The 57,671-nt window shown below is 66.3% G+C and carries 42 protein-coding genes, 2 other RNA genes and 1 pseudogene (2 of these 45 cut by a window edge); 25 read left to right on the top strand and 20 right to left on the bottom strand.

Annotated features, from left to right (window positions below; genetic code table 11):
• Both XnspCFBP7698_RS17575 and XnspCFBP7698_RS17580 read right to left on the bottom strand, forming a co-directional pair.
• On the bottom strand, positions 1-257 hold the 5' portion of the coding sequence (locus tag XnspCFBP7698_RS17575; protein WP_104581354.1) for a beta-ketoacyl synthase chain length factor. It extends 517 nt beyond the left edge of the window; the window shows 257 of its 774 coding nt (coding positions 1-257); the start codon lies at positions 255-257; the stop codon falls past the left edge of the window.
• Positions 257-1,453, bottom strand: a complete 1,197-nt coding sequence (locus XnspCFBP7698_RS17580; RefSeq protein WP_104581355.1) for a beta-ketoacyl-[acyl-carrier-protein] synthase family protein — start codon at positions 1,451-1,453, stop codon at positions 257-259. Before XnspCFBP7698_RS17580 ends, XnspCFBP7698_RS17575 begins: the two co-directional genes overlap by 1 nt.
• 218 nt (positions 1,454-1,671) lie before the next feature.
• Between XnspCFBP7698_RS17580 and XnspCFBP7698_RS17585 the strand changes: the two genes are divergently transcribed.
• From XnspCFBP7698_RS17585 to zwf, 5 genes are all read left to right on the top strand, one after another.
• Positions 1,672-1,932 (top strand): YcgL domain-containing protein, encoded by a 261-nt coding sequence (locus XnspCFBP7698_RS17585; protein WP_039414450.1) that lies wholly within the window; start codon positions 1,672-1,674, stop codon positions 1,930-1,932.
• Complete coding sequence (locus XnspCFBP7698_RS17590; protein WP_104581356.1) at positions 1,925-5,245, top strand: ankyrin repeat domain-containing protein; 3,321 nt, start codon at positions 1,925-1,927, stop codon at positions 5,243-5,245. Before XnspCFBP7698_RS17585 ends, XnspCFBP7698_RS17590 begins: the two co-directional genes overlap by 8 nt.
• 26 nt (positions 5,246-5,271) lie before the next feature.
• On the top strand, positions 5,272-5,601 hold the full coding sequence (locus tag XnspCFBP7698_RS17595) for a phosphotyrosine protein phosphatase (RefSeq protein WP_104581357.1): 330 nt from the start codon (positions 5,272-5,274) through the stop codon (positions 5,599-5,601).
• Positions 5,602-5,664: 63 nt separating this feature from the next.
• Positions 5,665-7,464 carry a glycoside hydrolase family 15 protein gene (locus XnspCFBP7698_RS17600; RefSeq protein ID WP_104581358.1) on the top strand — a complete coding sequence of 600 codons (1,800 nt, stop codon included), beginning with the start codon at positions 5,665-5,667 and terminating at the stop codon, positions 7,462-7,464.
• Entirely contained in the window at positions 7,461-9,215 is a 1,755-nt protein-coding gene (zwf, locus tag XnspCFBP7698_RS17605; RefSeq protein ID WP_199680221.1) for a glucose-6-phosphate dehydrogenase, read from the top strand. The genes XnspCFBP7698_RS17600 and zwf overlap by 4 nt, the downstream gene beginning before the upstream one ends.
• Before the next feature lie 515 nt (positions 9,216-9,730).
• Here the strand turns inward: zwf and XnspCFBP7698_RS17610 are convergent.
• Complete coding sequence (locus XnspCFBP7698_RS17610; protein ID WP_123137640.1) at positions 9,731-11,545, bottom strand: monovalent cation:proton antiporter-2 (CPA2) family protein; 1,815 nt, start codon at positions 11,543-11,545, stop codon at positions 9,731-9,733.
• A gap of 610 nt (positions 11,546-12,155) precedes the next feature.
• Between XnspCFBP7698_RS17610 and mgtE the strand changes: the two genes are divergently transcribed.
• Positions 12,156-13,523 carry a magnesium transporter gene (mgtE, locus tag XnspCFBP7698_RS17620; RefSeq protein ID WP_104581362.1) on the top strand — a complete coding sequence of 456 codons (1,368 nt, stop codon included), beginning with the start codon at positions 12,156-12,158 and terminating at the stop codon, positions 13,521-13,523.
• Positions 13,524-13,767: 244 nt separating this feature from the next.
• Here the strand turns inward: mgtE and XnspCFBP7698_RS17625 are convergent, their stop codons facing one another.
• The 3 genes from XnspCFBP7698_RS17625 to XnspCFBP7698_RS17635 form a co-directional block, all read right to left on the bottom strand.
• A complete protein-coding gene (locus XnspCFBP7698_RS17625) occupies positions 13,768-16,107 on the bottom strand; it encodes a TonB-dependent hemoglobin/transferrin/lactoferrin family receptor (protein WP_123137642.1) in 2,340 nt (779 codons plus the stop codon).
• A gap of 154 nt (positions 16,108-16,261) precedes the next feature.
• Positions 16,262-17,155: a hypothetical protein gene (locus tag XnspCFBP7698_RS17630; protein WP_104581364.1), complete on the bottom strand. Its 894-nt coding sequence runs from the start codon at positions 17,153-17,155 to the stop codon at positions 16,262-16,264.
• A gap of 155 nt (positions 17,156-17,310) precedes the next feature.
• Positions 17,311-18,096, bottom strand: coding sequence for a DUF4198 domain-containing protein (locus tag XnspCFBP7698_RS17635; protein ID WP_104581365.1), 786 nt, complete (start codon positions 18,094-18,096; stop codon positions 17,311-17,313).
• 203 nt (positions 18,097-18,299) lie between these two features.
• On the opposite strand from XnspCFBP7698_RS17635, the gene XnspCFBP7698_RS17640 reads away from it, so the two are divergent.
• The 7 genes from XnspCFBP7698_RS17640 (at position 18,300) to XnspCFBP7698_RS17680 (ending at position 29,106) form a co-directional block, all read left to right on the top strand.
• Positions 18,300-21,008: a bifunctional acetate--CoA ligase family protein/GNAT family N-acetyltransferase gene (locus XnspCFBP7698_RS17640; RefSeq protein ID WP_104581366.1), complete on the top strand. Its 2,709-nt coding sequence runs from the start codon at positions 18,300-18,302 to the stop codon at positions 21,006-21,008.
• Positions 21,009-21,114: 106 nt separating this feature from the next.
• On the top strand, positions 21,115-22,158 hold the full coding sequence (locus XnspCFBP7698_RS17645) for a DUF475 domain-containing protein (RefSeq protein ID WP_039415496.1): 1,044 nt from the start codon (positions 21,115-21,117) through the stop codon (positions 22,156-22,158).
• Between the two features lie 1,533 nt (positions 22,159-23,691).
• Entirely contained in the window at positions 23,692-26,190 is a 2,499-nt protein-coding gene (locus tag XnspCFBP7698_RS17655) for a ribonucleoside-diphosphate reductase subunit alpha (protein WP_104581245.1), read from the top strand.
• Positions 26,191-26,364: 174 nt separating this feature from the next.
• Positions 26,365-27,408, top strand: coding sequence for a ribonucleotide-diphosphate reductase subunit beta (locus XnspCFBP7698_RS17665; protein ID WP_024712257.1), 1,044 nt, complete (start codon positions 26,365-26,367; stop codon positions 27,406-27,408).
• A gap of 89 nt (positions 27,409-27,497) precedes the next feature.
• Positions 27,498-27,980 (top strand): flavodoxin, encoded by a 483-nt coding sequence (locus tag XnspCFBP7698_RS17670; protein ID WP_104581243.1) that lies wholly within the window; start codon positions 27,498-27,500, stop codon positions 27,978-27,980.
• A complete protein-coding gene (locus XnspCFBP7698_RS17675; RefSeq protein ID WP_039406398.1) occupies positions 27,952-28,278 on the top strand; it encodes a thioredoxin family protein in 327 nt (108 codons plus the stop codon). The genes XnspCFBP7698_RS17670 and XnspCFBP7698_RS17675 overlap by 29 nt, the downstream gene beginning before the upstream one ends.
• A 420-nt stretch (positions 28,279-28,698) precedes the next feature.
• Entirely contained in the window at positions 28,699-29,106 is a 408-nt protein-coding gene (locus tag XnspCFBP7698_RS17680; protein WP_039406396.1) for an acyl-CoA thioesterase, read from the top strand.
• Positions 29,107-29,255: 149 nt separating this feature from the next.
• On the opposite strand, the gene XnspCFBP7698_RS17685 is transcribed toward XnspCFBP7698_RS17680, so the two are convergent.
• The 5 genes and pseudogenes from XnspCFBP7698_RS17685 to XnspCFBP7698_RS17705 form a co-directional block, all read right to left on the bottom strand.
• Entirely contained in the window at positions 29,256-29,771 is a 516-nt protein-coding gene (locus XnspCFBP7698_RS17685) for a hypothetical protein (protein ID WP_047697941.1), read from the bottom strand.
• Positions 29,772-30,071: 300 nt separating this feature from the next.
• Positions 30,072-30,173, bottom strand: a pseudogene (locus tag XnspCFBP7698_RS17690) (oxidoreductase); the annotation flags it as partial.
• Positions 30,174-30,486: 313 nt separating this feature from the next.
• A complete protein-coding gene (panE, locus tag XnspCFBP7698_RS17695; RefSeq protein ID WP_199680222.1) occupies positions 30,487-31,431 on the bottom strand; it encodes a 2-dehydropantoate 2-reductase in 945 nt (314 codons plus the stop codon).
• Positions 31,431-32,243 carry an ABC transporter permease gene (locus tag XnspCFBP7698_RS17700; RefSeq protein ID WP_184371954.1) on the bottom strand — a complete coding sequence of 271 codons (813 nt, stop codon included), beginning with the start codon at positions 32,241-32,243 and terminating at the stop codon, positions 31,431-31,433. The genes panE and XnspCFBP7698_RS17700 overlap by 1 nt, the downstream gene beginning before the upstream one ends.
• Entirely contained in the window at positions 32,240-33,235 is a 996-nt protein-coding gene (locus XnspCFBP7698_RS17705) for an ABC transporter ATP-binding protein (protein WP_104581241.1), read from the bottom strand. Before XnspCFBP7698_RS17705 ends, XnspCFBP7698_RS17700 begins: the two co-directional genes overlap by 4 nt.
• Before the next feature lie 36 nt (positions 33,236-33,271).
• Here XnspCFBP7698_RS17705 and XnspCFBP7698_RS17710 point away from each other — a divergent pair, with 36 nt between their 5' ends.
• Positions 33,272-34,099 (top strand): ferredoxin--NADP reductase, encoded by an 828-nt coding sequence (locus XnspCFBP7698_RS17710; RefSeq protein WP_184375628.1) that lies wholly within the window; start codon positions 33,272-33,274, stop codon positions 34,097-34,099.
• Positions 34,100-34,185: 86 nt separating this feature from the next.
• Here the strand turns inward: XnspCFBP7698_RS17710 and dmeF are convergent, their stop codons facing one another.
• Entirely contained in the window at positions 34,186-35,166 is a 981-nt protein-coding gene (dmeF, locus tag XnspCFBP7698_RS17715) for a CDF family Co(II)/Ni(II) efflux transporter DmeF (protein ID WP_104581239.1), read from the bottom strand.
• Between the two features lie 64 nt (positions 35,167-35,230).
• On the opposite strand from dmeF, the gene XnspCFBP7698_RS17720 reads away from it, so the two are divergent.
• Positions 35,231-35,503: a metal/formaldehyde-sensitive transcriptional repressor gene (locus tag XnspCFBP7698_RS17720; protein WP_104581238.1), complete on the top strand. Its 273-nt coding sequence runs from the start codon at positions 35,231-35,233 to the stop codon at positions 35,501-35,503.
• 139 nt (positions 35,504-35,642) lie between these two features.
• On the opposite strand, the gene XnspCFBP7698_RS17725 is transcribed toward XnspCFBP7698_RS17720, so the two are convergent.
• A complete protein-coding gene (locus XnspCFBP7698_RS17725; protein WP_104581237.1) occupies positions 35,643-37,199 on the bottom strand; it encodes a beta-xylosidase in 1,557 nt (518 codons plus the stop codon).
• A gap of 136 nt (positions 37,200-37,335) precedes the next feature.
• Here XnspCFBP7698_RS17725 and XnspCFBP7698_RS17730 point away from each other — a divergent pair.
• The 6 genes from XnspCFBP7698_RS17730 to XnspCFBP7698_RS17755 all read left to right on the top strand — a co-directional run bounded on the left by XnspCFBP7698_RS17730 (position 37,336) and on the right by XnspCFBP7698_RS17755 (position 42,055).
• A non-coding RNA gene (locus tag XnspCFBP7698_RS17730) (sX9 sRNA) lies at positions 37,336-37,410 on the top strand.
• A 248-nt stretch (positions 37,411-37,658) separates the two neighbouring features.
• A complete protein-coding gene (locus XnspCFBP7698_RS17735; RefSeq protein WP_104581236.1) occupies positions 37,659-38,246 on the top strand; it encodes a hypothetical protein in 588 nt (195 codons plus the stop codon).
• The gene (locus XnspCFBP7698_RS17740; protein WP_039406380.1) at positions 38,243-38,443 is read left to right on the top strand and encodes a helix-turn-helix transcriptional regulator; all 201 of its coding nucleotides are present in this window, start codon (positions 38,243-38,245) and stop codon (positions 38,441-38,443) included. Before XnspCFBP7698_RS17735 ends, XnspCFBP7698_RS17740 begins: the two co-directional genes overlap by 4 nt.
• Before the next feature lie 60 nt (positions 38,444-38,503).
• Positions 38,504-40,087 carry an alpha/beta hydrolase gene (locus XnspCFBP7698_RS17745; protein ID WP_199680224.1) on the top strand — a complete coding sequence of 528 codons (1,584 nt, stop codon included), beginning with the start codon at positions 38,504-38,506 and terminating at the stop codon, positions 40,085-40,087.
• Between the two features lie 31 nt (positions 40,088-40,118).
• Entirely contained in the window at positions 40,119-40,865 is a 747-nt protein-coding gene (locus tag XnspCFBP7698_RS17750) for an ATP-binding cassette domain-containing protein (protein ID WP_104581235.1), read from the top strand.
• Complete coding sequence (locus XnspCFBP7698_RS17755) at positions 40,862-42,055, top strand: ABC transporter permease (protein ID WP_104581234.1); 1,194 nt, start codon at positions 40,862-40,864, stop codon at positions 42,053-42,055. The genes XnspCFBP7698_RS17750 and XnspCFBP7698_RS17755 overlap by 4 nt, the downstream gene beginning before the upstream one ends.
• 213 nt (positions 42,056-42,268) lie before the next feature.
• Here XnspCFBP7698_RS17755 and XnspCFBP7698_RS17760 read toward each other — a convergent pair whose 3' ends face one another.
• From XnspCFBP7698_RS17760 to XnspCFBP7698_RS17780, 5 genes are all read right to left on the bottom strand, one after another.
• A complete protein-coding gene (locus tag XnspCFBP7698_RS17760) occupies positions 42,269-43,285 on the bottom strand; it encodes an energy transducer TonB (RefSeq protein ID WP_104581233.1) in 1,017 nt (338 codons plus the stop codon).
• A 139-nt stretch (positions 43,286-43,424) separates the two neighbouring features.
• The gene (locus tag XnspCFBP7698_RS17765) at positions 43,425-44,993 is read right to left on the bottom strand and encodes a tryptophan halogenase family protein (RefSeq protein WP_104581232.1); all 1,569 of its coding nucleotides are present in this window, start codon (positions 44,991-44,993) and stop codon (positions 43,425-43,427) included.
• 10 nt (positions 44,994-45,003) lie between these two features.
• Complete coding sequence (locus tag XnspCFBP7698_RS17770; RefSeq protein WP_104581231.1) at positions 45,004-46,017, bottom strand: cupin-like domain-containing protein; 1,014 nt, start codon at positions 46,015-46,017, stop codon at positions 45,004-45,006.
• Positions 46,007-46,708 (bottom strand): SapC family protein, encoded by a 702-nt coding sequence (locus tag XnspCFBP7698_RS17775; protein WP_166750743.1) that lies wholly within the window; start codon positions 46,706-46,708, stop codon positions 46,007-46,009. Before XnspCFBP7698_RS17775 ends, XnspCFBP7698_RS17770 begins: the two co-directional genes overlap by 11 nt.
• A gap of 155 nt (positions 46,709-46,863) precedes the next feature.
• A complete protein-coding gene (locus XnspCFBP7698_RS17780) occupies positions 46,864-49,875 on the bottom strand; it encodes a TonB-dependent receptor (protein ID WP_123137651.1) in 3,012 nt (1,003 codons plus the stop codon).
• A 439-nt stretch (positions 49,876-50,314) separates the two neighbouring features.
• Between XnspCFBP7698_RS17780 and XnspCFBP7698_RS17785 the strand changes: the two genes are divergently transcribed.
• The 4 genes from XnspCFBP7698_RS17785 (at position 50,315) to XnspCFBP7698_RS17805 (ending at position 56,671) form a co-directional block, all read left to right on the top strand.
• Complete coding sequence (locus tag XnspCFBP7698_RS17785; protein WP_123137643.1) at positions 50,315-51,004, top strand: glutathione binding-like protein; 690 nt, start codon at positions 50,315-50,317, stop codon at positions 51,002-51,004.
• A 654-nt stretch (positions 51,005-51,658) separates the two neighbouring features.
• A non-coding RNA gene (locus tag XnspCFBP7698_RS17790) (sX9 sRNA) lies at positions 51,659-51,734 on the top strand.
• A gap of 18 nt (positions 51,735-51,752) precedes the next feature.
• Positions 51,753-53,951, top strand: coding sequence for a S9 family peptidase (locus tag XnspCFBP7698_RS17795; RefSeq protein ID WP_123137644.1), 2,199 nt, complete (start codon positions 51,753-51,755; stop codon positions 53,949-53,951).
• 929 nt (positions 53,952-54,880) lie between these two features.
• On the top strand, positions 54,881-56,671 hold the full coding sequence (locus XnspCFBP7698_RS17805) for a DUF885 domain-containing protein (protein ID WP_184375649.1): 1,791 nt from the start codon (positions 54,881-54,883) through the stop codon (positions 56,669-56,671).
• Positions 56,672-56,746: 75 nt separating this feature from the next.
• Here XnspCFBP7698_RS17805 and XnspCFBP7698_RS17810 read toward each other — a convergent pair whose 3' ends face one another.
• Complete coding sequence (locus tag XnspCFBP7698_RS17810; RefSeq protein WP_047692908.1) at positions 56,747-57,100, bottom strand: hypothetical protein; 354 nt, start codon at positions 57,098-57,100, stop codon at positions 56,747-56,749.
• Positions 57,101-57,399: 299 nt separating this feature from the next.
• Positions 57,400-57,671: the 3' portion of a hypothetical protein gene (locus XnspCFBP7698_RS17815; protein ID WP_104581226.1), read on the bottom strand. 175 nt of this gene lie beyond the right edge of the window; 272 of the gene's 447 nt are visible here — the last part of the coding sequence; the start codon falls outside the window, past its right edge; it ends in the stop codon at positions 57,400-57,402.

Genomic DNA, 57,671 nt, shown 5'->3' on the forward strand with positions numbered 1-57,671 from the left:
TCGCCGTGGGTGGAAGTGAAGACCGAGGGCAGGCTGGTCGGGGCGCGCCCGGCGGCCGTGCAGGCGGCCAGCGCGGCTTCCAGCGACACCGCCACCGTGTCCGGTGCGCGACGGCGTTCATTGGCGGCCAGCAGCTGCGGCGCCGGACGCGCCGGGGTGTCCTGCAGCGCGCCGCCGTGCACGAAGGCTTGCGCGGCCTCCCAGTGGGGCAGGCCCTGGGTCCAGAAGCCGATGCCTTCGATGGTGGCGGTCAGCATCAGCGTGCCCGCCCGAACAGCAGCGAGCAGTTGTTGCCGCCAAAACCGAAAGAGTTGTTCATTGCGTAATCGATCCGGGAGTGAGCAGTGTCGAAACGGATCTGCGGGCCGCAGGCCGGGTCGGGCACCTCGCTATTGAGGGTGCCGGGCAGCAGGTCGTCGCGCAGCGCCAGCAGTGCGATCACCGATTCCACGATGCCGGCCGCGCCCAGGGTGTGCCCGGTCCAGGCCTTGGTCGAGCTGGCGTGCAGGGTATCGGGGAAGATCGCCGCCACGGCGGCCGCTTCCACGCTGTCGTTGGCCGGGGTGGCAGTGCCGTGCAGGTTCAGATAGCCCACCGCGCCCGGCTCCAGGCCGGCACGTTCGAGCGCGCCGCGCATCGCCAGCTGCGCGCCCAGGCCCTGCGGATGCGGGGCGGACATATGGTGCGCATCGCTGGATTCGCCATAGCCATACAGCCACAGCGCCGCGTCCGGTGCCGCCTCGGTGCGTTCGACCAGCGCAAAACCGCCGGCCTCGCCCAGGCTCAGCCCGACCCGGCGTGCGTCGAACGGCTGGCACATCTCCGGCGCCACCACCTGCAGCGAGTTGAAGCCGAACAGCACGCTGCCGCACAGCGTGTCCGCGCCACCGACCAGAGCCGCGTCGATCACCCCGGCGGCCATCAGCCGCGCTGCCTGCGCGAACACCTTGGCGCTGGACGAACAGGCGGTGGCCACGGTGACGCTGGGGCCGCGCAGGCCGGTGGCGTGCTGCACGAAGTCGCCCAGCGAATGCGGCGTGTGCACGATCGGGCGCTCCAGATCGGGCGGGAAGCGCGCGCCGTCGGCGTCTTCCACCAACCGTGTATAGGCCTCTTCGCTGGCACCGATGCTGGAGGTGGAGGTGCCGATGATCACCGCCACGCGCTCGGCGCCGTAGCGCTGCGCGGCGGCCTGCGCCGCGTCCAGCAGGCCATCCTGCTGCAGGGCCAGCCAGGCCAGGCGGTTGTTGCGGCAGTCCCAGCCTTGCAATGCGGCGGGCAGGACCACGTCTTCCACGCCGTCGACGCGGCCGATCCAGCAGGGCAGCGGTTGCGGCCCGAAATCGTTGCGACGCAGGCCGCTGCGCTGCGCCCGCAGGCCGGCGGCCTGGGCCGCGAGACCCGCACCGAGCGCGGTGGTGGACGTGAAGGCGGTGACGGCGACCGGGGCCATCTGGGACGAATGCTGCGCTTGGCTCACGGTGGTCTGGCTGGCAAAAAGTGTTCGCAGTATATCGATGGCGTGGCTGGGCCCCGTCGATGGCGCAACTGAACGCGCCGGTCATGTCGCTGACGCAGCTGGGATTTTTCGCAGCTGCCGCGCTTTCGCCGTCGCCGCAATTGGGACACAATCCTGCGGCCCACCTCTCTTACGAGCGCGATCACGCGCGCATGCACGCCTACGTCTATAAAAGCCAACGCAAGCAGGACACCTTCGTCTATCTCGCCACGCGTGACGACTTCTCCGGTCTTCCCGCTGCCGTGCACACGCAGCTGGCGCCATTGACCTTCGTGCTGGAGGTGGCGTTGACGCCTGAGCGGCGCCTGGCGCAGGCCGATGCGGCCACCGTGCGCGAGGCGCTTGGCAAGCACGGGTTCTATCTGCAGCTACCCAAGACGGTGGTGCTGGCGGGCGAGTGCGACCATGACTGAGCCGCAGCGTGCCGCGCGGGTGCGCGCCGCCGCCCTGGCTGGCGCCGCCGGTGTGGGGTTGTCCCTGCTGGGCGGGTTTGGCGGCGGCATTGCCGCGGTGAGTCTGTGGCTGGCCCAGCCGGCCTTTGCCTTGGCGGTGTCGTGGGCGCGCGGCAGCCGCGCGCTGGCGACCCAGCCGCGTGCCATTGCCCAGACGCTGCCACCGTTGCTGACGATCTGGGGCGTCGGGCTGCTGGCGTTGGCCGCACTGATCAGCTGGCCGCTGACCGCCCTGCGCGACAGCGGCAGCCTGGCCGCGGCGCTGGCGCTGAGCGTGGCGATCAGCGCCGCGTTGCTGGGCCTGTGGCGGACCTGGCCGTTGTGGGGAGAGGTCGAGCGCGACGGTGGCGCGCTGGCGCCGCGCTGGCATGCGCTGGCCACGCAGGAATTGCATGCCTGGCGTGGCCTGCTGGCGGCCGCGCTGGTGCTGGCGGTGTGCACGCTGGGGGTGGCGCTGGCCTGGCCGGGCTGGTTGTCCGACAGCCTGCGCTGGGGCCTGGCGATTGCCGCCGCCGCGTTGCTGCCGGCCGCCCACCTGCTGCTGCAACGCACCGCCGCACCGACCCGCAGCGATGCGCCGGTGGCACGCCAGGCGGCCGATTTCTTCAATGAGGCCGCCGCCGAGCCGCGCCCGCTCGAGCCGGTGGCCCAGCATCAGCTGGTGCCCGAATTGTTCGAGGCCGCGCGCAGCGGCCGGGTGGATCGCGCGCTGCAGTTGCTGGAGGCCGGTGCCGACCCGCAGGCGATGCCGCTGCCGGAATGGCGCGACCAACGCAGCCTGCCGGCACTGGCGGCGGTGCTGCCGGACCTGCGCCTGCTGCGCGAGTTGATCGTGCGGCGCGTGGACGTCAACCAGCCGCACCGCGGCATGACCCCGCTGCTGGCCGCCACCCGCGACAGCTGGCATGGCCGCCCGGATGCGGTGATGACCCTGCTGGCCAATGGCGCCGACCCGCGCGCCAGCGACAACGACGGCAACACCCCGTTGCACCATGCGGTACGCAGTTCCGACCCCGGCGTGGCCGCGCTGTTGCGCGATGCCGCCGCCGAACTCGATGCGCTCAACAACGACGGCCACTCGCCGCTGGCAATGGCCTGCCAGGTCGGCAACTGGCGGCTGGCGAAATTCCTGCTGGAGCGCGGTGCCCATTCCGAACCGGACGGCGGCGCACCGGTGCTGCTGGCAGCCGCCGGCACCGAAGAGGACGACCCGGCCGGTGTGCAGCTGCTGCTCAAGCACAAGGCCCGTGTGGATGCGCGCGACCGGCAGCGCCGCGGCGCCCTGCACGAAGCCGCGCTGGCGGGCCATGGCGACATCGTCGAGGCGCTGCTCTCGGCCGGGGCCAACCTGGAAGCGCGCGATCTGCTCGGCCGCACGCCGTTGCTGGACGCCGCGCGGCAGGCGCGCAGCGCGGTGCTCGAACGCCTGGTGGCGCGCAAGGCCGATGTCCTGGCCGTCGATGGCGAGGGCCGCAATGCGGTCATGCTCGCCTGCGCCGCCGACAGCGTCTCGCCGGCGCTGATTCGCCGGCTGCTGGATCTGCAGGTGCCGGCCGACGCGGCCGATGTGCATGGCCGCCGCGCCGTGGACGTGGCGGCCGAGGCCGGGCGCTGGGCGATCGTGCAGTTGCTCGATCCGGCCTACCCGCTGCCGGCCGCCGTCAGCGACGCCCCGGGCGACACCCCGGGTGTGACCGTGCTGCCGGATCGCCCGCCATTGGTGCTGCTGCGCGAAGGCCTGCAGTTCGGCCAGCGTGACGGCCTGACCGCCCTGGCGCGGTTGTGCGGCCCGGAAGAACTCGGCGGCCTGCTGCACGACGCGCACCTGGCGCTCAATGCCGATGCGGTCGACTGGCTGCTGCGCCACGGCGCCGATGCCGAAGTGCGCGATGCCTGCGGCGATGTGCCCATGTTTGCGCTGCTCTCGCGCGGGGTGGAGGCGGTGCCGGCCATGCAGGCCCTGCTGCGCCATGGCGTGTCGCCGGCCGGCGCCGGTGGGCTGACCCGGCTGCTCAGTGCCTGCGTGCAGCACGACGCCGCATCGCGCGGGCTGGAACAATTCGCGCTGGAATTGCTCGACCGCGGTGCCGACCCGTTCGCGCCGTCGGCGGCAGGCGACCCACCGTTGTCGCTGGCGGTGCGGCTGGGCTGGCTGCGCCTGCAGCAGTGGCTGCTGGAGCACGGGGTGGACCGCGAAGCGCGCGACAGCCATGGCATGACCGCACTGCATCTGGCCACCGCGCTGGGCCGCGACGCGTCGCTGAAATTACTGGTCAAGCAGGGCGCCTCGCCGGAAGCGCGCGCTGCCGACGGGCAGACCCCGCTCGGCGTGGCGTTGTCGATCGGCCGCCGCGATCTGGCCGACTGGCTGGACTGGCGGATCTGGTCGCTGCCGCGCCGCACGCTGCGCGAGGCCGATGTGCCGTCCGCGGCGATGACCGGCGACACCGACGCAGTGCGTCGCCTGATCGACCTGGGGCTGCCGGTGGATGCCGTCGACGCGCAGGGCTGCACCGCGCTGCTGCGTGCGGCCGGTGGCGGCCATCTTGGCGTGGTGGCGCATCTGCTCGGCCGTGGCGCCGATCCGCAGCGCGCAGCCAACAGCGGCGCCACCCCGTTGTCGGCGGCAGTGAGCATGCGCCAGACCGAGATCGTGGCCGCCTTGCTGCAAGCCGGCGCACAGATCGAGCATCGCCTGCCGGGCGGCGTGACCGTGCTGATGCTGGCTTGTGCGCTGGGCCTGCCGGACATCGTGGCGCGCCTGCTCACCGCGGCAGCCGATGTGCATGCCACCGACGATCAGGGGCTGGCGCCGCTGCATTGCGCGGCGCTGTACGGCTTCACCGCGCGCGACAAGACCCGCCTGCTGGCCCTGCTGGATACCGTGCTGCTGGCCGGTGCCGACCCGGACCATCTGGCCGGCGGCCGGGTCAGCCCGTTGCTGTTGCTGCTGGGCGCGCGTGCCGAACCGGGCACCGCCTGCGACGAGAAGGTGGTGCTGGCCGGCGTCGAACGCCTGCTGGACGAAGACGTCTCGCTGGATGTGGCCGACCAGCGTGGCTTCGGCCCGTTGCATCTGGCCGCGCTGCACGGGCTGCCGCTGCTGGTGCAGCGCCTGCTGCGCGCCGGTGCCGACGCCGATCGTCGCGATGCGCTCAACCGCACCCCGCGCGAGATCGCCATCATGCGCGGCTTCATCGATGTGGCCGGCCAGTTCGAACCGGCGCTGCCGGGCGTGTCGTCGATGGCGCGCTTCCTGCGCGAAGGCCGCTGAGCCGGCGCGGCGGGCAACCGCTGCGGGTGCTGTTCGTGTGCAGCCGCAACCGCCTGCGCAGCCCCACTGCCGAGCGCGTGTTCGCCGACTGGCCCGGCGTGCAGCCCCAGTCGGCCGGTCTGGCTGCCGATGCCGAAGTACAGGTCACCCCCGAACTGCTGCACGAGGCCGAGCTGGTGCTGGTGCTGGAGCGCCGCCATCTGCAGTTGCTGCGCAAACGCTTCGCCGCGCATTTGCGTCATTGCCGCGTGTTGTCGCTGCAGATTCCCGACGACTATGCCTACATGGACCCGGCACTGATCCGTGGGCTGGAACACACGGTGCCACCGTTGCTGCGCTTGCCGGCGTATTCGTAACCTGATCCCGACACCGCACATGCAAGACTGCATGTTCTTTCGCCGGAAGGAAGCGCCCATACGATGAGCGTGCGTATCGAAGACCACGCCATGCTGGGCAATTGCCACAGCGCGGCCCTGGTCGACCACCGTGGCACCATCGACTGGCTGTGTCTGCCACGCTTCGATTCCGATGCGGTCTTCGCCTCATTGCTGGGCGACGAGCAACACGGGCAATGGGCACTGGCGCCCGCAGCGGACTTCCGCAGCGAACGTGCCTACGAAGACGACAGCCTGGTGTTGTGCACACGGCTGAGCACCGACACCGGCACGGTGGAGCTGGTCGATTTCATGGTGGCCAGCGAAAACGGCGAGGTGCATCAGCACCTGGTGCGCATCGTGCGCTGCGTGCAGGGCGAAGTGCCCATGCACATGCGGCTGACCTTCCGCTTCAACTACGGCCGCACGGTGCCGTGGGTGACGCGCATCGACGACGGCATCCGCGCCATCGCCGGCCCCGATCAGCTCGCACTGCGCTCGCCGCAGACGCTGCACGGCGAGGACATGGGCACCGAAGCGGACTTCACCCTGCGCGACGGCGAGAGCACCTGGTTCCTGCTCAGCCATGGCGCTTCGCACCAGCCCACGCCACCGGCGATCGACCCGGAGCAGGCGCTGCAACGAACCACCGCGTTCTGGCATGGCTGGGCGCGGCGCTGTACCGACGTCGGCCCGTGGACCGAGCAGGTGCGCCGCTCGCTGGTGGTGTTGAAGGGGCTGAGTTATCTACCCACCGGCGGCATCGTGGCCGCGCCCACCGCCTCGTTGCCCGAGCATCTGGGCGGCACGCGTAACTGGGATTACCGCTACTGCTGGCTACGCGATTCGGTGTTCACGCTGATCGCCTTGCTGCAGGCCGGCTATCGCGACGAAGCTGCCTCGTTCCGCGACTGGGTCCAGCGCACCATCGCCGGTTCGCCCGATCAACTGCAGGCGCTGTACGGCATTGGTGGCGAACGCCGCCTGCAGGAATGGGAGGCGCACTGGTTGCCCGGTTACGAGAACTCCGGCCCGGTGCGCATCGGCAACGGCGCGGTGGATCAGTTCCAGCTCGATGTCTACGGCGAGCTGATTGGCGCCTTCCATTACGCGCGCGAAAAGGGCGTGGCGCCGCCGTCCGATGACGATGGTTCTTCTGCTTCGCTGCTGGAAAAGATCCTCGACACGCTGGAAACGTTGTGGCGCCAACCCGATGAAGGCATCTGGGAAATCCGCGACGAGCGCCGCCACTTCGTGCACTCCAAGGTGATGGCCTGGCTGGCGTTCGATTGCGGCACCCGCGATGGCATCACCCATGCCACTGCGGAAAAACGCGCGCACTGGGGCCGCATCGCCGAGGAGATCCGCGCCGAAGTGCTGGAGAAGGGCGTGCACCCGGACGGGCACTTCGTGCAGAGCTATGGCTCGGACCGCCTGGACGCATCGCTGCTGCTGATTCCGATCGTCGGCTTTTTGCCGGCCGACGACCCACGCATCGCGGCAACCGCCGATGTGATCGCGCGCGAGCTCACCATCGACGGATTGGTCGAACGCTATCGCGCCGACGACAGCGCCGATGGCCTGCCGGCGGGCGAGGGCACCTTCCTGGCCTGCAGTTTCTGGCTGGTGGAAAATTTCGCGCTGGTCGGTCGTACCGACGAAGCGCGCGCATTGCTCGAGCGCCTGCTCGGACTGTGCAACGACGTGGGCCTGCTCGCCGAAGAGTACGACCCACGGGCAAAACGCATGCTTGGCAACTTCCCGCAAGGGTATTCCCACGTGGCCCTGGTCAATGCGGCACTGCGCCTGCACGGACGCATGGGCGAAGAGGAAACACATCCATGAACGAGCAACAGACCACACCGCCCTGCATCATCGTGGTATTTGGCGCGCGCGGCGATCTGACCCGGCGGCTGGTGATGCCGGCGCTGTACAACCTGCGCCGCGCCGGTGCGTTGGGCGAGCAATTCGCCATCGTCGGCATGGACCACGGCGACATCAGCGAGCGCGCCTGGCGCAGCAACATGGGCCAATCGATGACGCAGCTGCTCAGCAGCCGCGATGCGGAATTCCAGACCGACGAATTCGACACCGACACCTGGGACTGGCTGCGCGAGCGCATGCATTACCTGCGCGGCGACTTCACCGATGTAGGCGCCTACCAGGCGCTGGACGGCGTGCTGGAGAAACTGCACAAGCGCTACGGTACGCAAGGCAATGTGCTGTTCTATCTGGCCACCGCCGCGCGCTTCTTCGAGCCGGTGCTGCTCAACCTGGGCGAAGCCGGTCTGGTCAAGCAGCGCGAAAACCAGGGCTGGCGCCGCGTGATCGTGGAAAAACCCTTCGGTCACGACCTGCCCAGCGCCGTCGCGCTCAATGCCACCGTGGCCAAGGTGCTGCACGAGGATCAGGTGTTCCGCATCGACCATTTCCTGGGCAAGGAAACCGTGCAGAACATCCTGGCGTTCCGCTTCGCCAATGGCCTGTTCGAGCCGGTGTGGAACCGCGACCGCATCGATCATGTGCAGATCACCGCCGCCGAAACCATCGGCGTGGAAGGGCGCGGCCGCTTCTACGACCCCACCGGGTGCCTGCGCGACATGGTGCCCAATCACCTGTTCCAGCTGCTGGCGATGATTGCCATGGAGCCGCCGGCCGCCTTCACCACCGAGGCCATGCATCGCCGGCGTGCGGAAGTGATCGAAGCGGTACGCCCGATCAAGCCCGAAGACGTGGTACGCGGGCAATACGCCTCCGGCGCGGTCAATCGCAACGCCGTCCCCGGTTACCGCGAAGAAGACACCGTGCCGGACGACTCCGATACCGAAACCTATGTGGCGATGAAGTTGCAGGTCGACACCTGGCGTTGGGCCGGCGTGCCGTTCTATCTGCGCACCGGCAAACGCCTGCGCGAGCGCACCACCGAGATCGCGATCCGCTTCAAGCCCGCGCCACTGGCACCGTTCCGCAGCACTGAGGTCGGCGGCTACGGCCCCGACTGGCTGGTGCTGCATATCCAGCCGGACGAAGGCATTTCGCTGCAGTTCGACGTCAAGCGCCCGGGCGCACAGGTCGCACTGGCGCCGGTGCGCATGGATTTCCGTTATCGCGACTGGTTTCCCAAGGAATACACGGTGGGCTACGAGCGCCTGCTACAGGATTGCATGAACGGCGAAGCCGGCCTGTTCCAGGACGCGGCCATGGTGGAAGGCGCCTGGCGCATTGTGCAGCCGATCCTGGATGCCTGGAAGCAACCGGCGAGCGACTTCCCCAACTACGCCGCCGGCAGCGCCGGCCCTTCGGCTGCCGATGCGTTGCTGGCCATGAATGGCGGACACGCCTGGCGCGCGCTCACCCCCGGCCGTAAACCGCCACCGCGCCGGCCGCCGGAAGCGCGTGCCAGTGCTGCAACGCCGGTGAAGAAAGCCACCAAGAAGGCGGCCAAGAAAGCGACCAGGACGGGTAGCGCGTCCAAGGCAACCAAAGCGTCAACCAAGCGCGTGGCAAAAGCACCAAGGACCACCAGCAGCGCAGCAGGCAGCAAGGCCGCGGCGAAGAAATCCTCGGCCCGCACCACACGCAAGCCACGCAGCTGAGCGACGACAGAAGCGCCGCCGCCGGGCGGCGGCTGTGCACGCAGACAGCGTGCAATGAATCGCAGTCATGCAATGCAGGCGCCCGCGTAGGAGCGCGCCCGAGCGCGACGGGGCATGACCGGTAAAGCCCCATCGCGCTCAGGCGCGCTCCTACAAAAGCGCGGCTTCGCGAGTTGATGCGCGTTCGTTGTTGGCGCAACGATTCGCCGATTTTTTAAGTCGGCTATCGCCAGCGAGCGGCCGGTATTCCCTGCCTCGTAGGAGCGCGCCCGAGCGCGACGGGGCATGACCGGTAAAGCTCCATCGCGCTCAGGCGCGCTCCTACAAAAGGGCGGTTTCGCGAGTTGATGCGCGTTTGTTGTTGGCGCAACGATTCGCCGATTTTTGAGTCGGCACTCGCCAGCGAGCGGCCGGTATTCGCTGCCTCGTAGGAGCGCGCCCGAGCGCGACGGGGCATGACCGGTAAAGCCCCATCGCGCTCGGGCGCGCGCCTAAGTCAGTGCGATGTGCCGGGCTCAACGCTCGTGCGTGGTGGTGGGTGCCGGCTCGCCATCCACATCCGCCTTGACGTCGGCTTCGAACAGGTTCATCAGGTCGGCGCGGGCGTCGCGCGAGGTCTGGATCACCTTGGCTTCGTCGTCGTAGACCAGGTGCTGGCGGCGCAGCAGGTCTTCGTCGTGCTGGCGGAAGCGTTTGACGTGTTCGCGCGCATCCGCCTCGCCGAGTCCCAGCGAGGTCAATACCCGCCCGCTGAGTTCCAGGCTGGAGGCAAACACTTCGCGGAACGGTTCTGCACCCAGGTCCATCAGCTTCCAGGCGTGCTGGCGGTTGCGTGCGCGCGCCAGCACCGTGGCCTGCGGGTACAGGCGGCGGATCAGGCGCACCGTCTTGATATTGGTTTCCGGGTCGTCCACCGCGATCACGAACACCTTGATGCGGTCGGCACCGGCGGCGCGCAGCAGCTCCGGGCGGGTGGGGTCGCCGTAATACAACTGGCTACCGAAGCGGCGCAGGTCTTCCACGGTGTCGGGGTTGTGTTCCAGCGCCACGAAGGGCACGTGCCGCGCGGTGAGCAGGCGCGCAACCACCTGGCCAAAGCGGCCCATGCCGGCCACCAGCACCTTGGGCGTCTGCGCGTCGATGGTGTCGAACGGGCGCTCGGACTTGGGCGCACGCAGGCGCAGCGGTCCGTTGAGGATGCGTTGCATGCCCAGCAGCAACAGCGGCGTCAGTGCCATCGACACACCGACGATGGCCACCAGCCGGTCGTGGTTGGCAGCTTCCAGCAGGCCCACGCGGTCGGCCTCGTTGAAGACCACGAACGCGAATTCGCCGCCCAGCCACAGCACGCTGCCCAGCATCAGGCTGCTGCGCAGCGGCAGCTTGGCCACGCTGCCGATGCCGACCAGCAGCGAGAACTTCACCACCAGCAGGATCGCCACGCCCGCCGCGATCAAGCCGGGCTCGGCGACCACGCGGTTGAGGTCGATGCCCATGCCCACCGAGATGAAGAACAGCCCCAGCAGCAGCCCTTCGAACGGTTCGATCTGCGATTCGAGTTCATGGCGGAATTCCGAATCGGCCAGCAGCACGCCGGCGATGAAGGCCCCCAGGCTGGCGCTCAATCCGGCTTCCTGCATGATCCAGGCAGTGCCCAGCACCACCAGCAAGGCGCTGGCGGTGAACACCTCCGGCATGCGCGTGCGCGCCACCACGTTGAACAGGTGGCGCAGCACGAAGCGCCCGCACAGGATCACCAGCGCCAGCGCCGCCACGGCCTTGGCCACGTCCGGCCAGGCGAGGGTGGCGTTCTTGCTGCCGCCCAGCAGCGGTATGGCCGCCAGCAACGGGATCGCAATCAAGTCCTGGAACAGCAGAATCGCAAACGCCAGCCGGCCGTAGTCGCTGCCCAGCGCCTTGCGCTCGGCCAGCAATTGCAGGCCCACCGCGGTGGACGACAAGGCCAGCGCCACGCCGATGATCAGCGCGCTCTTCCAGCCCAGATTGCCCACCATGAGCAGGCCGCCCAGGATCACCGTGGTCACCACCACCTGGGTGGCGCCGGCGCCGAACACCGAATGGCGCATCACCTTCAGCCGCGCCGGTGACAGCTCCAGCCCGATCACGAACAGCAGCATCACCACACCGATCTCGGCCGCACCGCTGATGCGCTCGGCGTCCTGCACCACGCCCACGCCATCGGGTCCGAGCACCACGCCGGCCACCAGATAGGCCAGCACGGCTCCCAGACCAAAGCGCTTGAACACCGGCACCGCCACGATGGCGGCCAGCATCAGCACCAGAGCCAGTTCAAGACCACCGCTATGCATGCACGTTCTCCGTTGAGGTGCTCATTATGCCGCCGGCCTGCGTGTGCCCGCCTGGATTGGCGTGCGCTGCGTGCAACGGTGCGGGCCGGCGGTGCGCTTCGGTTCGGTGATTCACCAAGCGCTGTGAGGCGCGCAGCACGCCACCGGCAACCGGTGTCCGTCCGATGAGATGACGCGGCCGCACGGCAACGACGCCTGCCTGCGCCCGATCCCGGCATCGAGGCACGGTACGCCGCATTGCGGTCGCCAGCGCATCGCCTGTTCGGGGCCGCGCTGCAACAGGCCAGGTGAGCGCACGCTCCAGTGTCGGGTCTCCATGCGGGCATGCTGCGAGGTGCCGCCCCGGCGCGCTACGGCGCAGACGCTGGCCACTTGCACGGGGCTGCACGGTCGCTGAGCACGGCCTGCGCAGGGCATTGACCAAGCCGACTCAGGCGCGCAGACTGCGCCGCGCTGCCGCCCGGATCGCCGGTCGGTGCGCACTTTCGGAGCCTTTATCCATGTCCAGCGACAGTCACCCTAGACCCGGGTCGATGACCCAGCTGGCGCGCGCCTGAGGCGTGAGGTTCGCCGGCTGTCATCGACGACGGTCGTCACCAGGCGAACCACCATGTACAACGAAACCCTGCGCCTTGCCCAAGGCGTCGATGCACTGACCGCACCCCTGGCCGAACTCAACACGGCCGATGCGGTGGAATATCTCAACACCCTCGACCGCGACGATGCTGCGCATGTGCTGGCCGCGTTGCCGTCCCCGCGTGCAGTGAAGCTGCTCGAACAACCCGAGCTGCGCGATGCCAGCGAACTGATCGCGCAACTGCCTGCGGAACAGGCCGCCTCGCTGCTCGGGCAGATGGCCGACGACCGCGCCACCGATATCTTCCATGGCCTGGATGCCGACCAGCGCCAGCCGCTGCTGTGGTTGCTCAGTGCCGAGGCGCGGCTGTCGATCCAGGCGTTGATGCGCTACCCGCCCAACACCGCCGGCGCGCTGATGACCACCGAGTTCGTGGCGGTGCCGTCCGACTGGACGGTGGGCCGCACCCTGCAGCACATCCGCGAGGTGGAGCGCAGCCGCGAGACGGTCTACGCCATCTATCTGCTCGATCCGCACACCCGCGTGCTGCAGCAGGTGGTCACCATGCGCCGGCTGATCACCGGCGTGCCGGAGGCATCGATCCTGGATGTGGCGCAGGTCAATCCGCCGGTCACCGTGGACCCGGCGCTGGACCAGGAAGAAGTCGCACGGCTGATCCGCCGCCACGACCTGCTCGCCATCCCGGTGGTGGATGCGCATGGCCATGTACTGGGTATCGTCACCGTGGACGATGTGCTGGATGCGTTGATCGTCGAATCCACCGAAGACGTGCACAAGTTCGGCGGCATGGAGGCGCTGGACAGGCCCTACATGCAGATCGGCTTTGGCCAGATGATCAAGAAGCGCGCCGGCTGGTTGAGCGTGCTGTTCCTGGGCGAAATGCTCACCGCCAGCGCGATGCAGCACTTCGAGGATGAACTGTCCAAGGCGGTGGTGCTGACCCTGTTCATTCCGTTGATCATGAGCTCGGGCGGCAACTCCGGCTCGCAGGCCACCTCGCTGCTGATCCGCTCGCTGGCACTGCGCGAACTGCGCCTGCGCGACTGGTGGAAGGTGGCGCTGCGCGAGCTGCCCACCGGCCTCACCCTGGGCGCGATCCTGGGCGTGCTGGCGATCGTGCGTATCGCAATCTGGCAAAACGCCGGCCTGTACGACTACGGCCCGCACTGGCAGATGGTGGCGCTGACCATCGGCGCGGCGCTGATCGGCATCGTCACCTTCGGTTCGCTGTCCGGCTCGATGCTGCCGTTCGTGTTGCAACGCTTCGGCTTCGACCCGGCCAGTGCCTCGGCACCGTTCGTGGCCACATTGGTGGATGTCACCGGGCTGGTGATTTATTTCAGCATCGCCGCGGCGATCCTGAGCGGCACGTTGTTGTAGCGTCGCGATGCGTGGCGCGTGTGAGCAGCTACGCGCCGCCCTCGTTACGTCTGCAATCGTCGAGATCCGACGGTCGAGGTGCCGTATGCAGGGCGGCATTTCATACGGGGTAAGTCGCCTCTGCGTGCCACCACTTGGCGCGCAGAGGCGCTGCAGTACCCGGCCGTGCGGTTGCGGAACATCTTGCACAGCCTGCGCAGTGATGCATGGCAGACCGTGCATCACTGCGCACCGGCAACGCGGGTCAGAAGTTGACGTACACCGTGGCGCGCAGATTGCGGCCAGGCTCGCTATAGCGGCCGATGCCGTCGTCGGTGGCATAGCCGTACAGATAGAAATCGCCGCGGGTGACGTTGCGGATGCGCGCCCACTGGAAGTAACGCTCGTCGAACAGGTTGTACACGCCGAGATTGACGCGCACGTGTGCGTTGACGCGATAGCTGCCGAACAGATCGACAACGCTGTAGGCGTCGCTGAGGAACGGCTCGGCCGGCGCGCCGAAGACATCGCTCTCCACGTTGACGTCCTTGGCCTTCTTGGCGAGCGCGTGGGTGATGTTGGCAGTGATGCGCAGCCGCTCGTCCAGGCCCTGCCAGCTCAGGCCGAGCACACCGCGATCCGGATTGATGCTGTCCAGCGGGCGGCCGTCTTCCAGCTCGCCCTGGTTGTGGGTCCAGGCCGCGCGCAGCAGCCAGGCATCGCCCAGTTTGAACTGCGCATCCAGTTCGACCCCCTTGACCTCGACCTGGCCGACATTGAGCAGCGTGGTGTAGGCGTAGCCGTTGCGCGAGGTGCACACGCCGCGGGTACAGGTCTGGTAACGCGTGCCGGCATCGGCGGTCACCGTCTCGCTCTGGATGAAGTCGTCGTAGCGGTCGCGGAACACCGACATTCCCACGCGCGCCCAGTCGCTTTCCCAGCGCCAGCCCAGTTCCAGGTTGAGGCTGCGCTCTGCTCCCAGCGCGGGATTGGCGGCCACGGTCGGCACGTTGACGGTGGTGCCGGTGTCCACCCGGGTCAGCGCAGTGATGCTGGTCGGGGCGTACATTTCGGCGGTGGTCGGCGCACGGAAGCCGCGCCCGGTCTGGAACCACAGCGTCTGCTGCGGGGTGAAGGCGTAGCTGATGCCGGCCTGCCAGGTGGGCGAAGCGAACGTCACCTCGCGTACCGTGCCGGTGGTATCGATGAAGGTGGGCGACAGTGTCGGCGTATAGCGATAGTGGTCGTAGCGGGCGCCCAGGGTGAGCTGCAGGCGGTCGTCGAGCAGGCCGATACGATCGCGCAGGTACACGCTCCAGGTGTCGGCATCGGTCTGTGGCACCTGTGCCGGGTCGACGGTGGCGGTGTCCAGCGCGCCGGCGTTGTTCCAGCGGTAGTCGACCGCGCTGAAATCGATGCTGCGGCGCTGCCAGGCGGCCCCGTACAGCAGCGCTTGCGACCAGCCGTTGCCGTGCACCTGCTTGTCGAAATCCAGCGCGATGCGGTCCAGGGTCTGCTCGGTGTCGCGGTTTTCGGCGCGGCGGCATGGCAGCGCCACCGTGCAGCGCGTGGTGGCCGCAGTGGCGGGGGTGCTTGAGGTGCCGCTCTGGGTGAGGATGCGGGTAGTGCCGCGGCTGTCGGTCTGCTGGCGGTCGAGCTGCGCTTCCAGGGTGTCGAACAAGGCGTTGTCGGCGTTCCAGAGATAACGCAGGCCGTAACGATCGCGGTCGTTGCTGTCGTCGCCGATGCGTTCGGCATAACTTGGCGCGCTGACACGGCTCAGGTTGGCGACCCGGTTCTGCGAGCGGTTGCGTTCGTAGACCACGCCGAAGCGGTGCTGTGCATTCGGCACCACGTCGAGTTTGGCCAGCACGTTGTCGCTTTCGCTGTCGATCGGGTCGGGCGTGCGCCGCGCGCTGCCGGTGTCGATTTCGGTGCTGGAATACCAGCCCTCCGATTCGTGGCCGTCGCGGCGGGTGTAGGTCAGCATCGATTCGACGATGCCGGTGCGATTGGCGACGGTGACGTTGCCCAGCAGCTGGTCGTTATGACCGGTGTAGCCGGTCTTCAGACCGACATAGGTGTCGTTGCCTTGCGCCTTGAGATAGTCGTAGGGGTCCTTGGTGGTAAAGACGACCGCGCCGCCGAGCGCACCGCTGCCGGCGCTGATCGAATCGGCGCCCTTGACGATGTCCACGCTCTTGAGCGAATCCACATCCACGCCACCGCGGCCGGCACGGAAGAACTCGTAGTCACGCGCGGTCTCCACGCCTTCGGCCATCGACAGGCCGTCGATGGTCATCGCTACCCGGTCGCCTTCCAGCCCGCGGATATTGAAGCCGTTCTCGCCGAAGCGGCCCATGTCGGCGATGCTCACGCCGGGGATGTAGCGCACCAGGTCCTCCATGCTTTCGGCCTGTTCCTGCTGCAGCTGCGCAGTGTCCAGGGTGGTGACGTTCTGGTTGCTGGAGGCGCGCTTGTCGCGCGCGGCCTTCACTTCGACCGGGTCGAAGGTGGTGGCGTCGGCGGGCGCCTGTTCGGCATGCAGCGGGAAGGCCAGGCCGGCGGCGATCGCCAGGGCCAGCAGGGTCGGTGTCGAAGTCATCGTGGGGTCCACAGTCAGGAAAAGGAGGGGCGCGAAAGACGCGGACCTGGCTGCGGGCGGCACGGGGCGGTCGCGTGGCTGGGTGGTGCCCGCCAGTGGCGGGCCAGGTGGCGCGGGTGTCGATCCGCGCCGGAAAGAGCAGTTGGCCGGTTCGTCAGTCCGCCCGGGCCGGTCTAGAAGCCGGGGCAGGCGCAGGCGGCGGCAACGCCGCGTCGCGGGCATCCACCACTCCGTCGTGATTGCGGTCGACGCGGGCGAACGTGCGCAGGCCCGAGGCCTGGTATTCGGCGAAGCTCATGCGCTTGTCCTTGTCGGTGTCGAGCACGTTGAAGCGCACGTGCACCTGGCGATCGTCGGCCTGCTCGAGCGCGGTGAGGCGGCGGTTGAGGCGGTCTTCGAACTCGACGCGGTACTCGTCCATCGACAGCGCACCGTCGCGGTTACCGTCGGCGCCGGCAAACTGCGCCGCACGCAGGTCCGCGTATTCCGCGCGGCCCACCTTGCCGTCGCCGTTCTCGTCGTACAGCGCCAGGAAGCCGTCGGCCGACTGGCTGTCGGGCATGCCCGGGCGGCCGCCGTCGCGATCGAAGGCGACCGTTGGCTCGGTGGCTGCAGCGTTGGCGGCGGCCGCCAGGGCTGCCTGTCCGCGCGCCCAGTCCTGCGCGCCGGCAGTATCGAATTCAGCGCGCGAGACCTGCCCATCGCCATCGCTGTCGAGTGCGGCGAAGCGTTGCTTGCCCTGCGCGGCCTGCGCGCCGCGTTCCTGTTCCAGCGCATGCTGGCGGCGCTCGCGGAACTCGCCCACGTACTCGTCCTCATCGACCGTGCCGTCGTGGTTGCGGTCGGTGACATCGAAGCGGCTGCGGCGGAAGGCCGCGAAGTCGGCGGCGGTGATGCGGCCGTCGTGGTTGTCGTCGTGCTGGGTGATGAAGGCCTGCACATTGTTGCCGTGACCGCCGAGCAGCGGGCGCGGCTCGGATTGGGCGACAGCAACGGTAGGAAGCAGCAGCGCGCACAGACACGCGCCGGCCAGGGAGCCAGTGTTCATGGATTGCCTCGTGAGGGAAGAAAAAAGTGCCGGGCCTTGGCGCCGGTGCGACAGGCAGAGCACTGCCTGTAGACGGCCAGCTGAGCCAGGTGGATGCGTCCGCACCGGTGCGTGGACGCCGCAAGACACGCAACCGCCGCAGCGGTTGCGTGGCGCTACTGCTCCAGCACCTGGAAGGTGAGCGTGGTGCTGTTGCTGTACTCGCGCACCGGGGCGCCGGCCGGCGCGGGGGTGCGGTGGCGGGTCAATGCCAGCCAGGTGCCGGCGTGGTCCAGTTTCAGGACTGCGCGGCCGGCGGCGTCGGTGGTCACGCTGCGCACCGTCGGCTTGCGGTCGGAGGTCCACACCGCCTCGCTGATGTCCACGGTCTGCCTGGCCAGCGGCACGCCGTCGTACTGCACCGTGAAAGCGAACGTCTCGCCCACGAACAGGTCATTGGGATGGGTGACCGGCACCAGTTCCAGACCGCGGTTACGCGGCGCCAATGCAGTGCGATCGGGCTTGCCGACGCTCACATAGGTTTCGGCCAGGGTGCGCGACTGGAAGCTGGCGACCAGCGTGGCGCCCTTGGGCATGGGGACCTTCGGGTCGCGCACGGTCTCGCGCTTGCCGTCCAGTTCCCAGGTGCGGAACTGCGCGCCTACGCGCAGGCCGCTGCTGAATCGATAGGTGCCGGGCTGCTTGCCCAGCGCGTGTTCGACGACGGTGCGGGTGTCCAGCGCCTGCACCCGCGCCGGTTCGACATCGCGGCCATCGGGCCCGGTGATGCTGAAATGGCTCTGGTCGAAGGCCGCTTCGGGCACGAAGAAGGTCTCGGCGAAGGCCGCGTCCAGCGTCACCGTCTGACCGGGCTGCGGAGCGAAGGTGTTCGGCGCCAGATAAGGGGTATGCGCGGAGGCAGATGCAGCGAGCAGCAGCGCCGACAGTGTCAGCAGTTTCATGGGGGGTCCCTGTTCCGGATGAGTCGCTGGCGGCAGGGGCGCGGGGCGGCGCGGGAAGCTGGCTGACCACGGGATATTAACGAAAATAAGAATCGTTCACAACAATAGGATGTGCTGTGTCGCTGTTTCTCTGCCGCTGGGTCGATGACGCCAGCTCTGCCTGACGTGTACCGTAGCGCGATGGCTTCCGCGTCCCCCGCACCATGAGTACCTACCACCTGCAGCAGGTCTTTCGCCCCAGCACCGTGGCGGTGGTGGGCGGCAGCCCGCGTGAGCGCTCGGCCGGGCGGGCGGTGGTGCGCAATCTGCGCGCGGCCGGCTTCCCTGGCCAGATCGGTTGGGTGAGCCCGCGCTACACCGAAATCGATGGCGTGCGCACGGTGCCGCGGTTGACCGATCTGCCGTGGGTGCCGGATCTGGTGGTGATCACTGCGCCGGCGCGCATCGTGCCGCGCATCGTCTCCATCGCGGCGCGGCGCGGGGTGGCCGCGGCGATCATCCTCACTGCCGGCCTGGGTCACGGGCCTGGCTCGCCGGCTGCGCGCATGGAGGCGGCTGCGCGGGCCAAGGGCATGCGCATCCTCGGCCCGCACTGTTTGGGTGTGATCGCGCCGCACGCGCGGCTCAATGCCAGCATTGCCGCGCATTGCCCGCAGGCCGGCGACTTGGCGCTGATCTCCGAATCCAGCGCCATTGCCGCCGCGCTGGTGGAGTGGGGCGTGGCGCGCTCGGTGGGGTTCTCGGCGGTGGTGTCGCTGGGCGACACGCTGGATGTGGATTTCGGCGATCTGCTCGATTACTTCGCCACCGACTACCGCACCCGCGCGATCCTGCTGTATGTCGAACGCATCGGCGATGCGCGCAAGTTCATGTCGGCCGCGCGTGCTGCGGCACGTGCCAAACCCGTCGTGGTGGTCAAGTCCGGTCGCCAGTTCCGCATCAACCCCAATGCCGACACCCACGCCCAAGCGCTGGCCGGCTCGGATGCGGTGTATGGCGCGGCATTCGCACGTGCCGGCCTGTTGCGGGTGGGCGCGCTGGACGAGTTGTTCGCCGCGGCCGAAACCCTGGGCCGGCTCGGCAGCTTCCCCGGCCGGCGGCTGGCGATCCTGAGCAATGGCGGCGGGGTGGGGCAGTTGGCGGTGGACCAGCTGGTGCTGCGCGGCGGCACCCTGGCCGAGTTGTCGCCCAAGACGCTGGAAAAGCTCGATCAGTCGCTGCCGGAAGGCTGGTCGCGCAGCAACCCGGTGGACATCATCGTGGATGCCGATGGCGCGCGCTACGCCGCGGCGATCGAAGCGCTGCTGGACGATGCGGAGAACGACGCGCTGCTGGTGGTCAACGTGCCCACCGCCTTTACTTCCTCCGCCGATGCGGCCAAGGCGCTGACCCGCGCGCTGGACCAACGCAACCGCTACCAGCGCGACAAGCCGGTGTTCGCAGTGTGGCTGGGCCAGGACGATGCGGCCATCGCCGCGCTCAACGCCGCGCGCGTGCCCACCTATGCCACCGAATCGGACGCAGTGCGCGGCTTCACCCACCTGGTGCGCTACCGCGAGGCGCAGGCGGCGCTGATGGAAACCCCGCCCAGCCTGCCGGAAGACTTCGTGGTGGATGCCGGCATCGCCCGCACCGTGGTCGATGAGGCACTTGTGGCCGGGCGGCGCTGGCTGGACCCGGTGGCCACCAACCGGCTGCTGGCCGCCTACGGCATCCCGATCGTGCCGTTGCAGGTGGCCGCCACCGCCAACGAAGCCGCGCTGTTGGCCGACCCGTTGCTGGCGATGGGGCGCACGGTCACCCTGAAGGTGCTGTCCAGCGAGATCGCGCACAAGTCCGACGTGGATGGCGTGCGGCTCAACCTGTCCAGCGTGGCGGCGGTGCGCGAAGCGGCCACCGGCATCCTGGCGCGTGCCCGCGCCGCGCACCCCAACGCGCTGATCGAAGGGGTGATCGTGCAGCCCACCGTGCTGCGGCCCAAGGCGCGCGAGCTGATCGCCGGCATTGCCGACGACCCGGTGTTCGGCCCGGCGATCGTGTTCGGCCGCGGCGGCACCGCGGTTGAGGTGATCAACGACCGCGAGCTGGCCCTGCCGCCGCTGGACCTGCGCCTGGCCCACGAGCTGATCGGCCGCACCCGCGTCTCGCGCATCCTCAAGGCGTATCGCGACGTGCCGGCCGCCGACGAGCGCGCGGTGGCGCTGGTGCTGGTCAAGCTGGCGCAGCTGGCCGCCGACATCCCCGAGATCACCGAGCTGGACATCAACCCGCTGCTGGCCGACCGCGATGGCGTGATTGCGCTGGACGCGCGCGTGGCGGTGGCGCCGGCGCGCAAGCTGCACAAGGGTCGCGGCCATCCGCGCTTTGCGATCTTCCCGTACCCGAAGGAATGGGAGCGCCAGATCGGCCTGGGCGATGGCACCCACGCGCTGGTGCGCCCGGTGCGCCCGGAAGACGACGCGCTGTTCCGCGCGTTCTTCGCGCGCGTCACCGACGAAGACCTGCGGCTGCGTTTCTTCCAGTCGGTCAAGCATTTCAGCCACGAATTCATCGCCCGCTTGACCCAGCTCGATTACGCGCGCTCGATCGCGCTGGTGGCCATCGACCCCAAGACCGGCGACATGCTCGGCGCGGTGCGGCTGCATGCCGACGCCGATTACGAAGGCGGCGAGTACGGCATCCTGATCCGCTCCGACCTCAAGGGCCACGGCATCGGCTGGCAGCTGATGCGCATCATGATCGAGTACGCGCGCTGGTTGGGCCTCAAGCAGATCGAAGGCCAGGTGCTGCGCGAGAACCGCACCATGCTGGCGATGTGCCAGAGCCTGGGCTTCGGCGTGCGCCCGGATCCGGACGATGCGACCCTGATGGCGGTGACACTCCCTATAATGGGCGAGCCGCGCCCGGCCTGACGTTGCGTCACGCCGCGGTCCCCCATCCTCCACCGCACGCCGGATCTGCCGGGCCTTGCCCTGGCCCGTTGCTCCGGCTGTCGTCTCGGCCCGCCTGGGAGTGTCAATGTTTCGCGATTTCAGAATGTCGTTCTTGGTCACAGCGATCTGCCTGGGCCTGGCTGCCTGGTGGGGTCATACCTCCGCGATGGGCATCTGGCAGGCGCTATGGCTATGCCTGGTGCTGAGCGTGCTGGAGGTGTCGCTGTCGTTCGACAACGCGGTGGTCAACGCCGGTGTGCTCAAGCACATGAACGCGTTCTGGCAGAAGTTGTTCCTCACCGTCGGCATCCTGATCGCGGTGTTCGGCATGCGCCTGGTGTTCCCGATCGTGATCGTGTCGGTGGCCACCGGCATGGGCCTGGTGCCGGTGATGCAGATGGCGCTGAAGGAGCCGGACCGCTACAGCCAGGTGCTGACCGACAACTACCCGTCCATCGCCGCCTTCGGCGGCATGTTCCTGCTGCTGGTGTTCCTCAACTTCCTATTCGACCAGGAGCGCAAGCTGCATTGGCTGGGCCCGGTGGAGCGGCTGGTCGGCAAGCTGGGCAAGGCCGATGCGATGTCGGTGATTGTGGCGGTGACGGTCCTGCTGTGCACCAAGCTGTTCCTGCCCGATGCCATCTTCCAGAGCGTGCTGTTCGCCGGGCTGGGCGGCATCCTGCTGTATCTGCTGGTCGGCAGCGTGGATGCCTTGTTCGAGGCCGAAGAAAGCGAAGACGGCAGCATGGGCCCGGCCAAGCGTTCGGGCATTGCCGCGTTCTTGTATCTGGAAGTGCTGGATGCCTCGTTCTCGTTCGATGGCGTGATCGGCGCCTTCGCCATCACCCGTGACGTGGTCATCATCATGCTGGGCCTGGCGATCGGCGCGATGTTCGTGCGCTCGATGACGGTCTACCTGGTGCACAAGGGCACCCTGGACGAGTTCGTGTTCCTGGAGCACGGCGCGCACTACGCCATCGGCGTACTGGCGATCATCATGCTGGTGGGCACCGTCTACCACGTGCCGGAAGTGCTGACCGGCCTGATCGGCGTGGCCTTCATCGCCGCCTCGGTGTGGTCCTCGATCCGCTACCGCAAGCGTCACCACATCGGCCCGACCGAGATCTGAGGCCGCCACGCCCTCGACCGGACTTGAAGATCGCCAAGCGCTCGCGATAGGCACGATGCGGGCGTCGCTACCTGATTGCGCAATCCTGGCAGATCAGTCGGAGAGCGGATCATCTGCGCCTTTGCTGCAGGGCCCTTGCCCGCCCACCATCGCAGGACACGCCGCAAGTACATCCATGTAGCTCCTTGGCGGCATCCATGCCGCCAAGGGTCCCGCGACGGTAGGCGGGCAAGGACCAGTCAAGATGGTCGGTTTGCATAGATTTAAATAAAGCAGCCAGCAAACTGTCTAGTGCGCTGACTTCGCTCTTCAACAAAACCACCAGCCAACTGTCTGGTGCGGTGTCCTTACCGATTGCGGGACCGTTGGCGGCATGGATGCCGCCATCGAGCCCCCATGGACGGGTTAACGGCGTGTCCCGCAAGCGGTGAGGGCACCGCGCCCTCGACGTCTTTGTGTTTGCTGCGGGGCCCTTGCCCGCCCACCATCGCGGGACACGCCGTGAATCCGTCCCTGGAGGCTCTGGCGCGGCATCCATGCCGCTCAAGGTCCCGCGACGGTGGGCGGGCAAGGACCAGTCAAGATGGTCGGTGCGCACGGTAGGAGCCGCGATTGATGCGCCTTGTTCGATCATGACGCGCCGGCTCAACACCAGATGCGCAACGCGCTACAAACAGCGTTCACGCGACCACCGACCAACTGTCTGGTGCGGTGTCCTTACCGATTGCGGGACCGTTGGCGGCATGGATGCCGCCATCGAGCCCCATGGACGGGTTAACGGCGTGTCCCGCGAGCGGTGAGGGCGCCGCGCCCTCGACCAGGCGTGAAGACAGCCAAGTGACCGCGAGACGTACCGTGCGGGCGCCTTGATCTGATTGCTCCATACCGGCAGATCAGGCGGAGAGCGGATCATCTGCGCCGTTGCTGCAGTCCCCCTCATGGCAGTGGCGGCCCACTGTGACCGGCTGCAGCATCGAGACGTGCGGCAGTCGTCCCAGCCGAACCCGACCAGTCAGCAGAAAGCCGGTTTGGGCCTTGACTGCGCAGTCCACTTGGACAGGTTCGCCGGCCCGGGACGACCGTTCGTCAGACAGTTCTTTGCGCTACAAGGGTTTGCGGGTTTTTCCCACATTTGGTGTTGACCCCTCCCGGGTACCCCACTATCTTGGGGGAGTCGGTGGTTGGTCGCACAAGGCGGCCGGACCAGTGGGAGCACGTATCGCGGCGGGGCCGCGGTCGAGGGCCTCCCCGCCGCGGTCGCACTCATGACTACAGCCATCCGGGCCTCGGCTTGGGTTTGGTGATGTGGTCTTGTGGCGCCGCTGCTGTTTCGCCACCGACCACCACGCGACAGCACACCGCGCGGTGGCGGCCGTGGAATCTCCGGTGAGGAGATGGCTGGTGATGTCGATGCCGCCGCAGACGCCCGTCTTGCGTGCCGCTCGCCCTGCACCGTCATCGCTGTCCAGGGAGTCCGGATCCGGCCGCAACTCGCTCCCCGAGCGGGTTCGTGTGCCTACGCATGGAGGACGCATGACCACCAACGACACCCTTTCCGCGATCGCCGCCGGTACCGCAACACCCACCAGCGTCTCCGCCAGTGTCGCCGCGCCTGCCTGTGGCGCGCCGGAATTGACCGACCCGTCGGACATCGTGCCGCCTCCCCGCCAAGCCATTGCAATGCACGCACAGACCATCGAAGAACAAAACGTCTCCACCTGGATCACCAAGGAAGCGGGCAATCGCAAGATTCCGTTCGAGCCGGAGCGCCTGGAGCGCGCCATCGACCAGATCCATGCCGAGTTCCCGCAGCTGGACGTGGCCGACTACAAGCGCTCGGTGTTCGGCTTTGTCGAGCGCAAGGACAGCGTCAACGCCGACGACCTGGTCGACCACCTGATCCGCGAGGCCGAAGCCCGCGTCGATCTGACCACCCCGGAGTGGGAGCACTTCGCTGCGCGTCTGTACCTGCGCCGCCTGTACAAGCGCGCCAGCCGCAACCGCTTCTACGACGCCAGCCAGAAGTACGGCTCGTTCGTGGGCCTGCAGGAAAGCCTGGCCGACCGCAATGTCTATTCCAACGACATCCTGCGCCGCTATTCCAAGGACGAGCTGATCGAAGCCGGCAAGATGATCGAGCCCGAGCGCGACAAGCTGTTCGCCTATAACGGCCTGTATCTGCTGGCCACCCGTTACCTGGCCACCGACAACTCGCGCGGCGTGTTCGAGCTGCCGCAGGAGCGCTGGCTGACCATTGCGCTGTACCTGATGCAGGACGAGATCGGCACCGGCAAGGGCAGCCGCGAGCGCCGCATGCAGCTGGTGGGCGAGGCCTACTGGGCGCTGTCCAACCTGTACATGACGGTGGCAACGCCGACGCTGGCCAATGCCGGCAAGGTCGGCGGCCAGCTGTCGAGCTGCTTCATCGACACCGTCGACGACAGCCTGCAGGGCATCTACGACTCCAACACTGACGTGGCGCGCGTGTCCAAGCACGGCGGCGGCGTGGGCGCGTACCTGGGCTATGTGCGTTCGTCGGGTTCGGCGATCCGCGGCGTGTCCAATTCGTCCGGCGGCGTGGTGCCGTGGATCAAGCAGCTCAACAACACCGCCGTGTCGGTGGATCAGCTGGGCCAGCGCAAGGGCGCCATCGCGGTCTATCTGGACATCTTCCACCGCGACATCGAAGCGTTCCTGGACCTGCGCCTGAACAACGGCGACCAGCGTCTGCGCGCGCACGACGTGTTCACCTCGGTGTGCATCCCCGACCTGTTCATGGAAGCGGTCGAGCGTCGCGGCGACTGGTACCTGTTCGACCCGCACGAAGTGAAGCGGATCAAGGGCTGGTACCTGCAGGACTTCTATGACGAGAAGAAGGGCGACGCCAACAGCAGCTTCCGTCGCAAGTACGAGGAAGTGGTTGCCGACGAGCGCATCACGCGCAAGACCGTCAAGGCGATCGACATCTTCAAGCGCATCATGGTCAGCCAGCTGGAAACCGGCAACCCGTTCATGTTCTATCGCGATGAAGTCAATCGCAAGAATCCGAACAAGCACGAGGGCATGGTCTATTCGTCCAACCTGTGCACCGAGATCCTGCAGAACATGAGCCCGACGCGGATGATGCAGGAGATCATCAGCGGCAATCAGATCGTCACCACCAAGAAAGCCGGCGACTTCGTCGTGTGCAACCTGTCTTCGATCAACCTGGGCCGCGCGATCACCGTGCAGGCCGACCAGGCCGATCTGCTGGGCGCCGACGTGCTGGAGCGGTTGATCCCGATCCAGGTGCGCATGCTCGACAACGTGATCGATCTGAACCAGCTCCCCGTGCCGCAGGCCACCATCACCAATCAGAAGTACCGCGCGATTGGTCTTGGCACCTTCGGTTGGCACCACCTGCTGGCGCAGAAGGCCATCCACTGGAACGCCAAGGAAGCCGAGGACTACAGCGACGAGCTGTACGAGCGCATCAACTACCTGACCATCCAGGCGAGCATGGAGCTGGCCAAGGAAAAGGGCACCTACAGCGTGTTCCGCGGCAGCGACTGGCATAACGGCGAGTACTTCCGTGCGCGCGACTACAACAGCCCGCAGTGGCTGGAGCTGTCGGCGCAGGTGTCGGTCAATGGCGTGCGTAACGCGTGGATGCTGGCGGTTGCGCCGAACATGAGTACCGCGCAGATCGCCGGTTCCACCGCCTCGATCGATCCGATCTACAGCGCGTTCTACTACGAAGAAAAGAAGGACTTCCGTCGCCCGGTCGCCGCGCCCGGCCTGTCGCTGGAAACCTGGCCGTACTACGAAAAGGGCGCCTACAAGGTCGACCAGTTCGCCAGCGTGCGCCAGAACGCGCGCCGCCAGCGCCACGTGGACCAGTCGATCAGCTTCAACTTCTACGTGCCCAGCACCATCCGTGCGAGCACGTTGCTGGATCTGCACATGACCGCCTGGCGCGAAGGCTTGAAGACCACGTACTACGTGCGTTCCAACGATATCGACATCAGTGAGTGCGAGTGGTGCAGTAGCTAAGCGCATTCGCGCTTCGCTTCCACGGTTCGCCTTGCGAACCGTGGACCCTGCTTCACCAGCTTCCACACCCCGCGCCTTCGGCGCGCTCCCTGACTCAGGGGGCTTTCCTCCAGAATGATTGCTGCTGTCGTCCCCGCTGCACGCGCGCGACGCCTGAAACACGAGTAGAGACCCATGTCCGCAACACCGCTTGAACGCATCAAAATTCTTGAGCCGCGTCACCCGAACCGTTCGACCAGCATCATCAACGGTCAGACTTCGGGCATCCTCAACTGGAACGATATTCCGTACCCGTCCTTCTATCGGGCGTACAAGGAACTGTCGACCAACTTCTGGATCCCGGACGAGGTGGACATGAAGGGCGATGCGCGCCAGTACAACGAGCTGTCGGCGCGCGAAAAGAATGCCTACGATTCGATCATCGGTTTGCTGGCCACGCTGGATTCGCCGCAGACGCGTTTCATCTACAACGTGGCCGAATACATCACCGACCCGGCCGCGCACGCCAATGCCGCCATCATCGGCCAGCAGGAAGTGATCCATAACGAGAGCTACAGCTACGTGCTGGCCTCGATCACCGGCCTTGCCGACCAGAACCGGGTGTTCGAAATCGCGCGTACGCACCCGACCATCATCAAGCGCAACGCACCGATCATGGGCGCCTACGAAGACTTCATGCGCGAGAAGACGGCCGAAACGCTGATCCGTTCGCTGATCCAGTCTTCGATCCTGGAAGGCATCAACTTCTATTCCGGCTTTGCGTATTTCTACAATCTGGTCCGCCAGAACCGCATGACCGGCACCGGCAAGATCATCAGCTTCATCAACCGCGATGAGCTGGCGCATTCCAAGTTCATCAGCGAGCTGATTCGCGCCATCATCGGCGAGAACCAGGCATTGCAGGGCGACGAGCTCACCGACTACGTGCACAAGGCCTTCGAACACGCGATCGACCTTGAAACGGTGTGGACCGCCGAAGTGCTGGACGGCATCGACGGCATCGACGTCGACGAGATGATCCGCTACGTCAAGTACCGCGCCAACAAGATGGCCGGCATGCTCGGCATCGAGAAACTGTACGAAGGCGCCAACGACAACGTGATGCCGTGGATCAAGGCCTACGCCGACAACTTCACCGAGACCAAGACCGACTTCTTCGAGATGCGGAATGCGTCGTACAAGAAAACCAATTCGGACAACGGCTTCGACGATCTGTGAGTCATCGGGAATAGGGAATCGGGAATGGCAAAAGCAGACAGTACCGCGCTCTTCCAATTCCCCATTCTCCATTCCCCAATCCCCGCCCCATGAACATCCTGCTCGCCCTGGCCTCGTTGAGCGGTAACACGCGTGATGTTGCGCGCAGTGTGGCACTGCGCTGCGAAGCGGCCGGGCATGCGGTGACATGGTTGGAAACCGATGTGCAGCGGCTGGACCAGGCGCCGCATGCGCACGAGCCGTACGAGTTGTTTCTGCTGGGTACCTGGACCAGCAACGGCGGCCGTACGCCGGCTGAGATGAAACGTTTCATCGTCGAACTGGTCGACACGCTGGGCAAGCCGCCGCGTGTTGCTGTGTTCGGCACCGGCGAAACGCAGTGGGGCGAAGAGTATTTTTGCGGGGCGGTGCATCGCATCGCGCGCTTCTTCGACAGCCCGTTTCCCCGTTTGACCATCGAACAGATGCCCCACGGCCAGCGTGATGCGCAGGCCATCGCCGCCTGGACCGACGAGGTTCTGGCCCAATGCAAGAACGATCCCAATGCAGACCATTACCGTCACGTCGCCTGAGCACTACACCCAGACCCTGGCCGCGCATCCGCGCGCGCTGGTGGATTTCTACAAGGACAATTGCCCCGGCTGCCGGATGCTGGACATGTCGCTGGACAAGTTCGCCAACAGCGAAGCCGCCAGTGGCGTGGCCTTGCTGAAGGTCAAGCTGGAAGTAGTAGGCGAGGAATTCTTCCGCGACTTGGGCCTGCGTCAGACGCCGACCCTTGCGTTATACCGCGATGGCAGTGAGGTGGCGCGCCTGCCTGGCTTCCAGTCGCCGGCGCAGGTGGAAACCGCGGTCAGGACCAGCCTCTGAAGCATCGGTAGGTCCGAGCGCCCGCATGCCGTAATGGCGGTGCTCCCCCGGGGGAGCGACCAAGTCCACGCCGGTCGCCGCACGTACCAATGTCTCCGTAGGAACGGCCAGGCAGCGATGGCGTGAGTGGTCAACGAGTACGCACCGACGCTTTCGTAGGAGCGGCCCTGGCCGCGAGGGCTCACCGATACCACCAAGTAGCGCGCCGTCGATATCCAGCAGATGGCACGCTTCTGCATCCAGACATGGCCCGCTCAGCCGCACCTGCTCCAGGACGCCGCAGCCGCGTCAGCAAGCCCCTCACTACGCTCCCGCGCACGCCGCTGCGTCCAGCGGCCTGCCTTCCAGCGTCGCAGTTGCTGCAATCGCAGCGGCACGCACGGCATCAGCCACCAGCGCTTTCCCCAACGGATCATCACCATGTCAGACAGCTCGCAGACCCACCCGCCGATCGAAGCGCGCATGGCCGAGATCGTGTTCCCCAACCACACCAACCACATGGGCACGCTGTTCGGTGGCCAGGCACTGGCGTGGATGGACAAGGCCGCATTCCTGGCGGCCTCGCGCTATGCGCGGCGCGCTGTGGTGACCGCGCGCTCGGACCAGGTGGATTTCAAGCTGCCGATCCGCCAGGGCCAGATGGTGGAAACCATTGCGCGCGTGGTGTCGGTGGGGCGCAGCTCGATCAAGGTGGAAGTGGAACTGATCGCCGAAGACCTGCTCAGCGGCGCACGCGAACTGTGTACGCGCGGGCACTTCGTGATGATTGCGCTGGATGCCGACGGCAAGCCGACGTCGGTACCGCCGCTGCCTTCGGCCGCCGAATGACCGGGCGACGAGCGGCCGACTAGACGGCTGCGCGGCCTCCTGAGAAGCGCCGGCAATGCCGGAGCCGATGAGTGCCGCGCGTCCGCTGCGTTTGCATCGCAACGTGCGTGCCTCTTCTGGCGACCGCCTGCTGGATCAGTCCGCTGTACTTACTCCTGTACCTCGCGGTCCTCGCGCTTGGTCTCTTCCATCGCCTCCGGTTCCAGTTCTTCGGCGCTGCGATTGAGTTTGACGAACACGCCCCAGGCGATCAGCAGCAAGGCCGCGCATGAGCCAACCGCCGCGGCATACGGCAGCTTGGACGGGTCGGCGTGCATCAGCTCGAAGATGGACACCAGCGTCTCGATTGCCAGCGCGATCACGATCACCACGAAGAAACGCGACAGGTAACGCCGTACGCGCGTGGGCCCGCTGACCTTGACGTCGCGCAGGATCTCTTCTTCGAAGATGGTCTGCCCCAGTTCCAGCGTCACCAGCGCCACCGTCAGCAGGCCGACCGCTTCCAGCACGACATTGAAGCGGTCGCGCACCACCATGTCGCCGCCGGGGGTAAAGCCATGCCACAACTCCAGCCCGGCCATGGTCACCAGGCCGGCCGCGCACAGCACGAAGAACGCCAGGATCACGAAGTGACCGGCACGGAACAGGTGGCTGAGCAGTTTCATGGCAGGCGCGACAGGGAAGGGATGCAGAGCATCGTGGGCCTGACGTCGCGGCCGCGCGAAGGCTGCGCCCAACTGGCCGGCTTCATCCGGAGTGCCCTCATCCGGCGCTTCGCGCCACCTTCTCCCGCAGGCGGGAGAAGGGAACGGCTAGGTGCAGGGCTAGGTGCGGGGGGGTAAAGTGATGCGTCCACTGCTGCAGTGCTGATGGCGCCTGCCTTCTCCCGCCTGCGGGGGAAGGTGCCCGAAGGGCGGATGGGGGAGGCAGCTCACAGGCGCAGCACAGTCACCGGCCCTCAACCATCAACCATGCCGCAACACCTGATACGCCTGCAGATGCACATTGGCGGCCATCAGCAGCGGCGCATTGCGCCCGGTCTCGCGCACGCGCTTGAGCATGTCGCCGAACGATGACCGACAGGATTGCGACGTGGCCAGTACAGGTGGCTGAGCAGTTTCATGATAGGCCGCGCGTGCACCGGCACGAAGGCTGCGCCCAACTGGCCGGCCTCATCCCGAGTGCCCTCATCCGGCGCTTCGCGCCACCTTCTCCCGCAGGCGGGAGAAGGGAGGGGCTGGCTGGGCACAGGGGGCAAGCCATGCGTCCACTGCTGCAGCGCTGATGACCCTTCCCTTCTCCCGCCTGCGGGGGAAGGTGCCCGAAGGGCGGATGGGGGAGACAGCTCACAGGCCTAGTACAGTCACCGGCCCTCAACCATCAACCATGCCGCAACACCTGATACGCCTGCAGATGCACATTGGCGGCCATCAGCAGCGGCGCATTGCGACCGGTTTCGCGCACGCGCTTGAGCATGTCGCCGACGATCTGCGCCGCTTCCACGTCCTGGCCGGCTTCCAGGTCGCGCAGCATCGAGGCCTTCAAGGGCGAATCGACCTGCAACAGGGTCTGCAGCGCCTTGGCGCGCGCGCCTTCCGGAATCGACTGCCCGGCCGCATCGGCGGCCCACAGGCATTCGTTGTACAGGCCGTTGATCAAGGCGCGTCCATCGTCGGTGGCGACGATCGCCCCGACCGGCGCGCGCATCAGGCAGGTGGCCGCCGCCAGCGCGGTGAGGAAGCTGTATTTGATCCACTGCTCCTGCGCAATCTGCGCGCTGGCCACATGGTCGATACCCGCCTGCGTGCACGCGGCCGCAAACGCCTGCACGCGCGCCGACTCCGCGCCGCCATCGCGCTCGCCGAAGGTCAGCGACGCCGGTTTGCCCAGGTGCAGGATCTCGCCATGCTCGCCCTTGGTGGCGCTGATGAAGCACAGCCCGCCCAGCACCCGCGCCGCGCCGAAGCGTTCGTCCAGCGCCGCGTAGTGGCGCAGGCCGTTGAGGATGGGCAATACCGTGGTGTGCTCGCCCACCGCCGGCGCAATCGCTTCGATCGCGCTGCCCAGGTCATAGGCCTTGCAGCTGAGGATCACCAGATCGAACGGTTGCTGCGCCACCAGGGCCGGCAAGTCCTGCGCGGTGACATGCGCCACCGGCAGATCGGCATCGCCCAGCGGGCTGCGAATGCGCAGGCCTTCGGCCTGCAGCTGCGCGGCGCGCGCATCGCGCACCAGGAAGGTGACATCGACACCGGCCTGGGCCAGGCGCCCGCCGAAATAACCGCCGGTGCCGCCGGCGCCCAGGATGAGAATGCGCATGGCCATCAACTCCGCAACCCCACACCGCGCCGCAGCAGCCACAGCGCCAGCGCGCTGAGCACCGCGACAAAGCCCAGCATCAGCGCGTAGGCGACCCAGATCGGTACGTCCGAGCTGCCGAGCAGGCCGTAGCGGAAGGCGTTGACCATGTAGAAGATCGGGTTGGCGTGGGTGGCCGCTTCGGCCCAGCCGGGCAGCAATTTGACCGAATAGAACACGCCGCCCAGGTAGGTCAGCGGGGTCAGGATGAAGGTGGGCACGATCGCCACGTCATCGAACTTCTTGGCGTAGACCGCGTTGACGAAGCCGGCCAGCGAGAAGATGGTCGCGCCCAGCAGCACCGTGGTCAGCGTCACGATCGGGTGCGGGATGCGCACCGGGGTGAAGAACATCGCGATGATCAGCACGATCGCCCCGACCATCACGCCGCGCAACACCGCGCCGGAGACATAGCCCCACAGGATCACCCAGTTGGGCATCGGGCTGACCAGCAGTTCTTCCACATGACGGCCGAACTTGGCGCCGAAGAAGCTGGAAGAAATGTTGCCGTAGCTGTTCTGGATCACGCTCATCATTACCAGACCCGGCACGATGAACTGCATGTAGCTGTAGCCGCCCATCTCGCCCACGCGCGAGCCGATCAGCCCGCCGAAGATCAAGAAGTACAGCGTCATGGTGATGGCCGGCGGCACCAGGGTCTGGCCCCAGATGCGCAGGATGCGCTGCACTTCGCGGCGCACGATGGTGCCCAGCGCAATCCAGTTGCGTTGGCGGGGTGTGGCAGGCGTGGCGGACATCGACGGCTCCGAAGGACTCATGGGTGACCTGCCGGGCGCGAGGGCGCCGCTGCGGCAGGGGCCGGGGCGGCGAGGGTCTCGCCGGGCCCGGTCAGGCGAACGAACAATTCTTCCAGCCGGTTGCTCTTGGTGCGCATCGAGCGCACCCGGATGCCGGCATCGCCCAGCGCGGCGAACACGCGGTTGAGGTCCATCGCGCGCGGCATGTCCAGATCCAGCGTATGGCCATCGATGGCGGTGAGCGTGGTGCCTTCGATCGCCGGCAGCTGTGCGGGCAGGTCACCGTCGATATCGAACAGGAAGCCTTCCACGTCGAGCTTGGCCAGCAGTTCGCGCATCGGCCCCTGGGTGACGATCTGGCCGTGGTTGATGATGGCCAGGTTGCGGCACAGGTGCTCGGCTTCTTCCAGGTAATGCGTGGTCAGGATGATCGTGGTGCCGGCCGCGTTGATGTCCTTGAGCACGCGCCACATGTCGCGGCGGATCTCGATGTCCACACCAGCGGTGGGCTCGTCCAGGATCAGCAGGCGCGGTTGGGTCATCATGGCGCGGGCGATCATCAGCCGGCGCTTCATGCCGCCGGAGAGCGTGCGGCTCATCACCTGGGCCTTTTCCCACAGGTGCGCGCGGCGCAGTTCCACTTCGGCCAGCGCCTCGGCTTCGCTGCGCGGCATGCCGTAGAAGCCGGCGTAGTTGACCAGGATATCGAAGGGCTTTTCGAACAGGTTGAAGTTGATTTCCTGCGGCACCAGGCCGATCAGCCGCATCGCTTCGCTGCGATGGGCGACCAGGTCGGTGCCGAACACTTCCACCTGCCCGCCGGACAGGTTCACCAGCGAGCTGATGATGCCGATCAGGGTGGACTTGCCGGCGCCGTTGGGGCCGAGCAGGGCGAAGAAATCGCCAGGTACCACGTCCAGCGACACGCCCTTGAGCGCCTGGGTGCCGTTGTCGTAGGTCTTGCGCAGATCGCACACGCGCAGGGCGGGCGCATTGGAAGATGGGGAATTCAAGCCGGGTCCTTCGCGCCAGGGTGACGGCGCAGCAAGTTGCAGCCCGTTATTATAGAAGCCCGCGGGGGATCGCCCCGATCACAGACTGTCCCAAATACGTTCGTGCCCGTTCAATTCCCCCTCAAGCTTGTCGACCGGCGCATGATTGCGCCCACCGTAGCCCACTGCCAGTTTCTGCGTGACGACGGGCAGCCGCTGGATTTCCAGCCCGGGCAGTTCATCCAGATCCACTTCGACAACGTCGATGGCACCGCAACCAAGCGCAGCTATTCGCTGGCGACCATCCACGACCATGCGCTAGGACCGGGCGAGGCGGTGGACATCGCGGTGAGCTTCGTGCCCGGCGGCTCGGCCACGGCGCTGTTCGAAGGCCTGCAGATCGGCGACCAGCTGCAGGCCAGCGGCCCGTATGGGCGTTTCTGCCTGCAGCCGGGCGACCACAACCAGCGCTATGTGCTGATCGCCACCGGCACCGGTGTCACCCCGTATCGATCCATGCTGCCGTTATTGGCCGAGGCGATGGCCACCCGCGGCGTGCAGGTGGTGCTGCTGCAGGGCGCGCGCACGCCGGCCGAGCTGCTGTACGGCGACGATTTCCGTGCGTTCGCCGATGCGCATCCGCAGTTCCGCTACGTGCCGTGCTTCTCGCGCGAGTTGCCCGCCCAGCCGCATGCCGATGTGCGACATGGCTATGTGCAGCAGCATCTGGCCGAAGTCGCCCCTGATGCGCAGACCGATATTGCCTATCTGTGCGGCAACCCGGACATGGTGGACAGCTGCGCCGAGGCCCTCAAGACCGCCGGCCTGCCGAATGCGCAGATCCGTCGCGAAAAGTACGTCAGCTCCACGCCGCCGAAAACCTGAGCACAGGCGTCAGCTTCCACGCACTGGCGCTGTCGCCTGGCGTGGTGACTGGCGCCTGCCCCGCGCCACCCGGAAGTTCTGTGGCCTTATGACGAAGCAACGAGCTGCGCCGGGCGCCGCAACTCGACGGTGACGTGCACCAGCTCCTGGTGCACCTGCAGCGCCGTGCGCACCTGGTCTGCATCGATCGGTGCCGCCGTCACCAGGCTCAGCATGCAGGCGTAGCGCTCGCTGCCGACGCGCCAGACATGCAGGTCAGTGATGTCGATGGCATGCGGCAGTTCGGCGATGACCTGCTTCACTTCCGCCACCACCGGCGCGTCCATTTCCGCGTCCAGCAGCACCCGGCCGGTACTGCGCAGCAGGCCCCATGCCCAGACAGTCACCAGCACCGCGCCGACGATACCCATGACGGGGTCCAGCCACCTGACGCCCCACTGCATGCCGGCCACCAGGGCCACGATGGCCAGCACCGATGTGGCCGCATCGGCCACCACGTGCAGATAGGCCGCACGCAGGTTCAGATCGGCATGGCCTTCATGGCGATGACCATGACCATGGTGTGCGTGCTCATGCCCGTGACCATGATCATGCCCATGGGCGTGGCCGTGCGAATCGCGCAACCACCAGGCGCAGACCAGATTGACCAGCAGGCCGATCACCGCGATGACGGTGGCTTCCTGGTAGTGGATGGGCTGGGGCGAGAACAGCCGCTCCACCGACTGGAAGGCCATCAGGCCGGCCACGCCCAGCAGCAGCATCGCGCTGCTGTAGCCGCCCAGCACCTCGACCTTCCAGGTGCCGAAGGTGAAGCGCGCATTGCCGGCATGGCGGCGCGCGAACCGGTAGGCAAACAATGCCAGGCCCAGCGCAAGCGCATGCGAGCTCATATGCCAGCCATCGGCGAGCAGGGCCATCGAATTGAGCGCCCAGCCGCCGACGATTTCCACCACCATCATGACGACGGTCAGGACGACGGCCTTACGGGTGCTGCGCTCGGCCAGCGGGTTGGCGCTGGCAAAGCTGTGCGACTGCGCGCAGTGAGGTGCGACGTGCGTGATCGACATCGGCAGGGGCTCTGGCTACGATACCCCCGCAGGGTATCTCAGATACCCCCATGGGGTATAGTCAGTGGCACATCTGAATCACGACAAATCCAAGCTGCTCGCGCGCGTGCGCAGAATCCGCGGGCAGGTCGAAGGGCTGGAAAAAGCATTGGCGCAGGACGTGGACTGCACCGCGCTGCTGACCCAGGTGGCTGCCTTTCGCGGTGCAGCGCAGGGATTGATGGTCGCGCTGCTCAGTGAGCACCTGAAGCATCACGTGGCTGCGCCGGACGCACCGGGCGACCGCGAACAGGCCGTCGACGACGTCGCGGCCATCCTCAAGACCTATCTGAAGTGATTGTCTGAGGTGATCAGGGTGCAGTGATGCTGTGGCGCCGGGCGTGCCGGCCGCGGCGCTATGTCCAATCGCAACGCGTCACCGCGCAGTTGCGGTGGACACATTGCGTGCGGTTGCCGATCGCCGCTGTGCCTGACGCTCAGCGCGGTTCCAACGTCACCAGCACTACGTCGTTGCTGCGCATCGGTACGCTGACGTCCAGCACGCCATCGGCCCCCACGCGCACGGGCTTGTCCTGCTCGGGCGTATCGCGCGTGGCCTGCTGCAGCTGGGTCAGCTGCTTGGCGTTCAACGCCTTGGGCAGGCCCATGTCGATGTACAGCGACAGCGGGTCGTTGCGCCGGTAGCCGGTCTTGCGCACCTGCAAGGTGTAGTTTCCGGCAGGCACATGCGTCATGCGCAGGCGCAGCGGTGCGCTGTCGGTGGCTGGCACCTGCTTGGTATAAAACGGCGTATTGCTCACTGCCTGCACCGGCTGCTGCCAGTCCCACACCAACGCAGCGAGACGCTTGCCGTCCACCGCGGCCAATGCATGTGCATCGGCAAGCGGAATCTCGCGGCCCTTGAGCGCATTCAAGTACTTGTAAGCGAACCAGGCCGGCTTGCGGATACCTTCGCGATTCATCAGCCCGAACCCGCCATGGAACGGCGTGGGCGGCGGGCCGGGTTCTTCGAACAGATCGGTATAGGTCCAGTAACTCATCCCCTGCACCAGCCCTTTGACCTGCTTGAGTTTGGTCAGGACGTAGGGCGCGTTGATGTAGCTGTCGTGCACGTAATCGCGTGGCGTGTAGCTGCTGCTCCACTCGGTGAAATACAGCGGCAGATCCGGAAATGGCGAGGCCTGGATCTGTGCATGGACGCGGCGCACATCGCCAACGATGGCATCCGGCGATGCAGACAATTTGACGTCCTGCTTGCCGTCTTCATCCAGAAAGCCGCCGTCTACGCCGTAGGTATGCGTGGTCACGAAATCGATCGGCAGCTTGTTTTTCGCCACGAAGGCCAGCAGCTCCGGCACCCAGTCCGCACCGGCGGTGGACGGGCCGCCGACGCGCAGCTGCGGGTCGATCGCCTTGATGGTGCGCGCGGTGTTGGCATACAGGTCGAAATAGGCCTGCTGATCGGCGTTTTCCCAGAAGTCCTTGAGGTTGGGTTCGTTCCACACCTCGAAGTACCACTGGCGCACTTCATCGGCACCGTAGCGTGCACGGATGTGGCGCACATACGCATCGATCAACTGCGTCCACTTGGCGGGGTCCGGATGCGAGGTATTGCCCTTCCAGTAGAACAACGTCTGCTCGGAGGTCTTCATCGCGCTCGGGGTGAAGCCCAGTTCGACGAACGGGCGGATGCGTTTGGCCAGCAGCGCGTCGTAGAGCTGGTCCAGCTTGGTCCAGTCGTAGACGAGCTTGCCGTCGACCTCCTTCACCGTGCCGAGCGCATCGTGGAAGACATCGTGGAAGCGGATGTAGCGAAAGCCCAGCTCCTGCACCGCCGGCACCAGATGCGCCTGGGTATCGGGGCGGATCAGCGTGCCGGGGAAATCCGAGCCGACCGACAGATCGTAAAAACGATCGACCGGCCCGCCGGCGCTACCCAGATCCACCTGTATCGTGCGCGGCGCTGTGTCCTGCGCCATTGCAGAGGTCGCCACGCAGCACAGTGCCGCCACCAACAAAAAATCCAAACGCATTGTCGCTCCCGCTGAAGGTCGAGCATGCAGCGTAACGCAGTGCGGCAGCGCACTGCAGACCAGACAGATTGACTTGGCGCGCTGACAAAAGGGCTGCGCAGTTGCCAGGCGGACGCCGCCGGTGCTGCGAATCCTGACGTGACACTCGTACGCTGCGGTTCCTGTGCGCCGTGCGCAGCCACTGACGACTGCTCGCGACGTCTTGTTAGCCGCTCCTGGACCAGGCAACGGAGCATACGCAGATGTGTCCGCTCCAATGTGTAAAGGGTGCTTGACAGCAGGGCTCGGCAAGCGCATCTTGCCTGTCAAGCGTACTTGACAGGCAAATGCGATGCGGCGGCAGCGTAAGCAAATGGAATGCAGGCATGGCCGCGCAGCGAAACGTGCTGTGCACACCGTCGCCGGACGTATGCGCAGTGAGGATGCAGCGCATGCACCCGTTGCGCCGAGGCCGTGCAAATGACCCGCTGCAAGCGCAACGCGCTGCTGGTGTTCTTGCTGGGCCTGGTCTTGCTCGTCGTCGGGCTGCTGGGTGTGTGGCAGGTGCTGCCCTTGAACAATTACATCGCCGGGCTTAGCGCCGGTATCGGTGGCTCGTGCATGCTGCTGTCGCTGCCGATGTGGCTGGCACGCAGCGACATGCGCGACAGCACCCGCCCGGCACTGGCAAGCCGCTACTACCGCGAATTCGGCGTGCCGATGGTGGTGTACGTGGTGGTGATGCTGTTCTGGCGCTACCTGCTTGCGCACGTGGCCCCGGACTGGGCGCGGGTGCTGATCGCCTTGCTGCCGGCGGTGCTGGTCATGTTGGTGATCCGCGCGGTGGCGCGTTACGTGCGTGATTCGGACGAGATGCAACGGCGTATCGAGCTGGAAGCGATCGCCATTGCCGCCGGCCTGGTCAGCGGTGCGTACATGACCGCCGGGTTTTTGCAGGCCGCCCGGCTGATCGATGTGCCCGCGAGCGCGGCGATGCTATGGGTGTTCCCGCTGCTATGCGCGGTCTACGGCATCACCAAGGGCATCCATGCGCGTCGTTTTGCATGATTAGCCGCGTACGCGAATTGCGCGAGGCCAATGGTTGGTCACAAGGGGAGCTGGGCGAGCGGTTGGGCGTGTCGCGGCAGACCATCAATGCGCTGGAAACCGGCAAGTACGATCCCAGCCTGCCGTTGGCGTTTCGGATTGCACGGTTGTTCGGGGAATCGATCGAGCACGTCTTTCTTTACGAAGACGGGCAGTAGTTGCTGCGGTCACGCATGAGCGCATGCAACGTCAGGGGACAGGGACTATCAGGAGATAGGGTGAGTATGGTCAAGCAATCCACAGTGGTGGCGGCAGCGCTGATCGCGATGCTCGCGAGCGGCTGTCAGCGCGCACACGCGCCTGCCGACGGGAAGACCGGTGCAGTGGCGCCGGGCACCGCGCAGCCTCACGCTGCAAGCACGCAGACGGGCAATGCGGCGGGCAATCGGTATGGCAGCCTGCAGTTCGCACCGTGCACGCTGAGCTCCGGCAGCGCCGCCGGCAATATCGAAGCGCAGTGCGCAAGCCTGAGCGTCCCGGAGAACCCGGCCGCGCCGAGCGGGCGCAGCATCGCCTTGAACATCGCCTGGCTGGAAAGCGATGCCGGTGCGGGCAGCGCGGCGGACCCGGTGTTCTTCATTGCCGGCGGGCCCGGGCAGTCGGCCACGCAGGTGGCGGCGATCGTGGACATGGGCCTGCGCGAGGTGCGCAAGCAGCGCGACCTCTTTCTGGTCGATCAGCGCGGTACCGGTGGCTCCCACCCGCTGCAATGTCGCACGGCCGCCGGCACACCTTTGGAGATGCCAGGCGGTGCCGCAGCCAGCGTGACCCAGCTCACCGACTACGCGCGGCAGTGCGCGGCCGGCCTGCGCAACGATGCCGATCCGCGCTACTTCACCACCACCGAGGCCATCGCCGACCTGGATGCGGTGCGCGCCGCCCTGGGCGTGCAGCAGCTCAACCTGGTTGGGGGTTCGTATGGCACGCGCGTGGCGCAGCAGTATGCGATGCGCTACCCACAGCACACCCGCAGCGTGGTGCTCGATGGTGTGGCGCCCAACGATCTGGTGATTGGCGGCGAGTTTGCACGCACCTTCGACGATGCGATTGCGCTGCAGGCCAGGCAATGCGCCTCCACGCCGGCCTGTGCGAAACGTTTTACGGTCGACACGCGCACCCAGCTGCGGCAGGTGGTCGAGCGCCTGCGCCAGGCGCCGGTGGCGGTGGACTATCGCGACCCGCGCACTGGCGCGCTACGCCACGAGCAGGTGACCGCCGATACGGTGGTGGGGCTGGCGTTCGGGTTTTCGTACGCACCGGAAACCGCCTCGTTGCTACCGTTGGTGCTGGACGAGGCGGTGGCAGGCCGTTACGCCTCGCTGATGGCGCTGGCGCAGATGAGTGCGTCGGACATGTCCGACCAGATGAATCGCCCGATGCAATGGTCGGTGTTGTGCAGCGAAGACGCCGGCCGCTATCGTGCGCCGCGTGACCAGGACGCCACCTTGCTGGGTAACGACGTGGCAGAGATGTTCTTCGCGCCATGCAAGGTGTGGCCATCGAAACCCGCGCCGGCCGGGGCCTTCAAGCCGTTCGAATCGACGCTGCCGGTGCTGCTGCTGTCCGGCGAGCTCGATCCGGTCACGCCGCCGCGCTACGCCCAGCGCGTGCTGCAAGGCCTGCCCAATGGCCGCCATGTGATCGCGCCAGGGCAGGGGCACGGTGTGTTCCGGTTGGGGTGCATGCCCAAGGTGCTGAGCCAGTTCCTGCAGACCACCGACGCCAAGGCGCTGGATACCACCTGCGTGGCCAGCCTCACCACCGTGCCTGCGTTCACCTCGTTCAACGGATGGGAACCATGAGCCGCATCGACCACGCCACGGAGGCGCACGCATGATCGTCGTCGAGAACCTGCATAAATCCTTCAAGACCAAGACCGGGCTGGTGAGCGCGGTGGACGGGGTCAGCTTCAGCGCCGCCGATGGGCAGATCACCGGTTTGCTCGGGCCCAACGGTGCCGGCAAGACCACCACCTTGCGCATGCTCTACACGCTGATGTCGCCGGACCAGGGCCGCGTCACCGTCGATGGCGTGGACGCCGCGCACGACCCGGTTGCGGTGCGCCGTGCGCTGGGTGTGTTGCCGGATGCGCGCGGCGTGTACAAACGGCTGAGCGCCCGCGAAAACATCGCCTACTTCGGCGAGTTGCATGGCCTGTCGCGCACGCAGATCGCGCAGCGTACGCAGATGTTGTCCGCCGCGCTGGACATGGACGACATTCTCGACCGCCAGACCGAAGGCTTCAGTCAGGGCCAACGCACCAAGACCGCCATTGCACGCGCGCTGGTGCACGACCCGCGCAACGTGATCCTGGACGAACCCACCAACGGCCTGGACGTGATGACCACCCGTGCCATGCGCGGCTTCCTGCAGCAATTGCGCGCGGAGGGGCGCTGCGTGATCTTCTCCAGCCACATCATGCAGGAGGTGGCGGCGCTGTGCGATCGCATCGTCATCATCGCCAAGGGCACGGTAGTGGCCTGCGGCAGCGCCGACGAACTGCGCGCTGCCACCGGTGAAAGCAACCTGGAAGATGCCTTCGTCAAGGCGATCGGCTCGGAAGAAGGACTGCACGCATGAGCAAGACCACCCTGATGGCCACGCTGTGGACGGTGCTGCGCAAGGAACTGCGCGACATCTCGCGCGACCGCCGCACCCTGGCACTGGCATTGCTGCTCTCGCCCCTGCTGTATCCCATCCTGATTCTCGGCATGGGCGCCTTGAGCGAAAGCCGCGTGCGCACCCAGATCGACAAGCCGCTGGACATCCCCACGCTCGGTCGCGAACACGCCCCCAACCTGGTGCGGTTTCTCGCCGCGCAGGGGCTCAACGCGGTGGATGCACCTGCAGACCTGACTGCCGCCATCCGCAACCAGGATGTGGACGTCGCCCTGCGCATCAGCGACAGCTACGCCGAGGACTGGCGCGAAGGCCGTCCGGCGTTGGTGGAGGTCATCAAGGACAGCACGCGCCGCGAAGCCGACGTGCCGAGCATGCGCCTGCAGGCGGCATTGAGTGGTTATAGCCAGCAGGTGGGTGCACTGCGGTTGCTGGCGCGCGGTATCGATGCGCAGGTGGGCCGTCCGCTGGAAGTGGCCGCACAGGACCTGGCGACCGCCGAAGCCAAGCGTGGTCAGGTCATGGCGATGCTGCTGCCGGTCTTACTGGTGATCACCTCGTTTCTGGGCGGCGCCTCGTTGATCCTGGATGCCACGGCCGGCGAGCGCGAACGCCAATCGCTTGAGCCGTTGCTGGCCACGCCCGCGCCACGCAGCGCGATCGTCAGCGGCAAGATCGCGGCGGCCTGCGTGATCGGCATGGTGTCGTTGTTGCTCACGTTGTTGGCCTTCAAGCTCAGTGCGCAATTGTCCTCGTCCAATCTGGGACGCCAGCTCAACGTGGGCTTCGTGCCGATGTTGCAGATGCTCTTCATCCTGGTGCCGATGTTGTTTGTGGGCACCTCGTTGCTGACGTATCTGGCGGCGGCCGCCAAGAGCATGAAGGAAGCGCAGGCCCACATGACCTGGCTATTGCTGCTGCCGATGCTGCCGGGTTATGCGTTGATGGCGTATCCGTTGAAGACCCAGCTATGGCAGTTTGCGGTGCCGTTTCTGGCGCAGAACCAGATGCTGCTCAAGGTGATCCGCCACGAGACCATCAACGCGCAGACCTGGGCGGTGTATCTGCTGGCCGGTTTCGGGGTGGCGGCAGTGCTGTGGTACGCAGCAGTCCGCCGGTATCACCAGGAGCGCCTGGCGATTTCTGGGTGATGTGCCTTCTCCCGTCGGGAGAAGGTGCCCGAAGGGCGGATGAGGGTACGGGCTCGCGTGCAGGTTCAGCAGCATTTGCAACCACCGCTGCTCCTAGGTGCACAACCATCTAAACGTGTCGGCGCACCAGCCTCCACAACGCATCACCGCCACAACGCAAAAGCCCGCATCGCTGCGGGCTTTTGCGTTTCCTATGTCATCACCGATCCGCCATCAGCCGCCCGGGTTGAACGACAGCGTGCGGCGGGTGGTCACCGGTGCGGCCACCGGCTCGAACCGCCAGCGCTTGACCGCATTGAGCGCTTCGCGGTCGAACACGCGCGGCGGGTTGGCACGCAGCACGCGCGAGGCGGTGATCGAGCCGTCGGTGCCGACGGTGATCTCCACCAGCACTTCGCCGGAGGTGCCGGCGCGCAGGGCCTCGGGTGGGTAGCGCGGTGCCGGGGTGCTGATCGGACGCAGCGACTGCGCGGCCGGTGCGGCGGCCGCGGCGGCTGCCGGGGCCGGACGTGGCGCCGCCGGTGCGGGTGCCGGGGCCTCGGCCTGACGGCGCGCAGCGGCCTGGCGCTCGGCGTCGGCGGTCTGCTGGCGGGCGGCTTCCTGCTGGGCGGCAATCTGCTGGGCAGCGGCGGCCTCGCGGGTCTGCTGTTCGGCCAGACGCTTCTGCTCGGCGGCCTGCTTGGCCTTGTCCTCGACCAGCTTCTTGGCCTGCTCGGCATCCTGCTCGGAGCGGTTGGCGGCGGTCTTCATGGCCGTGTCCAGGCCGCTCTTCAGGCGCGGCAGTGCCGGTGCCTTGGGGTCGACCTTTTCGATCAGTGCGATCAGCCGCTGCGCCTCGGGGAATTCCTCGCGGCTGATGCCTTGTTCGGCGGCGATCAGCGTGTAGGGCAGCAGGTCGGTCAGCGCGCTGTTGACGGTGGCGTCCTGCGGCTGCTTCTCGCGCAAGGCCAGGTAGTACTCCACCGCGTTGTCGCCGGCCGGCGCGTACATGCGGTTGTCCTGCAGCGCCTTGGTGGCCGATGCGCGCAACTGGTCGGCGGCCATCGACTGCACCTGCGGCGAGACCGCGGTGGCCGGCGTTGCTGCCGCAGCCGGTGCGGCCGGCGTGGCGCCGGTGGCTGGCGCGGTGGTGGCGGCCTTGTCTTCCTGCTTGGAGCAGGCGGCCAGGCCCACCAGCAAAATGACCGGCGCGATCCGGCGTGCCATACGGCCCTGTGTCAGATCCAACATGCGTCCCCCTTACCCCGAGTGCGAAAGATTACGTTGCTGCGGCGAGCGCCGGCCATTGTTCCCGCAATGGACGGCAGTGCCGCAATCTAGCATTGCTGGGGCGTTGGAAGCCAAGGGTTGCAGCGCCAGGAGGCGAAATTCATCCCGCCGGGGCCGCCATGGCGGCTACATCGGCCGGTGTGCATGCGGCAGGGTCGGGCAGCGGGACGGCCGGGCAGTGGTGACGCAGGAACTGTGCATGCGGCGGCAGGCTGGCCACGGTGGCGTCCACGCGCTGGCGGATGCTCTCCAGAAAGTGGCTCAGCTCCGCATCGCCCATCAGGTCGGCTACCGGGTGATGCTGCTGCGGCACGATGCCCTGGCCCAGCATCACCTGCACCCAGGAATTTTCTGCAAACAACTCGTTGCCCTGGTGGAACACGCGCCCGCTTTGGCGGAACAGCTCCACCCGGTGACGTAGCGAGTCGGGGATGTCCATCGCGGCGCAGTCGCGCCAGAACGGCGTATCGCGGCGGTCGGTGGCGTGGTAATGCAGGATCACGAAATCGCGGATGTGCGCAATTTCGTCGGCGGCCTGGCGGTTGTATTCGGCGATGTCCACCGCGTTGATGACCTGCGGAAAGGTCTGCAACAAGCGGACGATGCCGCGCTGGATCAGATGGATGTTGGTCGACTCGATCGGCTCCAGGAAGCCGCTGGCCAGCCCCAGCGCCACGCAGTTCTTCTCCCACACGCGCTGGCGCTGGTTGGGCGTGAAGCGCAGTGCGCGCGGCTCTGTCAGCGCGCGTCCCTGCAGGTTGCGCTCCAGCACGGCCCGGGCGCTGTCCTGGTCGGTGTAGCGGCTGGAATACACGATGCCGTTGCCCACCCGGTGCTGCAGCGGAATGCGCCACATCCACCCGGCCTGGTCGGCCCGCGCCCGCGTATAGGTCACCGGCGGGCCCACCGATTCGGTCTGCACGGCCAGCGCGCTGTCGGCAAACAACCAGCGCGACCAGTCGTCGCTGTCCACACCCAGGGTCTTGCCAATCAGCAATGCCGCAAAGCCGGTGCAATCGATGAACAGGTCGCCTTCCACGCGGCTGCCGTTGTCCAGTGTCAGCGCGGTGAGGAAACCGCTGTGCGGGTCGGTCTCGACCTGGCCGATGCGTCCTTCGATGCGCTGCACCCCGAAGCCTTCGCTGAAGCGACGCAGGAAGCGTGCGTACAGACCGGCATCCAGGTGGTAGGCGTAGTTCATGCCGCCGTTGGGCAGATGCGCAAACCGCCCTTCCTGGGTGGCGCGCAATTCCAGGCAGTAGTCGCCGAAGTCGCGCGCCACGCCACGCTGGCGGCCCTTCAACCAGAAATGATGAAAGCCCGCGCTCCAGTGATCGGTGCCGGTATGGCCGAAGGAGTGGATGTAGTGCCTGTCCACGTCGCGCCAATGTTCGAAGGCGATGCCGAGCTTGAAGGTGGCCTGGGTGGCGGCCATGAACGCGGCCTCGTCGATCTCCAGCAGCCGGTGGAAGGTGACCAGGCTGGGGATGGTGGCCTCGCCCACGCCTACCGTGCCGATCTCGTCCGATTCCACCAGGGTGATCTGCAACTGCCGGCCCAGCAGCTTGGACAACGCGGCGGCGGCCATCCAGCCGGCGGTGCCGCCACCGGCGATGACGACGCGACGCACCGGGCGCTGCGCAGGGTCTGGGGAAGTGGTGTGGGCCATGGGTCAGTCCTCAGCGGTTCAAGCGTTGCAGCAAGCGCGCGCGCAGGCTGCGCGCACGGGTGTCGTCCATCGGGGCCAGCACGCCACGCGCCACGTCCGGCACGTGCGCGGCGGTGCGCTCATCGGGTTCGAACACGTAATGGCGAAACACGTCCTGCCAGATGGCGCGTTGTTCGGCGGGCAGGTCGCGAATGGTGAGCAGCGACAGCATCAGCGCGTTCATCGGCGAGTCCATGTAGGCCGGGCTTTGCCGCCACCAGAAATTGACCAGCACGTTGAAGCCTTCCAGCGCCTGGACGTGATGCCACCACATGCTGGGAATGAACAGCGCATCGCCCGGCTCCAGCTCGGCAACGCACGCGTGCTGCAGTGCCTGCGCATAGCGCGGAAAGCGCTGCAGGTCGGGCGCGGCGATATCCACCAGGCTGACCGGCTGGCCGGCCGGGGTCAGGTCCAGCGGGCCGATATACAGGTTGGCCAGCTGGTCCGGCGGAAACAGCGTGAAGCGGCGGCGCCCGGCCACCACGCAGGCCAGGTTGTCGGGCAGGTCCTGGTGGGCGGCGATACGGGTGCGGTTGCCGATCCAGATGCTGGCCAGCGGCTCGGCCTGCGGCAGCGCGATCGGATTGGCCGCGCGCAGGCCGGGCAGGTAGGTGTCCAGGGTGGTGGAGCCGACGTAGATCGCCGGCGGCTGTGCGTCGTGCAGGCCGCGCAGCAAGGTGTCCAGCACCACGCCCAGCGGCACGCGCTCGGGGCGGAAATTGAAGCCGGTCATGTCCGCGTTGTAGAAGAAGCGCCCGCCGATCTCCGGCGGGCCGACCTGCGCCACCACTGCCTCGCCGCGATCGAATCCACGCAGGTAGGCGGCGGCCGCCTGTGCAGAGCTGGCGCCGGCGCGTGCCAGCGGCCAATCGCGCACCAGCCCGCGCAGCACCAGCGGCGTGGTCGAGCGCAGAAGGGCCGGGTCCAGCTGCTGCGGATCCAGGCCATGCCGTTCCTCGATGGCGCGCGGCTCAACCGGCATGGCGGCGGTTGAGGCGTTCGAGCAGGTGACGGAACTGCGCAATTGAGGCCACTGCCATGTACAACGGTTCCAGATCGCCGTGGCGGTGCAGGTCCAGCAAGGCGGTATTGCCGAGCGTGCGCAGGCGTTCTTCATGCACGGTGTGCAGGCCGGCCAGTCGGCATTCCAGGCCGTTGTCCAGGGTGGCTTCGAACACGAACGGCTCCAGCAGCTCGTAACCCAGCAAGCGTTCGACAAACGCATCGCTGGCCGCCAGCCCGTCGTGCAGCGTGCGCAGCAATTGGCTGATGTGATACAGAAAATCGGTGGTACCGCCATGTTCGCGAAACAGCAGCTCGCCTTCATCGGCGCTGACGCGCGGGCTGTCCAGGTCCACGTGCACCATTGGCCCCTCAGGCTGCTGGCCGATCAGGAACGGTTGCCGCTGGATCGCCAGCGGGATGTACGGCGCGTCCCAGCGCGCACCGTCCAGGAACAGGTTCTCGCCCAGCCGCAGTCCCAGCAGCGCCAGCGGCTGAAAACGGCCGTTCTCGTTGCGATGGAACACGATCGGGTACTGGCCCTGCAGCTGGCGGAATTCCTGCGGGAAGGTGGCCGCCGACATCACGTCGTCGCCATAGGCGGCGCCACGGGCGGTGATCACGCGCAGATCGCGGTGATCGAGATTGTTCAACAACACGGCATTGGTCATGGGGGTCGCTATATCACGCGGGGGCGCGTGGCCCATGCTTGGACAATCCCCTTCGCACGGCAAGTGCCGGAGCATGCAGCTCCGGTCAGCACGCAGGAAGGTCGTAACCACGTCCCGGCAGCCAGGCTGCCGGGACGTGCGGTGCATTGCCTAGATCACCAGAACTTGTAGCGCAGGCCCAGCATGTAGCGCGGGCCGGTCTGGGTGGCATACACGATCTGGTTCGGGTGCCGGCCGTGCTGACGCTGCACCTCGTCGGTGAGGTTGATCGCCTCCAGGCTCAGCGACAGGTTCTCGTTCCACTGGTAGCCGATGCTCAGGTCCAGCTGGCCGTAGGCTTCGGTATAGACCGGATTGGGCTGGCCGCTGCCGTCGAAACGCGCGGCCAGGAATTCGTCGCGCCAGTTGTAGGCCGCACGCACCTGCCACTTGTCCTTGTCGTAGAAGCCGACCACGTTGGCCGAATCGCTCAGCCCTTCCAGCGCGAACTGCTCGCCGATCACGGCGTTGTTGTAGGTCAGCCCGGAGTCGACCATGGTGTAGTTGGCCGACACGCCGAAGCCGCTGGCGCCGAACATGTGCTGCAGGTTGAATTCCCAGCCGTCCAGCGAGGCCGAGCGCTGGTTGGCCGGCGCGGTGATGGCGAAGTTGGCCACCGGGTCGCCCGGCTGCCCGCTGATCACGCCGGTGGCATTGCCGTTGGCATCGGCCGCGCGCACGACGCCCGGCGAACCGTTACGGTTGCGGAAGATGTAGTTGCGGATGCAGGTCAGGTCGGCCGAGGCGCAGCCATTGGCCAGCGCTTCGTTCCAGTACGTGCCGCCAATCGGGGTATTCAAGCCCAGCGAGGTATCGTTGCGCGTGGTCACGCCGATGTAGTTGTCGATGTTCTTGCGGAAGAAGCCCACCGACGCGTAGCTGGCATCGCTGTAGTACCACTCCAGCGACAGGTCGATGTTGTGCGAGAGCAGTGGCTTCAGGCCCGGGTTGCCTTCCCGGCCGGTGCCGCCTTCCACGCGCGCGATCTCGCTGAGCGTCTGCCCGCCCTGGATATCTCCCCAGCCGGGACGGCCAATGGTTTCGCCGTAGCTGCCGCGCAGCACCAGATCCTCGGTGAGCTTGAAGCTCAGGTCCAGGCTGGGCAGCCAGTATTCGTACTTGCCGCTGGCGCCGGAAAACGCCGAATTGGCCACACGAATCGGCAGCTCGTTGTTGGCGACCCAGTCGATACCCACTGCCACCGGCACCAGTGCCTGCGCATCGACCTTGGTTTCTTCGTAACGCACGCCGGCGGCCAGGCTGATCGGCACGCGCAGATCGTCCCAGCTGTTGTTCCACTGCAGGTAGGCGTTCTTGGACTTTTCGGTGACGCGGCGGTCGGTGGTGAACACCGGCGAGATGCGGTACAGCGCGTCGTCGCCGGCGGCTTGCGCGGCGGCCTGGCGGGCACGTTCGAAATCGAACAGGAACAATTGGTTGAACTGCGCCGGATTGCCGCTGCCATCGATCGCATCGAAATACTGCGCAAACGAACTGGGAATCCACAGGTCGTCCGGATAATCGGCCGCGGTGCCGTTGCCGCCCCAGGTGTCGCGCTGCACGTTGGAAAATGCCGAACGGTTCTTGACCTCGGTGCTGCCGATGCCGAACTTCAACTGCGAATAGTTTTCGAAGGTGAAGTCGCCGTTGACCTGCGCCTGGTCGATCTCCGACTTCATGTAGCTGTTGCGGAACGCCGAGCCGGTGACCAGCGTGCGCGACGGGTCCAGCCCGGTCAGCCCGAAGCCCAGCTGCTGCTGCAACACCGGGAAATCCTTGCTGAAATCCACCACCGAGGTGCCGCGGTAGAACCCGGACACGCCCAGCGAATTGCTCGACCCGTACGGGCTGTCCGCGCCGGCTTCGGCGGTGGAGCGGTGGATGTCGAAGTTGAGCTTGAACTGATCGTTCACCGCCCAATCCACGTTGAAACCCAGCGACTTGTTCTGGTTACGCGTGGCCGCCTTGGAGCCGGCGGTGGCCAGATCGCTGGTGGCCGGGTCGACGATTTCCGAATAGGTGATCGGGCCGGCCACCGGCCCATTGGTCCAGGCGCTGGCAGACGGGCCGTAGTTGAACCACACCGACATCTCGTTGCGCTGCTGCTGGATCTTGTTTTCCGAGTAGGTGTAATCCAGCGTGGTGGTGATGTTGTCCAGCGGCTTGTACTGCAGCACCAGCTGCCCGTTGGTGCGCTGGCGTTCGACCCCGACCACGCGGTAATTGAGGTTCTGCGGTACCGAATAGATATCGTTGGGGCCAGGACGGTTGACGATGTTTTCCGAGCCCACCGTGCCCGGCTGCGGAATGGTGCCGTAGGCGGTGGAATCGCCACGGAACGAGCGCCAGCCGTTGGGCACACCGACTTGGCTGTAGCCGAAGTCGCGTTCCTGGTAGCTGCCGCTCAGCGACACGCCGAAGCGCCCGTCCGCCGAGGTGTTGCTGAAGATGCCGGAGATTTCCGGCGTCAGCGAATCGCCTTGCAAACGCCCGGGCAGGTTCTCGTTGGACGCATCGTGCACGCCCTTCAGACCCACGTTGGCATGCATGCCGGGGTTGTCCAGCGGGCGGGCCGTCTTGATGTTGATGGTCGCGCCGATGCCGCCGGTAGGCGTGCTGGCACGGCTGGTCTTGAACACCTCGATCCCGGAGATCGACTCGGACGCCAGGTTGGCGAAGTCGAACGCACGCGAGTTGGAGGCATTGGATTCCTCGATGCTGGCGCCCGGCATCTGCCGGCCGTTCAACAGCACCAGGTTGAAGTCCGGGCCGACGCCGCGCACGGTGACGCGCGAGCCTTCGCCCAGCGAACGGTCGATCGACACACCGCTGATGCGCTGCAACGATTCGGCCAGATTGGTGTCGGGGAACTTGCCGATATCCTCGGCCACGATGCCGTCGACGATGCCTTGCGCATCGCGTTTGACGTTCATCGACGAGGTGAGGCTGCCACGGATACCGCTGACCTGGACGGTATCGAGGGTGGCGGGATCGGCCTGACTGGAGCCCGGGACGGTGGATGCCGATTGCGGCGCCGGCGCGGTCTGCGCGGCCAGCGGCGTCGACAATGCGAACAACAGGGCAGACGTCAGGCGCCGCGTGCGCGGCAGGGTGCGTGTCTCTCTCACGGTGATTGCTTCCCCAAACAAAAGATAAGGCCGGGCCCGAGCGGGACAGGCAAAGGTCGATCGAACAATCGAGCATTTGTTAGCGCAGGCTTAACAAAGTCAATTTGCACTGCAGCATCGGCCGCAAGCCAATGGCGTCACACATCGTTCCAGCAGGGGCAGTGACGGTGCACGCGCGTACAACAGCGGGGGCCGTACCATCGGCGTGGATGGCATGGTCCAGCGCTTGGGATCGGTCATTTCGGGACGGGCAATGCGTGCACTCCTCATGCGCTTGTTCCGTTCCGAAGGCGTCTCATTGCGACCGACAGGGCGGCACGCGTGCACCGGTGAACTGCCCTGGCTACAACGCGGTTGCCGACCTCGGACACGCGGCCGTGCACGCCGAGGAATTCGGCGTCGTCCGGTCGCGCATTACCCCTCACCTACCGGAGCACCCATGATCGACCTGTATTACTGGCCCACCCCCAACGGCCACAAAGTCACCCTGTTCCTGGAAGAAGCCGGGCTGGACTACACCATCAAGCCGGTGGACATCGGCAAGGGCGAGCAGTTCGAAGCGGCGTTCCTGCAGATTTCGCCCAACAACAAGATGCCGGCCATCGTCGACCATGCACCAGCCGATGGCGGCGCGCCGCAGAGCGTGTTCGAGTCCGGCGCGATCCTGCTGTACCTGGCCGAAAAGACCAGCCGCTTCCTGCCACGCGATGCGCGTGGGCGGATCGCCGCGCTGGAATGGCTGTTCTGGCAGATGGGCGGGTTGGGCCCGATGACCGGCCAGATGGGTCACTTCAACGTCTATGCCCCGGACAAGATTGCCTACGCGGTGGATCGCTACAACACCGAGGTGCGCCGCCTGCACGGCGTGCTGGACAAGCGCCTGGCCGAGCACGCCTTCCTGGCGGGCGAGGATTACAGCATCGCCGACATGGCCAGCTACCCGTGGCTGGAGGTCTATGCGGACATCCGCCCGGACTACGCCGCGTTCCCCCACCTGAAGCGCTGGCATGACGCCATCGCCGCGCGCCCGGCCACCCAGCGCGCCTATGCGCTGAAAGAGCAGGTGAACCCCAACGCCGGCAAGCCGCTCAGCGAGGAAGAGCGCAAGCATTTGTTCGGTAAGCGCTGAGGCGTAGGGCTGAGGCAGAGCGCGGAAACATGGTGCTGAGGCGTCGTGCTGCTGGGGCTGAGCGCCGCAGGGCCTGTCTTGCATGGGGATGTCCTGGAGTGGATCGCCGTGCGCACTAGCGCGGTCAGACACCGCGCTACGCAGCGGTTCCAAGCGCAAGGCCGGGCTGCGCCCGACCCTCATCCGGCGCTACGCGCCACCTTCTCCCGGCGGGAGAAGGAAGCTAAGCCCCTTTTTCTCCCGTTGGGAGAAGCAAGCCAGCCCCCTCTCCCTCCCGCTGGGAGAAGCAAGCCAGAGCCCCTCTTCCCGCGGGAGAGTGGTTGGGGTGAGGGTACGGCTCCGCATCACAGTCGCAGCCACCGGTCACCCGCGCTGCGTCAGGCCCGTGGTAGCCCGCCCGCATCGCACTTCGGCATCGAGCAGAAAGCACATACGCTGGCCTGTTCGCGACCCGGCCTCGACACCACCAACCACCCCCCATAGATACCCGTCGCCACGAACGCGCACGGCCGCCACGCTTCTCAAACACCGCACGCACCCGCATCCTGTGCGCAGTCTTCAGACAGGATCTTCAATGCGCGCCCCATCCGCCGACCTTGCCCTCATGCCGACTGTGCCGCCATCAAACCAACGCGGCCGCTGCTCGGAATCGGCATGGACTCCTCGTACACTGCGGTTCCTGCGCGCCGTCCACACCCGTCTGTTGACTGCCCGTTACGTGTTGTTAGCTGCTCTTATCACCATCCCCATGGCCCACGCCGAAAAACTCACCCTGGAGGCCATCACCGGCCCGTTGCCGCTGTCCGGCCCGACGCTGATGAAGCCCAAGGTGGCGCCCGACGGCTCGCGGGTGACCTTCCTGCGCGGCAAGGACAGTGACCGCAACCAGCTGGATCTGTGGGAATACGACATCGCCAGCGGCCAGACCCGCCTGTTGGTCGATTCCAAGGTCGTGCTGCCCGGCACCGAGACCTTGAGCGATGCCGAAAAGGCCCGGCGCGAGCGCCAACGCATCGCCGCATTGACCGGCATCGTCGATTACCAATGGGCCCCGGATGCGCAGGCGTTGCTGTTCCCGCTCGGCGGCGAGCTATATCTGTATGACCTGCGCAAGACCGGTGCGGCCGCGGTGCGCAAGCTCACCCACGGCGAAGGTTTCGCCACCGATGCCAAGCTCTCGCCCGAGGGCGGCTTCGTCAGCTTCGTGCGCGAGCGCAATCTGTGGGTGATCGACCTGGCCAGCGGCAAGCCATTGCAGCTCACCCACGATGGCAGCGAGACCATCGGCAATGGCGTGGCCGAATTCGTCGCCGACGAAGAAATGGATCGCCATACCGGCTACTGGTGGGCACCGGACGATTCGGCCATTGCCTTCGCGCGTATCGACGAAGTGCAGGTGCCGGTGCAAAAACGCCCGGAAGTGTATGCCGACCACACCGAAGTGATCAGCCAACGCTATCCGCAGGCCGGCCAGCCGAATGTGGCGGTGCAATTGGGCGTGATCGCACCGCGCGCCAAGGCGGCTCCGCGCTGGGTCGACCTGGGCAAGAACCCGGATATCTACCTGGCACGCGTGGACTGGCGCGATGCGCAGCGGCTGACCTTCCAGCGCCAGTCGCGCGACCAGAAAACCCTCGAGCTGATCGAAACCACGCTGGCCAGTGGCGCGCAGCGCACGCTCATCACCGAGACCTCGCCCACCTGGGTCCCGCTGACCAACGACCTGCGTTTCCTCAAGGACGGTCGCTTTCTCTGGAACTCCGAACGCAGCGGGTACGAGCACCTCTACCTTGCCTCCGAAGACGGCCGCACGCTGACGCCGCTGACCTCCGGCGACTGGGTGGTGGATGCCTTGCTCGCCGTCGATGAGCAGGCCGGCACGGTGTACTTCTCCGCCAGCAAAGAGTCGCCGACCCAGACCCAGATCTACGCGGTACCCTTGGCCGGCGGTGCGATCGAAAAGCGCTCCAGCACCCGCGGCACGCACGTGGCCAGTTTTGCAAACAACGCCAGCGTGTATGTCGACACCTGGTCCAACACCACCACGCCGCCGCAGATCGAACTGTTCCGGGCCAATGGCGAAAAAATCGCCACCTTGCTCACCAATGATCTTGCCGATCCGCAGCATCCGTATGCCCGCTACCGCGACGCGCAGCGCCCGGTGGAGTTCGGCACGCTGACTGCCGCCGACGGCAAGACGCCCTTGCAGTACCGCCTCACCAAGCCAGACCATTTCGATCCGGCCAAGCGCTACCCGGTCATCGTCTATGTCTACGGCGGCCCGGCCGCGCAGACCGTGCTCGATGCCTGGCCCGGCCGTGGCGATGCCTTGTTCGATCAATACCTGGCCCAGCGCGGTTACGTGGTGTTTTCGCTGGATAACCGCGGCACCCCACGGCGCGGTCGCGACTTCGGTGGCGCGCTGTACGGCAGGCAGGGCACCGTCGAGGTGGACGACCAGCTGCAAGGCGTGGCCTGGCTCAAGCGCCAGCCCTGGGTGGATGCCAGGCGGATCGGCGTGCAGGGCTGGTCCAACGGCGGCTACATGACCTTGATGCTGCTGGCCAAGCACAGCGACGCCTATGCCTGCGGCGTGGCCGGCGCGCCGGTCACCGACTGGGGCCTGTACGACACCCATTACACCGAGCGCTACATGGACCTGCCGGCCGGCAATGCCGACGGATATCGCGACGCACGCATCGCCACCCATCTGGACGGCCTGCGCGCCAGGCTACTGCTGATCCACGGCATGGCCGACGACAACGTGTTGTTCACCAACTCCACCGCGCTGATGAGCGAGTTGCAGCAACGCGGCACTGCGTTCGAGCTGATGACCTATCCCGGTGCGAAGCACAGTGTTTCAGGCGCCACTGCACTGCATCGTTACAAGACCGCCGAAGCGTTTTTGAAGCGCTGTTTGATGCCGGCTTCGACCCCTGACATCTAAGTGGGATACGTTTGTTGAAGACTGTCGATAGCTCAGGAAAACAGGGAGTAGTGACTACTCCCTGATACAGAGATTTTAAGTCTTCGCTTTAATAACAAAGCAGACGTCTCAGTGTGTATTTTTTAAACCCGGCCGCTTTTATATGACGAAGCGATCGCATGTCAATGCACGGTTTAGGGATGTGATAGTGCAGCGCTCGCAAGAAGCCTCGCGATTGCCGCATTTTAAAGCCGAGCGGTACTCAGAGTGCGCTGCTTAATGATCAAACGGAACCTTTTCAGGTCGTTGCTTTCCTTTCCACTGGCCCTGTTTCTTCGCATGCGGACAAATACTCACGTACTGGCCCACTGCGGTGACGGCGGTCTGTGTCCACACGTTGAAACAGACATTGCCCACGCAACAGGGTCCCGTACTCGTTGGCCATGGGCAATAGCCCGGAACAGCGACCCAGGTGCCAGAGATCGGGTCAACCGGTGTCCAGTTTTTGTCCTCGTCTTTGCACCCCTGGGTGCAAAACACAAAGGGATCATTGCTGCGGCATACGAGCTCTTGATAAACACTTTGTCCCGCTGCGCTAGCCGCCTGAGAGAATAGAAGAACTGCAAACATCCCTATCCAGCGTTTCATGACGATTCCTTGGGTGCTGATTCTTGAAGTGTACGTTCCATCCATGGTAAGTCAAAGCTGGAGCTGGCGCAGCTCGCCCGACGTTGACTGAAATCTCGGGCGAGCAGAGGCGAAGCGGAAACTGGTGAGTGGCCAGCTGACGTCGAACCCGAATTCACGAACCGCTTCGTCCGCCTTTTCGCGTCGATTCTTCGCCCGACGCACAGCAATAGGCTGTGGCGGCCGGCACGATGACCTTCGGCAGGTTGTCGACACCGCGCTCTCCGCGTACGGTCGCGCATCGCCCTGTTGGAATCTTCCCGATGAAGCCTCTTGTGATTGCCGTCGCCCTGGCGCTCTGCACTTGTCTGCCGCTGCAGGCGCAGACCAGCCCAAATACTGCTAAAGCTCCCGCCAGCCCGGCCTGGGTGCAGACCAGCAACGGCTATGCGCAGATCCTGCTCAACGCGCAGGCGCCGTTCCAGCCCGAATACGCCAGCTTCTTCGGCGTGCCTGGTTACGACGATCAGGTCGTCGACCTGGGCCCGGACAACGCTGCGCGCTATCGCGATGCGATGCAAAAGGCGCGCGCCACGCTGCAGGCCAAGCTGGCCACCGAGCGCGATGCCAACGTGCGCCAGGACCTGCAGATCATGATCGGCGCGGCCGCGCAGAACATCGAAGGCAGCGAGCTCAACGAGCGGTATCTGTTGCCCTGGAGCGACGCTCCTGAGGCGGTCTTCAGTGGCCTCAATGGCCTGCTGTCCGACCAGACCGTGCCCGAACGCCGCGCCAAGGCGCTGGACCGCCTCAAGCGTTACGTCGGCCTGGTGCCGGGCAGCACGCCCACCACCACGCTGGCGCGCCAGCGCTACGAAGAAAAGCTGGGCAACACCGCACTGCTGCAGCCCACCCAGCGCGAAGTGGAGCAGGCGCTGGCCAATGTGGACACCTACGTCGCCGGTATCGGCGAGTTGTTCGCCAAGTACAAGATCGCCGGCGCCGACGAGGCGCTCAAGGCCATGTCCACCCAGCTCAAGGACTACGCCGCCTGGACCCGCAGCACGGTGCTGCCCAAGGCGCGCAAGGACACCCGCCTGCCCGAGCCGCTGTACGCCTTCCAGCTCAAGCAGGTCGGCATCGACATCGCCCCGCAGCAGTTGATCCAGCGCGCGCAGCTGGAATTCATGGAAACCCGCTCGGCCATGCGCCAGCTTGCGCCGCTGGTGGCCAAGGCCAAGGGCGTGCAGGGCAGCGATTATGTGCAGGTGATCCGTGCGCTCAAGGGCAACAAGATTGCCGACGACCAGCTGGAGACCCACTACCGCGGCGTGATCGACCAGATCGACCCGATCATCCGCCAGCAGCGCATCGTCGATGTGCCCAACCGCCCGATGCAGATGCGCCTGGGCAGCGCCGCCGAAAGCGCCGCGCAACCGGCGCCGCATTTCCTGCCGGCGCCGTTGATCGGCAACACCGGCCAGCAGGGCCAGTTCGTGCTGCCGCTGGGCAACCCGACCGCCGACGGCGCCAAGAAGGAGCAGTACGACGACTTCAACTTCGGCTCGGCGGCCTGGACGCTCAGCGCCCACGAAGGCCGCCCCGGCCACGAGCTGCAGTTCACCGCCATGGTCGAACGTGGCATCTCGCTGGCGCGCAGCCTGTTCGCCTTCAACTCGGTCAACGTCGAGGGCTGGGCGCTGTATGCCGAAGCCGAAATGGTGCCGTACGAACCGCTCGACGGCCAGCTGATCGCCCTGCAGTTCCGCCTGCTGCGCGCCGCCCGCGCCATGCTCGACCCGATGCTCAACCTGGGCCTGATCGACCGCGAACGCGCACGCCAGGTGCTGGAAGACGACGTCGGCCTCTCGCCGGCCATGACCCGCCAGGAACTGGACCGCTACACCGTCCGCGCGCCCGGCCAGGCCGGCAGCTACTTCTACGGCTACACCCGCATCCTCGAACTGCGCATGCGCACCGAACTGGCACTGGGCAAGAAGTTCGACCGCCTGGCCTTCAACAATTTCCTGCTCGACCAGGGCTTGTTGCCGCCCGACCAACTGGCCAAGGCGGTGGAGACGCAGTTCATTCCCGCGCAGCAACGCAAGCGCTAACAACAGCGTGCTGGATAATGATCAACAAACTGGTCCGCCACGCCTGCATGCCCGCGTGTGGCACAGCCTCAGTGCTCAGTGCTTGAACGGCACCATTTCCGGCTGCTTGGTGCCTTTCCACTTTCCTTCCTTCAAAGCGCCGGGGCAGATCGACTGATACTGGGTCAGGGCGGCGATTGCGATCATCGTCCACCCTTTGCAGTAATTCGTCGATGTCGGAGTTGGGAAGGGGCAGTACGGCGCAACAGGGGTCCATGTGCCTGAAATCGGATCTAGCGGCTTCCAGTTGTAGTCCGGTGAATCACAACCTTTTGAGCAGAACAAAAAGGGGTCATCCATACGGCAGACCAAGGTCTGGTGCGGCGTCGACGCCAACGCGGTGACCTGGATCCCAACAAATCCGACTAACATCCATATCCAGCGTTTCATTAGGAATCCTTCTGTCAATGAAGATATATACCGTGCGCTTAGACTAGCAACACTGGCTGATGAGCTTGCGTGCTCTGCCACTAGCTTGGCAGGCCCTCACGACGCTCGCAACCAAGCGCCGAAGTAGAAGATCAGGTACGGGTCAACACGACGCCTCATCTGCCGACCTTCCCTAGCCCATAACAGCGAGCCGAGCGAGAAAGCACTACCTACCGCCAGCCAATGGCTGCGTCTTTTTTATTTGATCGGAATCTCCAGCGGCTCTTCAAGGCAGTCGCGGGTGAAACGGTCAAATCCGCTCAGCGCTCGTGCGGTGCAGGGGGGGGCGACTGCGCCCCCGCAGGCACCCAGATCGCCATGCCAGCCGCGCGCTTCTGGGTGGTCGGGATGCCGATACCCAGCCCGCCACCGACGCGGCCGCCGTAGCTGCCGCCGCCCACCGACAGGCCGCCGCCGGAGCGCTCCGAGCCCACCCCGACGATGACCACCCCGTTTGCGCCGAGCTTGGCCGCTTCGCGCTTGAGGCGCTCCACGGCGGCATCGGTCTGGCCCTGGGTGCCGAAGCCGGCGG

This window comes from Xanthomonas sp. CFBP 7698, assembly GCF_003600855.1.
GTDB classification, from domain to species: domain Bacteria; phylum Pseudomonadota; class Gammaproteobacteria; order Xanthomonadales; family Xanthomonadaceae; genus Xanthomonas; species Xanthomonas cannabis.

What these genes read in the sequence shown, in the direction of transcription:
- XnspCFBP7698_RS17580 (WP_104581355.1), bottom strand. Translation starts at nt 1,453, where the DNA reads ATGGCCCCGGTCGCCGTCACCGCCTTCACGTCCACCACCGCGCTCGGT.
- XnspCFBP7698_RS17585 (WP_039414450.1), top strand. Translation starts at nt 1,672, where the DNA reads ATGCACGCCTACGTCTATAAAAGCCAACGCAAGCAGGACACCTTCGTC.
- XnspCFBP7698_RS17590 (WP_104581356.1), top strand. Translation starts at nt 1,925, where the DNA reads ATGACTGAGCCGCAGCGTGCCGCGCGGGTGCGCGCCGCCGCCCTGGCT.
- XnspCFBP7698_RS17600 (WP_104581358.1), top strand. Translation starts at nt 5,665, where the DNA reads ATGAGCGTGCGTATCGAAGACCACGCCATGCTGGGCAATTGCCACAGC.
- zwf (WP_199680221.1), top strand. Translation starts at nt 7,461, where the DNA reads ATGAACGAGCAACAGACCACACCGCCCTGCATCATCGTGGTATTTGGC.
- XnspCFBP7698_RS17610 (WP_123137640.1), bottom strand. Translation starts at nt 11,545, where the DNA reads ATGCATAGCGGTGGTCTTGAACTGGCTCTGGTGCTGATGCTGGCCGCC.
- mgtE (WP_104581362.1), top strand. Translation starts at nt 12,156, where the DNA reads ATGTACAACGAAACCCTGCGCCTTGCCCAAGGCGTCGATGCACTGACC.
- XnspCFBP7698_RS17625 (WP_123137642.1), bottom strand. Translation starts at nt 16,107, where the DNA reads ATGACTTCGACACCGACCCTGCTGGCCCTGGCGATCGCCGCCGGCCTG.
- XnspCFBP7698_RS17630 (WP_104581364.1), bottom strand. Translation starts at nt 17,155, where the DNA reads ATGAACACTGGCTCCCTGGCCGGCGCGTGTCTGTGCGCGCTGCTGCTT.
- XnspCFBP7698_RS17635 (WP_104581365.1), bottom strand. Translation starts at nt 18,096, where the DNA reads ATGAAACTGCTGACACTGTCGGCGCTGCTGCTCGCTGCATCTGCCTCC.
- XnspCFBP7698_RS17640 (WP_104581366.1), top strand. Translation starts at nt 18,300, where the DNA reads ATGAGTACCTACCACCTGCAGCAGGTCTTTCGCCCCAGCACCGTGGCG.
- XnspCFBP7698_RS17645 (WP_039415496.1), top strand. Translation starts at nt 21,115, where the DNA reads ATGTTTCGCGATTTCAGAATGTCGTTCTTGGTCACAGCGATCTGCCTG.
- XnspCFBP7698_RS17655 (WP_104581245.1), top strand. Translation starts at nt 23,692, where the DNA reads ATGACCACCAACGACACCCTTTCCGCGATCGCCGCCGGTACCGCAACA.
- XnspCFBP7698_RS17665 (WP_024712257.1), top strand. Translation starts at nt 26,365, where the DNA reads ATGTCCGCAACACCGCTTGAACGCATCAAAATTCTTGAGCCGCGTCAC.
- XnspCFBP7698_RS17670 (WP_104581243.1), top strand. Translation starts at nt 27,498, where the DNA reads ATGAACATCCTGCTCGCCCTGGCCTCGTTGAGCGGTAACACGCGTGAT.
- XnspCFBP7698_RS17675 (WP_039406398.1), top strand. Translation starts at nt 27,952, where the DNA reads ATGCAGACCATTACCGTCACGTCGCCTGAGCACTACACCCAGACCCTG.
- XnspCFBP7698_RS17680 (WP_039406396.1), top strand. Translation starts at nt 28,699, where the DNA reads ATGTCAGACAGCTCGCAGACCCACCCGCCGATCGAAGCGCGCATGGCC.
- XnspCFBP7698_RS17685 (WP_047697941.1), bottom strand. Translation starts at nt 29,771, where the DNA reads ATGAAACTGCTCAGCCACCTGTTCCGTGCCGGTCACTTCGTGATCCTG.
- panE (WP_199680222.1), bottom strand. Translation starts at nt 31,431, where the DNA reads ATGGCCATGCGCATTCTCATCCTGGGCGCCGGCGGCACCGGCGGTTAT.
- XnspCFBP7698_RS17700 (WP_184371954.1), bottom strand. Translation starts at nt 32,243, where the DNA reads ATGAGTCCTTCGGAGCCGTCGATGTCCGCCACGCCTGCCACACCCCGC.
- dmeF (WP_104581239.1), bottom strand. Translation starts at nt 35,166, where the DNA reads ATGTCGATCACGCACGTCGCACCTCACTGCGCGCAGTCGCACAGCTTT.
- XnspCFBP7698_RS17725 (WP_104581237.1), bottom strand. Translation starts at nt 37,199, where the DNA reads ATGCGTTTGGATTTTTTGTTGGTGGCGGCACTGTGCTGCGTGGCGACC.
- XnspCFBP7698_RS17735 (WP_104581236.1), top strand. Translation starts at nt 37,659, where the DNA reads ATGACCCGCTGCAAGCGCAACGCGCTGCTGGTGTTCTTGCTGGGCCTG.
- XnspCFBP7698_RS17740 (WP_039406380.1), top strand. Translation starts at nt 38,243, where the DNA reads ATGATTAGCCGCGTACGCGAATTGCGCGAGGCCAATGGTTGGTCACAA.
- XnspCFBP7698_RS17750 (WP_104581235.1), top strand. Translation starts at nt 40,119, where the DNA reads ATGATCGTCGTCGAGAACCTGCATAAATCCTTCAAGACCAAGACCGGG.
- XnspCFBP7698_RS17755 (WP_104581234.1), top strand. Translation starts at nt 40,862, where the DNA reads ATGAGCAAGACCACCCTGATGGCCACGCTGTGGACGGTGCTGCGCAAG.
- XnspCFBP7698_RS17760 (WP_104581233.1), bottom strand. Translation starts at nt 43,285, where the DNA reads ATGTTGGATCTGACACAGGGCCGTATGGCACGCCGGATCGCGCCGGTC.
- XnspCFBP7698_RS17765 (WP_104581232.1), bottom strand. Translation starts at nt 44,993, where the DNA reads ATGGCCCACACCACTTCCCCAGACCCTGCGCAGCGCCCGGTGCGTCGC.
- XnspCFBP7698_RS17770 (WP_104581231.1), bottom strand. Translation starts at nt 46,017, where the DNA reads ATGCCGGTTGAGCCGCGCGCCATCGAGGAACGGCATGGCCTGGATCCG.
- XnspCFBP7698_RS17775 (WP_166750743.1), bottom strand. Translation starts at nt 46,708, where the DNA reads ATGACCAATGCCGTGTTGTTGAACAATCTCGATCACCGCGATCTGCGC.
- XnspCFBP7698_RS17785 (WP_123137643.1), top strand. Translation starts at nt 50,315, where the DNA reads ATGATCGACCTGTATTACTGGCCCACCCCCAACGGCCACAAAGTCACC.
- XnspCFBP7698_RS17795 (WP_123137644.1), top strand. Translation starts at nt 51,753, where the DNA reads ATGGCCCACGCCGAAAAACTCACCCTGGAGGCCATCACCGGCCCGTTG.
- XnspCFBP7698_RS17805 (WP_184375649.1), top strand. Translation starts at nt 54,881, where the DNA reads ATGAAGCCTCTTGTGATTGCCGTCGCCCTGGCGCTCTGCACTTGTCTG.
- XnspCFBP7698_RS17810 (WP_047692908.1), bottom strand. Translation starts at nt 57,100, where the DNA reads ATGAAACGCTGGATATGGATGTTAGTCGGATTTGTTGGGATCCAGGTC.